Raw genomic sequence first — 57671 nt, 5'->3', positions numbered from 1 at the left:
CGCTGGAAGCGGCGGAGTAGTCGCTGACAACCTCGCCTTCGAAGGGTTGGGGCGAGGTTACACTTACGGAGTGGCACGGTGACGCGAAAGGATGCTTACGAGAGACTCCTTCACCTCTGCGAAAAGCAAGGGGCCGAGCTCGATGGCTTTCTTGGCGATATCCAAAATCAGGCGGCCAAAGACGACTTCGACAAATTGCGGCGAATAGTCGCTAACATAATGGGCAAGGGGCACTACGAAGCGTTCGAGTCCATTGCGCGCGACGTTCCTGAGCTGACACCCAGCTGGATGAAGCGGGTCTGATGCACAAGCGTCCGGCCATATCGCAGATCTCGCGGTTGGCGCATCGCGCCGGCGGCACTGCGGCTGCGAACCGGATGGTGCCGGAGGAAACGCCGGTGGCGTTCTCCTATGCCGGCACGACCCATGCAGTGATGATGGCAAGTCCAGCCGATTTCGAGGATTTCGCGCTCGGCTTCTCGCTGACCGAAGGCATCGTTGCTGACCGGCAAGAAATCGAAGCAATCGAAGTCGAGGATCTTGGCGCCGGCATCGACATCCAGATCAAGCTGAAGGACCAGGCCAACACGCGCTTCCAGGCGCGGCGTCGCAGGCTGGCCGGGCCGGTCGGCTGCGGGCTGTGCGGAATCGAATCCATCGAGGAGGCGATGCGCTCGGTCGACGAGGTCGGTTCGTCGAAACTTACGCTTGACGCGGAGGATATCACCCGTTCGGTCCGGCTGCTGTCGAAGCTGCAGCCTCTGCATAGCGAAACCGGTGCGGTGCATGCTGCGGGTTTCTACGTGCCGGGCAAGGGCATCGTCATGGCGCGCGAGGATGTCGGCCGCCACAATGCCTTGGACAAGCTCGCTGGCGCGCTGGCGAAAGCCGGCATCGACGGTGCGAGCGGCGCCGTCGTGGTGACCTCGCGCGTCTCGGTGGAGATGGTGCAGAAGACTGCCGCGATAGGCGCCGCCGTCATCATCGCGGTTTCGGCGCCGACCGCCCTTGCCGTCCGCACCGCGGAGGCCGCCGGCATGACGCTGGTGGCGCTGGTGCGCGGCGACGATTTCGATATTTTCACCCACCCCGACCGCGTGACTTCTGGAGTTGCCAAGCATGTCGCATGACGAAGACCACATCACGAGCACGCGGGAAAAGCTGGTGCGCATGGCCAACCAGATCGCCGCGTTCTTCCATTCGAAGCCGCGCGAGGAAGGCATTGCCGGCGTCGCGGAGCACATCAACAAGTTCTGGGAGCCGCGGATGCGGCGGCAGTTGTTCGAGATGCTGGACGGCGGCACCGAGCATTTCGACGACCTGGTGATCGCAGCCTCTGCCAAAATAAAGCGCCCGCCGACGCCGGAGCAGGCCGACAACAGTCTCGGCTATGCCGGGCCCATTCGCGCCGAGAGCACATCGCCGCAGCAATAGCCCCGGCGCCCGCCTCCCGAACGCCAAACTATTGTATTCCAGCCCCCTAAAGCGCATCGTCCTGAAACGGATCCAACGGATCCAGGTGACGCGCCTTAGGTCTTTGTTTTGATGCATGTCGTTTTCGCTAAACCGCTGCACACTTTTGCGCGACATGCAGTAACGCTTGGCTGCCGCCGACGGCCGGCCTCTGCTATGGTCGAAATGGAACCCTACGTCGTGTGGGGCCACAGCCTGTGGACTCATGGCGCCAGGCTGGAACACCCCCTCGTCCGTCTCGGCGTCTGCGCGCCGATCCACCGCGCCGGACTCCACAAGGGGAGAGGGGAGTCCGCCGCTACATCAGGCCAAGCTGCTTGTAGAAGCCGAGCGCGTCGTAATAATCGCTCTGGGTCGCGATCTTGCCGTCCTTGACCTGGAACATCGAGGCGCCGGTGAAGGAGAATTTCTTGCCCGTGGCGGCAGTTCCGTCGGCCCAGGCACCGGTGTTGGTGCCTGCGAACTCCCATTCGAAGGATACACGGTCGCCGTCGACCATGGGCCTGCCCTTCATCGTCCAGACCGCATCGGGCACGGCTTTGAGGAAGTTGTCGATGACGCCCGTCTTGGCGGCGTCCCTGCCCACGACCGGCTTGCCGACGGAAGCGTCATAGTAGGTGACATCGTCGGCGAAATAGCTGGCGGCCTTGGCCGAATCATGCGCGTTCCAGGCCGCGACATAGGCCTCGACTACCGATTGCGCGGTTTCCCCCGCGAAGGACGGTGCCACGGCAAGAAGCGTCGCGGCGATGGCTGCTGATGTCAGAAACTGGCGGCGTTGCATTGTCTTCCTCCCTCGGTTGAATGCTTTGCCTGCTTCTCCTTCTCCCCTTGCGGGGAAGGTGACCGAGCCAAAGCTCGGTCGGATCGGGATGTTTCCGGCTTGGCGCCAAGCCTTCCCCCTCACCCGGATTGCCAACCGGTTTGCGAAAAGCAAATCGGCGCAATCCCGCAAGGGAGGTAGAGTGGCTATCCGTGCGCCACCATCACATGGCGAACGGCGGTGTAATCCTCCAATGCGTAAAGCGACATGTCTTTGCCGTAGCCGGACTGCTTCACCCCGCCATGCGGCATCTCGTTGGTCAGCATGAAATGGGTGTTGATCCAGGTGCAGCCATATTGCAGGCGCGCCGCCGTCGCCATGGCGCGCGAGACGTCCTTCGTCCACACCGACGAAGCAAGGCCGTAATCGCTGTCGTTCGCCCAGTTCACCGCCTCGTCGACTTCCGCGAAACGGGTGACCGAGACGACCGGGCCGAAGACCTCGCGGCGCACGATCTCGTCTTCCTGCAGGGCGCCGGCAACAACGGTCGGCTGGTAATAGAAGCCCGAGCCCTCGCCCGGCTTGCCGCCGGTGGTGATCTCGATGTGCTTCAGTTCCGAGGCGCGCTCGACGAAGCTCGACACGCGATCGCGCTGGCGGCGCGAGATCAGCGGCCCGATCTCGTTCTCGGTGTCGTCGGCGTGATTGTACTTGATGGTCGAGACCGCCGAGGAGAGGTCGGCGACAAGCTTGTCGTAGACCTTCTTGCCGGCATAGATGCGGCAGGCGGCGGTGCAGTCCTGGCCGGCATTGTAATAGCCGAAGGCACGCAGGCCGTTGACCACGGCGCCAAGGTCGGCATCGTCGAAGACGATCACCGGCGCCTTGCCGCCGAGTTCCAAATGCGTGCGCTTGACCGATTTGGCCGCCGCCTGCAGCACCTTCTTGCCGGTGGCGACATCGCCGGTGATCGAGATCATGTTGATCTTGGCATTGTTGATCAGCGTGTTGCCGACGCTGTCGCCACGGCCGAGCACGACGTTGACGACGCCCTCGGGCAGAATGTCGGCGAGAATCCTGGCGAGTTTCAGCGCCGTCAGCGGCGTCTGCTCGGACGGCTTGAAGACGACCGTGTTGCCGCCGCCGATCGCCGGCGCCAGCTTCCAGGCCATCATCATCAGTGGATAGTTCCAGGGCGCGATGGAGGCGACGATGCCGATCGGGTCGCGCCGCACCATCGAGGTGTGGCCGGGCAGATATTCGCCCGCGACCTGGCCGGGCATCGAACGCACCGCGCCGGCGAAGAAGCGGTAGCAGTCGACGATCGCCGGTATCTCGTCATTGAGGACGGCGTTGATCGGCTTGCCGCAGTTGAGCGCCTCGAGTGCTGCGAACTCCTTCGCTTCAGCCTCGATGCGGTCGGCGATCTTCAGGAGATAGCCGGAGCGCTGCGCCGGCGTCGTGCGCGACCAGCTGGCCAAGGCTTTCCCGGCCGCCGCCACCGCGGCCTCGATCTGGGCCGGGCTCGCTTCCGGCAGATTGAGAATGGTCGCTCCGGTTTTCGGATTGAGGATCGGCTCCTCGGCTTCGGTGCCCTTGGCGAATTTCGAGCCGATCAGCATCTGGGTGTCCATGGGGTTCTCCTTGAAGAGAAGTGAATGGTGAATGGTGAGTAGTTAGTAGTGAGTAGTGAGCAGTGAGCAGTTGGTCGGATTTCTGATAGGTTTTCGACTGATTACTCCTATATCGCTCCACCACTTTCTACCAACTACTCACTAATCCCCACTCACTAGCCACCATTCACCACTCACTATTCACTATTCACCATTCACCATTCACCTGTTTCATTTCCCACCCCCCGCGATCTGGTCGCCGTCGCGGGTCAGGTAATAGGCAAAGAGGATCGGCAGCAGCGTCACCAGCACGACGACCATGGCCACGACATTGGTCACCGGACGCTGGCGCGGGCGGATCAGTTCCTCGAGCATCCAGATCGGCACGGTCTGCTGCTGGCCGGCGGTGAAGGTGGTGACGATGACTTCGTCGAAGGACAGTGCGAAGGCCAACATGCCACCGGCGAGCAGTGCCGTGGCGATGTTGGGCAGCACGACATGCCGGAAGGTCTGGAAGCCATCGGCACCAAGGTCCATCGAGGCCTCGATCATCGATCCGGAGGTGCGGCGGAAGCGGGCCACGGCGTTGTTGTAGACGACGACCACGCAGAAGGTGGCGTGGCCGAGCACGATCGTCCAGAACGAGAACGGGATGTCGGCGAGCGCGAAGGCCGAGCGCAGCGCGATGCCGGTGATGATGCCGGGCAGCGCGATCGGCAGGATGACCAGCAGCGAGATGGTCTCGCGGCCGAAAAAACGCGTGCGCGATACCGCGGCGGCGCACAGCGTGCCCAGCACCAGCGCGATCGCCGTCGAGATCGCCGCGACGCGGATCGACAGCGACAGCGCCTCCCAGACATCCGGCCGGTTCCAGGTGACGGCGAACCATTGCGTGGTGAGTCCGGGCGGCGGCCAGACGAAGCTCTTCTCTTCGGTGGTGAAGGCGTAGACGAAGATCAGGACGATCGGCAGATGCAGGAAGAGCAGGCCGCAGGCGGCGGCGATCTTCAGGCCGAGCGGAGCGGATTGGCCGCGATCAGAGCGCATCGAAGGCCCCCATGCGCTTGGCACCCCAGAGGTAGAAGCCCATGATGACTATGGGCACCACGGTGAAGGCGGCGGCTAAGGGTATGTTGCCGGCGGTGCCCTGCTGCGAATACACGGCTTGGCCGATGAACAGGCGCGAAGTGCCGATGATCTGCGGGATGATGTAGTCGCCCAAAGTCAGCGAGAAGGTGAAGATCGAGCCGGCGACGATGCCGGGCAGCGCCAGCGGGAACAAAACGTTGCGGAAGGTCTGGCCGGGCGAGGCGCCGAGATCGGACGAGGCCTCGACCAGATTGCCGGGCACGCGCTCGAGCGCTGCCTGGACGGGGAGGATCATGAAGGGCAGCCAGACATAGACGAAGACGATGAAGGTGCCGGTGAAGGACACCGACAGCGAGTTGCCGCCGACGATCGGCAGCGACAGCCAGGCGTCGAGCAGCCACAGAAGGTTGAGCTTGGCGAGCAGCCAGGTGAGGATGCCTTCCTTGGCGAGGATCAGCTTCCAGGCATAGATCTTAACCAGATAGCTCGACCACAAGGGCAGCATGACGCCGAGATAGAACAGCGCCTTCCAGCGGCCGCGCGCATAGCGCGCCGCGTAATAGGCGATGGGGAAGGCGATGACCGCCGAGGCGAACGTGACCAGTGCGGCCATCGTCACCGTGCGCAGGATGATGTCGAGATTGGCGGCCTGCAACAGGTCGCCGTAAGTCTTCAATGTGAACTCGCGGTTGATGAGACCGGAGAATTCGTCGATCGAAAAGAAGCTCTGCAAAAGCAGCGCGAAGAGCGAGCCGATATAGACGATGCCCAGCCACAGCACCGGCGGCAGCAGCATCAGCAGAAGCAGAAGCTTCGGCCGGCGCCAGAAGAGGTCGGACAGCGCGCCGCGCATGCCGCCGCTGCCCGGCAGGATGGCGGGGGCGGGGCTGGAATCGAGCGCGGCGATGGTCATGACGCCGCCCCGTCTTGGCGGAGGTGATATGAGGAGAAGCCGCGATCCTTCGCGCCCCCCTCTGTCCTGCCGGACATCTCCCCCTCTAGGGGGGAGATTGGCTGTCGCTTCTGCTTTCGCCAACCTCCAACGTGGCGGAATTGGCGAGGCCGAGAAACTGCTGATCTCCCCCCTTGAGGGGGAGATGTCCGGCAGGACAGAGGGGGGTGCCGCGCGCAAACCTTTGTCATGCCTGCTCGTCCATCAGATGCAGGCTCTCGCGATTGAAGGTGAGCATCACCGCTTCGCCCTCGGCCGGCAGCTCGGTACCGGCCGGCACCATGGCGTGGAGCCTGAGCCCATCGGCATCGAGCGCCAGCCTCGTCGTGGCGCCCAAATAGTTGGTCGCGACCATGCGCGCGGCGACGCCGTCGCCGCTCGTCGCACGCGTGACGCGAATGGATTCGGGGCGCAGGCTGCCCCAGCGGCGCTGGCCTGAATAGCGCTGGACGAAGTCCGGTGGCAGCACGTTGGAGGAGCCGACGAAATCGGCGACGAAGCGCGTCCTCGGCCGCTGGTAGATGTCCTCGGGCGTGCCGACCTGCATGATCCGGCCGTCGTTGAAGACGGCGACGCGATCGGCCATGGACAACGCCTCGCCCTGATCATGGGTGACGAAGACGAAGGTTATACCGAGCACCTTCTGCAGCGATTTCAGTTCCTCCTGCATGTTCTCGCGCAGCTTGAGGTCGAGCGCGCCGAGCGGCTCGTCGAGCAGCAGCACCTTGGGCTGGTTGACCAGCGCACGCGCCAGCGCGACGCGCTGGCGCTGGCCGCCGGAGAGCTGGCCGGGGCGGCGCGCGCCGTAGCCCGGCAGGCGCACCATCGACAGCGCCTCTTCCGCTGCCTTCAGCCTCTGCGCCTTGCCGATGCCCTTGACCATCAGGCCGTAGGCGACGTTGTCCAGCACATTCAGGTGCGGAAACAGCGCGTAGTCCTGGAACACGGTGTTGACGTTGCGCCGATAGGGCGGCACGCCTTCGGCGCGCTCGCCGAAGATCGAGATCGAGCCGGCGGTCGGCTGCTCGAAGCCGGCGATCAGGCGCAGGCAGGTTGTCTTGCCGGACCCCGAAGGGCCAAGCATGGCGAAGAACTCGCCCGGCGCGATATCGAGATCGACCGCGTCGACGGCACGCACGCTGCCGAAATGGCGCGAGACTTGTTTGAAGGAAACGGCGGCGGTCATGAGCTGCCCTGAAGGTTCAGGCTTTCAAATTCGGGCGTCTGCGCTGCTGCCCCTCATCCGCCTGCCGGCACCTTCTCCCCGTAAAGGAGGGGGAGAAGGGACAAACTCCAGCGTTGGCGACCCCCTCTCCCCGTTCTTCAGGGGGGAGAGGGTAGGGGTGAAGGGCAGCGCCAACTTTTGAAGGCTAGGCGAATCTACCGCCCGCCGATGACGCCGATATAATCCGACACCCAGCGGTAATAGGGCACGCACTGGCCGTTCTGGCTGGCGCATTTCGACACCGGCGTCTTCCAGAACTTGATCTTGTCGAAATTGTCGTAGCCGTTGGTCTTGCAGCCCTCGTCGCCGAGCAGTTCATTGCCCTTGCAGGCCGCCGGCACGACCGGCAGCGAGCCGAACCAGGACGAGACGTCGCCCTGGACCTTCGGCGACAGCGAGTGCTCGAGCCACATATAGGCGCAGTTCGGATGAGCGGCGTCGGCCTCCATCATGGTGGTGTCTGCCCACCCGGTGACGCCTTCCTCCGGCACCGTCGAGGCGATCGGCTTCTTGGCGGCGACCAGCGTGTTGACCTGATACGGCCACGAGCCGGAGGCGACCACGCCCTCGTTCTGGAAATCGTCGACCTGGATGGCGGCATCATGCCAGTAGCGCCCGACAAGCGTGCGCTGCGTGCGGAGCAGGTCGAGCGCGGCCTTGTACTGGTCCTCGCTGAGCTCGTAAGGATCCTTGATGCCGAGTTCCGGCTTGTGGAACATCAGGTAGTTGGCCGCGTCGGCAATGTGGATCGGCCCGTCATAGGCCTGCACGCGGCCCTTGTTCGACTTGCCGTCGGGCAGCTTCATTTCCTCGAAGACGACATTCCAGCTCTTGGGCGCTTCCTTGAAGACATCGGTGTTGTACATCAGCACGTTCGGGCCCCACTGATAGGGAACGCCATAATGCACCTTGTCGACCGTGAACCAGGGAGCGTCCTTGAGGCGATCGTCGACCGTCTTCCAGCTCGGGACGAGGTCGATGTTGATGGGCTGCACGCGCTTGCCGGCGACGAGGCGCAGCGAGGCGTCGCCTGAAGCCGTCACGAGGTCGAAGCCGCCTTCATTCATCAGCGAGACCATTTCGTCCGACGTGTTGGCGGTCTTCACGTTGACCTTGCAGCCGGTCTCCTTCTCGAAGGCGGACACCCAGTCGTAGTTCTTGTCGGTTTCGCCGCGCTCGATATAGCCCGGCCAGGCGACGATATTGAGCTCGCCTTCGCCCTTGCCGAGTTCCTTGACCTGGGCGACAGCCTGACCCGAGAAGGTCAGCGCAACCGTCAACGCCGTGCATGACTTCAGGAATGCATTCATCGTCGATCTCCCATTTTGGCGCATGACCCCGAAACCGGGCCGGTGTTCGGACCTGGCTATGCGCAACCTGAACGCTGGAGCAGCACGCGCTCCGGCAGCCGCGTTCCCAAGCAGCTTTGTTCCTGAACGGAAAAGTGCTGTGAAAAATCCGCTTTCGCAAATTCATTTATCAGAAAGCCGATATCGGTTTTTCCGATATGCGCCTGTCAGATCCGCTGCCGAACCATGCGCTGCGACTGGGCGAGGCCGATGAAATCGCGCGCGGCCTGCGGCAGGCCCGAGCCGCGGCGCCAGACGGTGCCGACCTGGACAACCGGCAGGGTGCCGGAGATATCGCGGGATTCAATACGGTCACCTTCCAGCGACCAGGGCCGGTAGATGAGGTCAGGCAGCAGCGCAACGCCGGCTCCGGTGGCGACGAGGCTGCGCACGGCCTCGACCGAACGGGTGCGGAAGGCGACATGGGGCCTGGCGCCGATCGCCGCCAGCAGCTTGCCGGTGTTCTCCTCGATCTCGTCGACGGTGAGCATGATGAGCGGCTCCGAGGCAATGTCGCTGATGCCGATGATGTCGGCGCTGGCGAGCTTGTGACTGAGCGGCAGCCACAAGCGGTAGGCGGAGACCTCGAGGATTTCGGACTGCAGCGCGGTGCGGTCGCGCAGGTTGGAGGTCACCATGACGGCGATGTCGAGCTTGCCGCCGACCAGCAGGTGCTCGAGATAGTCGCCATTGTCCTCGATGGCCGATACCTCGACGCCCGGATAGGCGCGGCGGTAGCGGGCGAGCAGGTCGGACAGCACATAGCCTGCAACCAGCGAGGTGACGCCGAGCTGCAGCCGTCCGCCGGCCGTCAGCTGATCGCCGAGAAAGGTCCGGCGAGCGTCCGAGACATCGGCCAGGATCTTAGTCGCGTGGCGCAGGAACTGATGGCCCTTGTGGGTGATGTTGAGGCCGCGCGGATGGCGCTCGAACAGTTCGACGCCGAGATCGCTCTCAAGCTCCTTGATCGCCTCGGTGACGGAGGATTGCGAGATGGAGAGGTTCTGCGCGGCGCCCGACACCGTGCCCTGCTCGGCGACGGCGACGAAGAACTGCAGCTGGCGGATGGTGAAGGCCATGGGCCGACTAAACCACGCTGACGAGTGCCGAGGGAAGTGCTCGGCCGATCGATTGCTGCTCCAGGCAAGCCAGATGTCGCTTCAGTCGGCCGCAATGCTGAGGCGCGCGCCGGCCTGGCTGAGCGCGGCGGCAATGTCGCGCGGCGGCGGCTGGTCGGTGGCGAGCTCGGAAAAGCCATCGAAGCCGCAGACCTGGACCAGCCCCTGGCGGCCGAATTTGCTATGGTCGGTGACGACCAGCGAGCGCTGGCCGCGCGACAGCACCATACGGGCGAACTCCGCTTCCTCCAGCTCGTAGTCGGTCAGGCCGGCGGCGGCGTCGACCGCGCCGATGGAGATCACCGCATGATTGACCGAGAAACGGCTGACGAAGTCTATCGCCGTGACGCCGAAGGCCGCGCCTGAATCGCTGCGCAGCTCGCCGCCGGCCATGTAGACCTTGTTGCCGTTGACCGTCGCGAGCGTGCGGGCGATGTCGGAGGAATTGGTGACCACCGTCAGCCGACGGTGGCCGAGCAGTTCGCGCGCCAGGAAGGACGTCGTGGTGCCAGTGTCCAGCATGATCGACTCGCCGTCGCGGATGGTTGCCGCGACCATGCGGGCGATGCTGCGCTTGGCCTCGGCATTCTCGCGCATGCGGCGCTCGAACGGCGCCTCGCCCGCCATGGACGGCAGGCTGATGGCGCCGTGCATCTTCAGGATCGCACCAGCGTCGGTGAGCGGCCTGACGTCGCGCCGCACCGTCTCCAGCGACACGCCAAGCCGGTCAGCCAGGCTGGCAATGGTGATCGTGCCCTCCTCGCTCAGGAGCCGCAGGATCTCGCCATGCCGTTTCGAATGGATCATCGGGAAGCCGGAGTTTTGCCCGATTCTAAGGCATTCCTAACGCTTTTAAAGGAAATGCTTATGTTTTCGGGCAGAACCCCCAAAAAAGGTCACAGCTTTCAGTTGACAGCCAACTCACACTGGCGTGAGATCATTCCTGCGCAGGCTCGGAACTGCCACGAGAGGGTGATGGTGGGGCCGCAACCGACTGACCAGATCTTCTGGAAGGTGCCTGGCGCAAACATTTTCGAATCCGCGGGGGCGGATGCCGGGATCCGAAAACCTGGCCAAGGGGCTCGTCGGTGCGGTGCGGGATATCACTCCCGACGTCCCGCACCGACGAGGCTTCTCTGTTCTTTCTCACCATCGCATCGTCGACGGCCGGCTGACGCAGGAACAAACTCGTGAGTGCCCCCCTAACTGCCGAAGATCGCATCCGTGCCCTGCCCTGCTGGACCGGCAGCATCGAGATCGAGCCGCTGCCGGGCGGACTCAGCAATGAAAACTATGTGGTCAAGGATGCCGCCGGCAGGCATGTCGTGCGCTTCGGCCAGGACTTCCCGTTCCACCATGTCTTTCGCGAGCGTGAGGTGATGACGGCGCGTGCGGCGCATGCGGCCGGCTTCGCGCCGGCCGTGCGCTATGCCGAGCCCGGAATTCTGGTGACGCAGTTTCTTGGCGCCAGAACCTTTCTCGCAGAGGACGTGCGCGCCAATCTCCGCGATGTGGCCACGCTATTGCGCAGCTTCCATCGCGAGATGCCGAACCATGTCTCCGGTGCCGGTTTCATGTTCTGGGTGTTCCATGTCATTCGCGACTATGCGCGCACGCTGGAAGAGGGCGGCAGCCGCAAGAAGGATGAATTGCCGCGCTATCTGGAACTGGCGGACGAGCTCGAGCGGGCGCAGAAGCTGCTACCGATCGTGTTCGGCCACAACGATCTGTTGCCGGCAAATATCCTCGACGACGGCAAGAGGCTGTGGCTGATCGATTTCGAATATGCCGGCTTCAACACCGCCATGTTCGATCTCGCCGGAGCGGCGTCGAATGCCGGCCTGAGCAATGACGAGTCCTTCGCATTCCTGACGGCCTATTTCATGAAGGAGCCGGACGAGGCAATCCTGCGCTCTCACTCGGCCATGCAATGCGCCTCGCTGCTGCGCGAAGCGATGTGGAGCATGGTGTCTGAACTCTACCTCCACGCGCCGGGCATCGACTACGTCGCCTATACCGAGGAGAACCTGAGGCGGCTCGATGCGGCGCTGGAGAACTACCAGACGAAGTACGGAAAATTGAAGCCATGACGAGCTTGCCAAGCCATGCCGGGATCGTCGTCATCGGCGGCGGCATCATCGGCTGCTCGACGGCCTACCATCTCGCGCGTGACCACAAGGCCGACGTGGTGCTGCTCGAGCAGGGCAAGCTGACCTCAGGCTCGACCTGGCACGCGGCCGGCCTGGTCGGGCAGTTGCGATCGTCGGCCTCGATTACGCGCGTGCTCAAATATTCGGTCGAGCTCTACAAGGGGCTCGAAGCCGAGACCGGGCTCGCCACCGGCTGGAAGATGACCGGGTGCCTGCGGCTGGCGACCAACGCCGACCGCTGGACCGAATTCAAGCGCCTGGCGACGACGGCCAAGAGTTTCGGCATGGACATGCAGCTTCTGTCGCCGGCCGAGGTGAAGCGGATGTGGCCGCTGATGGAGACCGGCGACCTCGTCGGCGCCTCCTGGCTGCCGACCGACGGCCAGGCGAGCCCGTCCGACATCACCCAGTCGCTGGCCAAGGGCGCGCGGATGCATGGCGCGAGACTCTTCGAGGAGGTGCGGGTCACCGGCTTCGAGATGAAGGACGGGCGCATCACGGCGGTGAAGACCGAAAAAGGCGACATCGCCTGCGACAAGGTGGTGAACTGCGCCGGCCAATGGGCACGCCAGGTCGGCGCGATGGCCGGCATCAACGTGCCGCTGCAGCCGGTCAAGCATCAGTACATCATCATTGAGAAGATCGAGGGGCTGGCCAGCGATGCGCCGACGATCCGCGACCCCGACCGCCGCACCTATTTCAAGGAGGAGGTCGGCGGGCTGGTGATGGGCGGCTATGAGCCGAATCCACAGGCCTGGACGACCAGCCTGCCCGGGGGCGACGTTCCCAGCGACTGGGAATTCCGCCTGTTCGACGACGACTACGATCACTTCGAGCAGCATATGGCGCAGGCGATCGAACGCGTGCCGGCGCTCGCCAATGTCGGCGTCAAGCAGATGATCAACGGGCCGGAGAGCTTCACGCCAGACGGCAATTTCATCCTTGGCGTGGCGCCGGAGTGTTCCAACATGTTCGTCGGCGCCGGCTTCAACGCCTTCGGCATTGCCTCGGGCGGCGGCGCCGGCTGGGTGCTGGCGCAATGGGTGGTCGACGGCGAAGCGCCGCTCGATCTGTGGGTGGTCGACATCAGGCGTTTTTCCAACCTGCACCGCGACCGCGACTGGGTCCGCGACCGCACGCTCGAAGCCTATGGCAAGCACTACACGATCGGCTTCCCGCACGAAGAATATATTTCGGGCCGGCCCCGCATCGTCTCGCCGCTCTACGAGCGGCTCAAGGCGCGGCGCGCCGTCTTCGGCTCCAAGCTCGGCTGGGAACGACCGAACTGGTTCGCGCCCAAGGAAATGGCTGCCGAAGACATCTACTCGATGGGACGGCAGAACTGGTTCGACCCGGTCGGTGACGAACATCGCCATGTGCGCGAAAGCGTCGGCGTCTTCGATCAGTCGTCCTTCGCTAAATATGAGGTGGCGGGCGCCGATGCGTTGAAGGCGCTGGACTGGATCTGCGCCAACGACATCAGCAAGCCGGTCGGCCGGCTGACCTACACGCAGCTTCTCAACACGCGCGGCGGCATCGAGGCGGACCTGACGGTGGCGCGGCTCGGCGAGGCCAGGTTCTACATCGTCACCGGCACCGGCTTCCGCACGCATGATTTTTCCTGGATCGGCGATCATGTCGGCAAGGGCCTGGACGTGGCGCTGAAAGACGTCACCGAGGACTACGGCACGCTGTCGCTGATGGGGCCGCGTGCCCGCGATGTGCTGGCCGCCGTGACGGATGCGGATGTTTCCAATGCGGCCTTCCCGTTCGGTCACGCGCGCGAGATATCGATTGCCGGCCACGCGGTGCGGGCGCTGCGCGTGACCTATGTCGGCGAGCTCGGCTGGGAACTGCATGTGCCGATTTCCGCCACCGGCGAAATCTTCGATGCGCTGATGAGGGCCGGACAACCGCACGGCATTCGGCCTGTCGGCTATCGGGCGCTGGAGTCGCTCAGGCTGGAAAAGGGCTACCGTGCCTGGGGATCCGACATCACGCCGAACGACACGCCACAGGAGGCCGGGCTCGGCTGGGCGGTGAAGCTCAGGAAGAACACCGACTTCGTCGGGCGGCGTGCGCTGGAGAAGCAAGCCGGCAAGCCGCTGACCAAGCGTTTTGCCGGCTTCACAGTCGATGATCCGCAGATCGTTCTCGTCGGTCGCGAGACCATCCTGCGCAATGGCGAGCCTGTCGGCTACCTCACCAGTGGCGGCTATGGCTACACGGTGACCAAGAACATCGGCTATGGCTATGTGCGCAACGCCGACGGCGTCAGCGACGATTTCCTCACCTCTGGCAACTATGAACTGGTGGTGGCGATGGATCGAACGCCGGCAAGGATCCATCTCCGGCCGATGTACGATCCGGCGGGAGAGAAGATAAAAGGCTAGTCCGAGAACGGGTCAGCGAACACGCAACACGAGGCAACGGCTTGGCACCGTATCGCCCTCGCCGGGCATCGAGGCGTAGGGCCGTGTCTCTTCGACCCGGGTCACGGCGCCTTTCGCTTCGAGGTCGGCGATTCGATCGGCAAAGCCGGCCTGCCAGAGCGTGTTCTTCACCGTCAGCACGATGATGCCGCCGGGGCGGCAGATGCGGATCAGCTCGTCCAGGCCCTCGCTGCCGACATGGCCGGAGGTGAAGACGCCCGCGGAGACGATGCCGGCATAGGCGCCGTCGGTAAAGGGCAAAGGCCCGCCCATGGCCAGGCGATGCAGCGCCGAGTAGACGCCCTTGGCGGCCGCGCGGTCCAGCATGCCCTGCGAGATATCGAGCGCCTCGACGTTCGGATAGCCGGTGATGGCCAGCCATTCGCCAATCAGGCCGGTGCCGGCGCCAGCGTCGAGCAAAGGTTCGGCGCCACGCGGGAGATGACGGGCAATCAGCGCCAGGCAGATCGTCGGATGGCGGTAGCCGGCCGCCGACATGTCGGCGTCATAGGTTTCGGCCCAGTTGTCATAGATCGCGGCTACTTCGTCCGGCCGCGTTGCCGCATAGGCGGCGTTCAACGCGCTGTTGTGCTTGCCGTCCGTCATTGCCGCTCCCGGGCCGAATCTTGTGCATCCGATGATAGCCAAGCGGCGAAAACTGTGGAACCGTTCCGCCATAAACATGGTGTGAAGGTTAAAATCGGGGGTGACGATGGACGAGGCGAGAGCGGCACTGGCCGCAATTCCTGCACTGGCCGGCTATAGCGGCCCGTTGGAGCGCCTCGGTGGCCTCACCAACCTCGTCTACAGGGCTGGCCACATCTGCCTGCGCGTCCCCGGCAAGGGCACGGCGGAATATATCAATCGCGCGAACGAGGCGGTGGCGGCGCGCGAGGCGGCAAAGGCCGGCGTCAGTCCCGAGGTGCTCCATGCCGATCCGGCATCGGGACTGATGGCGACACGCTTCATCGCCGGCGCCGAGACGATGTCGCCTCAGAAGTTCAAAACCAGACCGGGCAGCCCGGCGCGCGCCGGCGAGGCCTTCCGCAAGCTGCATTCTTCCGGCGCGGTCTTTCCCTTCCGCTTCGAATTGTTCGCCATGATCGACGACTATCTGAAGGTGCTGTCGACCAAGGATGTCGCCTTGCCCGTCGGCTACCACGACGTGGTGCGCGAGGCAGGCAGCGTGCGCGACGCTCTTGCCGCGCACCCGATCCAGCTCGCCGCCTGCCACTGCGACCCGCTCTGCGAGAATTTCCTCGATGCGGGCGACAGGATGTGGATCGTCGACTGGGAATATTCGGGCATGAACGACCCGCTCTGGGACCTTGGCGACCTTTCGGTCGAAGGCAGATTTGACGCCGCTCAAGACGAAGAGTTGATGCGCGCCTATTTCGGCGGCGACGCACGGCCGGCCGAACGCGGCCGCCTCGTCATCTACAAGGCGATGTGCGATCTGCTGTGGACACTGTGGGGGCTGATCCAGCTCGCCAACGACAATCCGGTCGATGATTTCCGCGCCTATGCCGACGGCCGCTTTGCCCGATGTAAGGCATTGATGGAGACGGCGGAGTTCTCGCGGCATCTCACTGCTGTGCGAGAAGGCTGAATTGCAAGATCCTTATCGTTAATTGACGCCCTTAGGCACGTTCTCCGGAGGGACCTCGGTCTCCACCACCTTCTGGCGGTGGAAGATGAACATGCCCGCGAGCACGACGATCGCCGAGCCGACCAGGATGCGCGGGCTGGGCACCTCGCCGAAGAAGGCCAGGCCGAAGACAACGGCCCACAACAGCAGGCTGTAGTGCAGCGGCGCCAGCGTCGAGGCGGGCGCCAGCTTCAGTGCCCTGGTGATCATCAGGTGGGCGGAGCAGGCGACGACGCCGAGCAAGAGCATGGCGCAGCAATCGAGCGCGGACGGCGTGCGCCAGCCACCGATGGTCAGCGCGCCGCCGACGAGCAGCGTGGCGATCGTCTGCCAGGTGACCAAAGTGGTGTCGCTGGTGCCGCGCAAACGCCGGCTGAGGATGATGGCCAAGCCAAAGGCGATGCTGCCGATCAGCGCGTAGGTCGACGACAGCGAGAAGGCAGCCGATGAGGGTTTCAGGATGATCAGCACGCCGCAAAAGCCGACCATGATTGCCAGCCAGCGGCGCCAGCCGACCTTCTCGCCGAGCAGAAAATGGGAAAGTGCGGCGACGTAGATCGGTCCGGCCATGTAAAAGCTCATCACATCGGCGAGCGGCAGATAGACGAGCGCGGCGTAAAAAAGTCCGGTATCGGTCGTGGTCGCCACCACGCGCAACAACTGCAACACCGGCCGTTCCATGTGGAACAACTTGCCCTTGCCCTGGGTCGCCATCATTGGGCCGAGCACAATGAAGGCGCCGATCGATCGGATCAGCATCACCTGGCCGACCGAGAAGCTGGCGACCATCCATTTGCCCATCGCGTCGTTGAGCGCGAACATGAAGTCCCCGGCCAGCATCAGAAGGATGCCGGCCAGCAGAGCGTTCCTCATCGTGAAATTGCGGGCAAGGGATCGGGCCATGCCGGCTCGTAGCCGTAAGCGGGCGCTTTGACGAGGGAAATTCGGGCCATCGGTAAGACCAGCGGCGGGAATCGGCTGGCTCTAGCCAGCATTATGCCGCCGGTTCACCTGCGCCGGACGGCCGGCGATCGATAGTCGCGTCTCTTGCCTTGTCCGCTCCGCCACCACCTTGCCGCTGGCGATGACGCAGAGGCGCTCCGGCCGAAGGCGAACGGCCTCGATCGGGTTGCCGGCATCGAGCACGACAAGGCTGGCGCGCTTGCCGACGGCAAGGCCGAGATGCTCAAGGCCCATGATGGCGGCGTTGACGTTGGTGACCATGTCGAAACATCGCGCCATGTCGGCCGGGCTCGACATCTGGGCGACATGCAGGCCCATGAAGGCGACGTCCAGCATGTCGGCAGTGCCCAGCGAGTACCACGGGTCGAGCACGCAATCCTGGCCCCAGCCGACGCGGATGCCGAGCGCCAGCATCTCCTTCACCCGGGTCAGGCCGCGCCGCTTCGGGAAGGTGTCGTGGCGTCCCTGCAGCATGATGTTGATCAGCGGATTGGGAATGGCTGAGACACCGGCCTCGGCGATCAGCGGCAGGAGTTTCGAGACGTAGTAATTGTCCATCGAATGCATCGAGGTGAGGTGCGAGCCGGCGACCCTGCCCTGCAGGCCGAGCCGCTGGGTCTCATAGGCAAGCTGCTCGATGTGGCGCGACAGCGGATCGTCGGTCTCGTCGCAATGCATGTCGACCATCAAGCCGCGCTTCTCCGCGATCTCGCAAAGCTCCGTCACGGATCGGGTACCGTCGGCCATGGTGCGTTCGAAATGCGGGATGCCGCCGACGATGTCGACACCGAGATCGAGGGCGCGGATCGTGTTTTCGCGGGCCGTGGGCGAACGGTAGAGCCCGTCCTGCGGGAAGGCGACCAGTTGCAGGTCGATATATGGCGCGACGGTTTTCTTGACGTCCAGCAACGCCTCGACGGCGAGCAGCCGGTCGTCGCAGACATCGACATGGGTGCGGATGGCGAGCAGGCCCATCGACACCGCCCAGTCGCAATAGGCGAGCGCGCGGTCGCGCACCGCTTCATGCGCCAGCAGCGGCTTCAATTCACCCCAGAGCGCAATGCCCTCCAGCAGCGTGCCTGACGCATTGATGCGCGGAATGCCGTAGGAAAGCGTGGCGTCCATGTGGAAATGCGGATCGACGAAGGGCGGGGAGACGAGATTGCCGCGCGCGTCGATTTCGGTGCGAGCCGAAACCGGCAACTCGGGTTCAATCGCCCGGATGGTCTCGCCGGCGATGCCGATGTCGGCGGTCCTGCCGTCCGGCAGCGTGCCGCCGCGCACGATGAGGTCGAAATCCATCAGTCGTCATCCTCCCATGAATCGGCATCCGTCGTGGCGCAAAAGACACCTGCTTCGCTGCCGCTTCATTCCGCCAGCGCGAAAGGTTTCCTCCGGTCCCAACTCGCTCTATAAGCCGCCTCTCGCCTCCGTGGCGAATCCGAAATTCGTGCAGCCAGCATGGGGGCGGTCGTTTGTTTCGCTTCTTCCGCTCGACGGAGAACCAGCGCCTTATCGCGAGGTTGGTGCGGGAATCCTTCCACGAGCATAAGTTCGGCTATGGCGCCGCCATAGTGTCGATGCTGGTGGTAGCCGCCATGACGGGGGCGAGCGCCTGGATCCTGAAGGAGATCACCAATGAATTCGTGGTCTTCAAGAGAGCGGATCGCGTCAACCTGATCGCTGCCGGGGTGGCCGCCATCTTCGTCCTGAAGGGCCTCGCGACATTCGTCCAGGCCTATTTCATGAGCCGGGTCGGCAACGCCATCATCGCCGACCGGCAGCGCAAGATCTATGACCGCATCCTCGCGCAGGGCATCGAGTTCTACCATTCGACCTCGTCGTCCGACCTGATCACGCGCATGACCAACAACGCGCAGGCCGCGCGCAGCGTGCTCGATCTCGTCGTGACGTCCTATGTGCGCGATCTGGTGACGTTGATCGTGCTGGTGCTGGTCATGATCTGGCAGCAGCCGGTGCTGTCGCTGATCTGCTTCGCCGTCGGGCCCGTGGCCATCTACGGCATCAACCGCATCCTGAAGCGCGTCCGCAAGATTGCGCAAATGGAGTTCCGCTCGCTCGGACAGATCGTGCATGTGATGCAAGAGACGGCGATCGGCGTGCGCGTCGTCAAATCCTTCAATCTCGAAGGCGCCATGCGCAAGCGAATGTACAAGGCGGTGTCCGACGTCCAGAACCGCGCCAACAACATTGCCACGCTGGAAGCCGCCACCAGCCCGGTGATGGAAACGCTTGCCGGCCTGGCGATCGCCGGCGCGGTCTTCGTCAGCGGCTTCCTGGTGCTCGAGGGCGGCCAGATGCCGGGGAACATCATGGCCTTCATCGCGGCGCTGCTGCTCGCCTATGAGCCGGCCAAGCGCCTTGCCCGCGTGCGCATTTCACTGGAGACGGGCATCGTCGGCGTGCGCATGATGTTCCAGCTCGCCGACCGCCCGCTGACGCTGGCCGAAAAGCCAGACGCAAAGCCGCTGCAGCCCGGGCCAGGCAAGATAGGCTTCGAGAATGTGAGCTTCGCCTATCCCGAAAGCCCGCCGGTGTTCGAAGGCCTCGATCTGACCCTGGCGCCTGGCAAGATGACGGCTCTGGTCGGGCCTTCGGGCAGCGGCAAGTCGACGATCCTGAACCTGATCATGCGCATGTACGACCCGCAGAGCGGCAAGGTGACGTTGGACGGCCAGGACATCGCTCAAGCGACGCTCGCCTCGCTCAGGGAAAAAATCGCCTATGTCAGCCAGGACACGTTCCTGTTTGCCGGCACGATCATGCACAATATCCGGCTTGGCCGCCAGGATGCGACCGAAGCCGAGGTGATCGCCGCCGCCAAGGCGGCCAACGCACATGACTTCATCAGCGCCATGGCCAAGGGCTACGAGACGGAAGTGGGTGAGAACGGCTCGCTGCTGTCGGGCGGCCAGCGCCAGCGCATCTCGATAGCGCGCGCCATGCTGCGCAATGCCGAGATCCTGCTGCTCGACGAGGCGACCAGCGCGCTTGACGCCGAATCGGAGGCGCTGTTCCGTGACGCGCTGCAGCAGCTCACCCTCGGGCGCACGACGATCGTGATCGCGCACCGGCTTTCGACCGTGCACCAGGCCGACACGATCGTGGTGCTGGAAAATGGCAAGGTGCTGGAAAGCGGACCGCACAAGACCCTGCTCAAGCAGGGCGGCCTTTATCAGAAGCTTTATGAATATCAGCTGATGCCGTAGGGCTGGCTCCCCCTTCTCCCCTTCTTGCGGGAGAAGGTGGGGAGCCTGGCTCACTCCGGCACGATCCGCACCGCGCCCTTGTCGGCGCTGGTGGCGAAGGCGGCGTAGGCGCGCAGCGCGGTCGTCACCTTGCGCTTGCGCTTTTCCTCCGGCTTCCAGGCGTCCGCGCCCTTCGCCGCCATCGCGGCACGACGCGTCTCCAGCTCAGCGTCGCTGACGGCAAGGCGGATGGTGCGGTTGGGGATGTCGATCTCGATCGTGTCGCCTTCCCTGACCAGCCCGATCGCACCGCCTTCGGCGGCTTCCGGCGAGACGTGGCCGATCGACAGACCCGACGTGCCGCCGGAGAAGCGGCCGTCAGTGATCAGCGCGCAGGCTTTGCCGAGGCCCTTCGATTTCAGGTAGCTGGTCGGGTAGAGCATCTCCTGCATGCCGGGGCCGCCGCGCGGTCCCTCATAGCGGATGACGACGATGTCGCCGGCTTTGATCTCGTTGCCGAGGATCGCCTTGACCGAGGCATCCTGGCTCTCGAAGACGCGGGCCGGGCCGGTGAACTTCAGGATCGACTCGTCGACGCCGGCCGTCTTCACGATACAGCCGTCCAGCGCCAGATTGCCCTTCAGCACGGCGAGGCCGCCATCCTTCGAGAACGGCGTCTTTGACGAGCGGATGACGCCCGTCTCGCGGTTCGTGTCCAGCTCGTCCCAGCGGCGGTCCTGGCTGAAGGCGACCTGCGTCGGCACGCCGCCGGGCGCGGCGCGGAAGAAGTCGCGCACGTTCTGCGCGGAGGTGCGGGCGATGTCCCAGTGGTCGAGCGCCTCGCCGAGCGTAGCGGTGTGCACCGTCGGCAGATCGCGGTTGATCAGACCGGCCTCATCGAGCTGGCCGAGAATGGCCATGATGCCGCCGGCGCGGTGAACATCCTCCATGTGCACGTCCGACTTGGCCGGCGCGACCTTGCAGAGCACCGGCACTTTCCGCGACAGCCGGTCGATATCCTCCATGGTGAAATCGACCTCGCCTTCATGCGCGGCGGCCAGAATGTGCAGCACCGTGTTGGTCGACCCCCCCATGGCGATGTCGAGGGCCATGGCGTTCTCGAAGGCGCCCTTCGAGGCGATGCTGCGCGGCAGCGCGCTTTCGTCCTCCTGCTCGTAATAGCGCTGGGCGAGATCGACGATGAGGTGCCCGGCCTCGACGAACAGGCGCTTGCGGTCGGCATGCGTGGCCAAAGTCGAGCCGTTGCCGGGCAGCGACAGGCCGAGCGCCTCGGTCAGGCAGTTCATCGAATTGGCGGTGAACATGCCGGAGCAGGAGCCGCAGGTCGGACAGGCCGAGCGCTCGATGACCTTGACGTCCTCGTCGGAAATCTTGTCGTCGGCGGCGGCGACCATGGCGTCGACCAGGTCGAGCGCCTGCGTCTTGCCGGCGAGCACCACCTTGCCCGCCTCCATCGGTCCGCCGGAGACGAAGACGGTCGGGATGTTGAGGCGAAGCGACGCCATCAGCATGCCGGGCGTGATCTTGTCGCAGTTGGAGATGCAGACAATGGCGTCGGCGCAATGCGCATTAACCATGTACTCGACGGAATCGGCGATCAGCTCGCGCGACGGCAGCGAGTAGAGCATGCCGTCATGCCCCATGGCGATGCCGTCATCGACGGCGATGGTGTTGAATTCCTTGGCGACGCCGCCGGCCTTCTCGATCTCGCGCGCGACGAGCTGCCCGAGGTCCTTAAGATGTACGTGGCCCGGCACGAACTGGGTGAAGGAGTTGACCACCGCGATGATCGGCTTGCCGAAATCCGTGTCCTTCATGCCGGTGGCGCGCCACAGGCCACGAGCGCCGGCCATGTTGCGGCCATGGGTGGTGGTGCGGGAACGATAGGCGGGCATCAAATTGTCCTTGCTGGCTGGCCGCGCCCAAGTCTGGCGCGGCGGCGCTGAATTCAATCGGCAGCGGTTATAGCGACCCCTGCCCGGCCTTGCCATAGTTTTGCGCTGCGCCAATTACCGCGGAGGTTACCAGCCGGCACGTGTCGAGAAATTTCCGGCGAGCTGTCGGACAGCGCCCGGTTGGGCCGTCCTTGGGGCACACGGCGAGGAATGAAGGCTCAAATGCTGCCTCGCCGTCCAGTTGAAGCGAATGCGACCAGCCGAGGAGCACGACATGCAAAAGATTACCACCTGTCTCTGGTTCGACGGCCAGGCCGAAGAGGCCATGAACCATTACATCTCGATCTTTAAGAATTCGAAGGTGCTGAGCGTTTTGCGTTGGCCCAAGGGTCACGCCGATGAGGGCAAAGTGCTGCTGACCACGTTCGAGCTCGACGGCGTGCCGTTCCAGGCACTCAATGGCGGTCCCAACTTCAAGTTCAACGAGGCGGTGTCGCAGTCGATCGACTGCGAGACGCAGGAAGAAGTCGACTATTTCTGGGAGAGGCTCACCGAGGGCGGCGAGCCCGGCCAATGCAGCTGGCTGAAGGACAAGTTCGGTGTCTCCTGGCAGGTCGTGCCGGAGCAGCTGCCGAGACTGCTTCTGGATCCCGATAGGGCCAAGGCCGGCCGGGTGATGTCGGCGATGATGAAGATGGGCAAGATCGACATCGCCAAGATCGAGGAAGCGGCGAAGGGGTGAGGATGAGGAGTGAGGAGTGAGGAGTGAGTAGTTAGTAGTGAATAGTGAGTAGGGTGAATGGTGAATGGTGAGGATCGGCACCCGCTCTTTCTGCCTACTACTTACTACTCACTACCTACTACTCACTACTTACTATTCACCATTCACTATTCACCAGAATCACGCCGCCTTGTCGCGTATCTGGTAGTCCTTGACCGCGGTGAAGCGGATCGCTTTCCAGCGCTCGGCTTCGTAGTTGAGCGAGAAGGCGTGCTGGGCCAGGAACACCGGATCGTTGTCGAGGTCGCGGGCGATGTCACCGCGATGCGCCTCGATGAAGCGCTGCACGTCCGCCTTGTCGTCGGCCGAAATCCAGCGGCAAACGGAAAAGCGCGACATCTCGAAATCCACCGGCAACGTGTATTCGATGTTGAGCCGCTCTTTCAGCACGTCGAGCTGCAGCGCGCCGACGACGCCGACGATGGCCGGCGAGCCGTCTTCGGGCGAGAATAGCTGCACGACGCCCTCCTCGGCCATCTGGTGCAGCGCTTCCTTCAGCTTCTTGGCTTTCATCGCATCGCCGAGGCGAACGCGGCGCAGGATCTCGGGCGCGAAGTTCGGCACGCCGCGGAACAGGATCTCCTCGCCCTCGGTCAGCGTGTCGCCGATGCGCAGCGTGCCATGATTGGGAATGCCGACGACGTCGCCGGCAAAGGCCTCGTCGGCGGTGACGCGGGTGCGGGCGAAGAAGAACTGCGGCGCCGACAGGCTCATCGGCTTGCCGGTGCGCACCAGCTTGGCCTTCATGCCGCGCTCCAGCTTGCCCGAGCAGACGCGGACGAAGGCGATGCGGTCGCGGTGGTTCGGATCCATATTGGCCTGAATCTTGAAGACGAAGGAGGTCATCTTCGCCTCGGTCGCCTCCACCGTTCGCTCGTCGGCTTCCTGGGCGCGCGGCGGCGGCCCGAAGGCGCCGAGCGCCTCGATCAGGTCGCGCACGCCGTAATTGCGCAGCGCCGAGCCGAAATAGACCGGCGTCAGATGACCCTCGCGGAAAGCGTCCACATCAAGCGGGCGGCAGGCCTCGCGCGCGAGCTCCAGCTCCTCGATGAAGTCGTTGCGATCGTTCTCCGGCAACAGACCGGCGACGCGATTGGAATCCGGGCCGTGGACCGGCGTGCGCTCCTTCTCGTCGTCGCTCTTGCGCACCGCGTTCAGCGCCAGGTGATAGGTGCCGCAAAAGGTCTTGCCGCGGCCGATCGGCCAGGTGACAGGCGCGGTATCCAGCGCCAGCTTCTGCTCGATCTCGTCCAGGATCTCGAACGGATCGCGGCTTTCGCGGTCCATCTTGTTGACGAAGGTGATGATCGGGATGTCACGCAGCCGGCAAACCTCGAACAGTTTCAGCGTGCGCGGCTCGATGCCCTTGGCGGCGTCGATGACCATGACGGCCGAGTCGACCGCCGACAGCGTGCGATAGGTGTCGTCGGCAAAGTCCTCGTGGCCGGGCGTATCGAGCAGGTTGAAGACATTGTCGTCATACTCGAAGGTCATCACCGAGGTGACCACCGAGATGCCGCGCTCGCGCTCGATCTTCATCCAGTCGGACCGCGTCTGGATGCGATCCTTCTTGGCCTTGACCTCGCCGGCAAGCTGGATCGCGCCGCCGAACAGAAGCAGCTTTTCGGTAAGCGTGGTCTTGCCGGCGTCAGGGTGGGCGATGATCGCGAAGGTGCGGCGGCGCGATACCGCCTGTTCGATGTCTTCTGCCAATTTTTTGGAATCCTGTCTGTGGCGCGGGCTTCTAGCAGCGCTTTCCCGGCCTGTCGACAGTTTCGGGCAGATCGGTTCGACGCCTGCGTTTGTCCTTCTGGATCTCGCAGTGGCAAACGAACGCTTCGTTTCAGACCCGACGACCGTGCCTACTGCCGTGGCTGGTCATCCACCGTATCTCGGCCCGTTCGATGCCGATGTCGCGCAACAGATAGTCCGGCAATTCGTCCAGTGTGGCCCGGTCCCTGCGGATGCGGACGATGCGCGCCACGGCGGACGCAAGAATGGTCATGGTCATATCTCCTCTGGTTTGCACAAGGATTGGGAGAGCCATCGGGCGGCCCTCCCAAAAGGCTGGTCGGCACTGCTCGCAGTTTCCTGCGAAGCGTCACGATGCCCCCATCACGCGGCGGCGTATGCCGTCGTCGGATCGAACAGGCGCTTGACCTGCGTCACCTTGGTCGCCGGGAAGCCGCTCATCTTGGCGTGGCGCTGGATGATCGCCTCGTCCTTGGCGAGATAGACGCAGAAGGTCTTGTCGTCCGCTACGAAGGATTCCACCCACTGGATGTCGGGGCCGAGTTCGGCGAGGACGGCGTTCGAGGCCTTTGAGGCGTCGCGAAGCTGTTCGCGCTCGAAGGTGCCGACCTTGGGGATTTCCCGTTCGATGATGTATTTGTGCATGTCGCAATCTCCTTGATCTGGGTTCAAATGCCTCCGGGTGAGCGATGATGTTGCTGCCGGTGACATTCCTGGGGCCGCTGAGCTAAACTGCACTTGGCCCGCCAGGCAGACGGAGAATTACGGATGAGGCGGCCGGCAGTCCTTATGCCGGCCTTATCTTCTTCTGATCCTTTGCCCATTGTCGTTACGGAGATTGCTGCCGATGGGGAATTATTGCTTTGGCGACTTCGAGCTCAACGAGGGTTCCCGCGCTCTTCGCCTCGCCGGAAGAGAGATCGAGGTGCAGCCCTTGGTCTTCGATTTCCTCGCTATTCTGTTGCGGCATCAGGAGCGGGCCTTGAGCAAGGAGGAGCTGCTCGAAACGCTGTGGCCCGGCGTGACGGTGACCGAGGCTTCGCTGCAGCGCGTGGCAAGCCTTGCCCGGAGCGTACTTCGCCAGGGCGGCATGGAGACGGCGCTGCGCAACCTGCCACGGTTCGGCTACCGCATTTGCCTGGATCAGCCGGCGGCTTTGGCGACCCGGCCGGCTCGTGCCGTTGCGGACAGCGAGCCGTCGCGCCCCGGCTCGCCAATCCTGTCCGCGCGCGCGGCCGTCGCAGCCAGGAAATGGCACGAGGCCGCGGCTTGCTTCGCCCAAGCGGATGCCGCGGACGAGTTGCTGACGGCCGACCTCGAGGAATGGGCATTGGCGCTGGAATGCATAGGGCGGCCGGCTGAAACCATTCCTTTCCTGATGCGCGCGGTAACCGAATACGGCGTGGCGGGCGAGCGCCTGCGAGCGGCATCCCCGGCGATCACCCTTGCGCGGATCCATCTGGAACGGGGCGAGCTGTCGGTTGCGAAAGGCTGGCACAAGCGCGCCGCGCAGCTTATCGCGACCGCCACGGACAGCAGGGAGCATGGCCTGTGGTGTTGGATGGGCGCGCGGCTGATGGGTGCGGAAGCCGAGCCCGAACAGGCGCTTGCCCTCGCCGAGCAGGCCTTGGAAGTGGGCAAGCATCTCGATGATCCGGTCGTGGAGTCCCTCGGCCTGATCTATCGCGGCTTCTTCAAGCTATGCCTCGGAGAAACCAAGTCCGGACAGGAAGACCAGGATTTCGCGGCCGCGCTCGGTCTTTCCAGCGACGTCGATCCGATCGTTGGCGGCATCCTCTATTGCAACATTCTCTGGGCCTGCCGGAATTTTGGCGACTGGGCGAGAGCCAACCAATGGACCCTTGGCTACGAAGACTGGTGCAGGGGCCACGGTCTGGAGGACCTGTCGGGTTCGTGCCGGCTGCATCGAGCCGAAGTGCTCGGCGTCCACGGCACGCTCAAGGAGGCGGAGGCATTGGTGCGCGCCGCGCTCGACCAGCTGGCCCGCGATGCGCCCTGGGCAACCGGCGATGCGCTTCGCGTTCTGGGCGACATCCATCTCGCCGCCGGCGATTTCGCCGAGGCCGAAACCGCCTATCGCGCGTGCCATGCCGCGGGCTGGGATCCCCAGCCCGGCCTTGCGCTGCTGCAGCTCGAGCAAGGGCAGGCGGAAGCCGCTTTCAGCGCGCTGGAGCGATCGCTCATCGGAAACGGCTGGCCGACCCTGCAGCGACGCGGCCTCGTGCTCGCCACTCTTGCCAAGGTGGCGGCGCGGACCAATCGGCTGGAGCGCGCGAAGGCGGTTATCGCCGAACTGGATACCGACCCGCAACGCTGGCCGATGGCCTCCATCCGGGCACTCACCGCGGAGGCCAAGGCCGAACTGTTCATACAGGAGAATCGTCTGGACGAAGCCGCGCGAGAGCTGCAGACGGCATGCGCCCGCTGGAGCGAGATCGGCTCGCCGATCAATGCCGCCGACGCCCGGCTGTCACTCGCGGGGCTGCTCATCCGGCTTGGCGATCGCACCGGCGCCGAGCTGGAGCTCGGCAGCGTCCTGGCGGCCGCGACGAAGGTGGACTCGCCACGCCTGATGCAGCGATACGAAGCACTGATGGGCCTGCTTGCCGGTGCGCAAAAGGTGGCGGTCGGCAGCGTGTAAGACCGGTTCCTGCTTGAGGTCAGGCCGGCGCGATGGCATGACGGGAAACAGTCCCGCCCAAGGCCTGAGCATGAGCAGCGCAAAACAAGTCATCGTCATCGGCGCCGGTATCATCGGCGCATCGATCGCCTGGCATCTGGCGAAGGCCGGCGCGAGCGTAACAGTCGTTTCCGAAAGCGGCGCCGGCGGTGTCGCGACTCCGAATTCCTTCGCCTGGATCAATGCCTGCTGGGGCAATCCTGAACCCTATTTCCGGCTGCGCATCCGGGCCATGGCGGAATGGCGGCGTCTGGCGCGCGAACTGCCAGAACTGCCGCTCGCCTGGTGCGGCAGCCTGTGCTTGAGCCTGCCGACAGACAAACTCGAAGCCTACGCGACCGAGCACGCCTCCTGGGGTTACGGCATTGAGCGGCTCGGCCGCGAGCAGGCGGCGCGGATCGAGCCCAATATCGCCGAACTTCCCGATCTGGCCCTCCATGTCGCCGAAGAAGGCGTAGCCGAGCCGGTCGCGGCAACAAAGGCGCTGCTGTCCGATGCCGAACGACGCGGCGCGCGGGTCGTTGCCGGGACCGTGGATGCGCTGGCGCTGTCCGACGGCAAAGTCACGGGAGTCATGGTTTCCGGCCAAGCCCTCACGGCCGACGAGGTGGTGATTGCCGCCGGCACCGGCGCCCCGGAAATTGCGGCGACAGCCGGCATCAAGCTGCCGATCGCAACGCCGCCCGGTCTTATCGTCCATTCGCGTCCATATACGAAGCTGCTCAACGGGCTGGTGCTCGCCGAGCATCTGCATATGCGCCAGACGGCCGAGGGACGCATCATCGCCGGTTCGGATTTCGGCGGCGGCGCGCCGGGCGAGGACCCGGAGACCACCGCGCGCGAGCTGTTCGGGGCAATGAAGGCAATGCTGCGCGGCGCCGAAGGACTGGAGTTCGGCTTCCACACGATCGGCTACCGGCCCACTCCGGCCGACGGGTTCCCGATCGTCAGCCGCGCCGACAATGTCGGCGGTCTCTATCTGGCCGTCACCCATTCCGGGATTACGCTGGCGCCCGCCGTGGGATTGTTTGCTGCCCGCGAGATCCTCTACGGCGAGCGCGATGCGCTGCTGACGCCTTATGCGATGTCGCGCTTCACCCAGTAGCCGCTGCCGGCCGGAAACCGTCGGTACGACGACGGCCAGAGGGACTTTAACCCGCGAGCGCCAACTGAGGCGTAGCAGGCGCAAACGGCCGGATACTGGTGCTGTCCCTGGTCATCGTTACGAAACTCGACTGTGGGATCTCGTGCCAAATGCGGCCATCGCGGTCGAACGGCTCGGAGACGATGCAGCGGCCGACGCCTTTGGCGAAGGCCGCGGTATAGAGCGTCGGGGCTTGATCGCCGGTGGCGTAGCGCACCGCGTGAAGCGCCTTTCCATCGCTGAAGGCGGCGGTCAGTTTCAGGGACGGCTCGATGCCGGCGCGGCGCGAAGCCTCGAGAACGAGGCCGGCGACGCGGGAAGCCGCGCCATGCGGGTCCTGCGACAGATCCTCGCCGATCATCAAGCGAAAGAATAATTCGGAATCGGTCGTGCCTTCGAGCTGGTCGAACAAATCGTCCGAGAGAGAATTCTCCAGTGCACGGCGGATCTTCTCGAAGCCCCCGATCTGGCCGTTGTGCATGAACGACCAGCGGCCGGAAACGAAAGGATGGCAGTTCATGCGGCTGGTGGCGCCGCCGGTCGAGGCGCGCACATGGGCAAGAAACAAGCCCGATTTTATCAGCCGGCCAAGACTTTTGAGATTGGAATCGGACCAGGCCGGCAGGATGTCCCTATAGAGGCCGGGCTCCGGCCGGTCGCCGTACCAGGCCACGCCGAAGCCGTCGGCATTGGTTGGCGATTTCGCCTCCATGGCCCGATGGCTTTGGACGATCAGGGAGTGGGAGGGTGCCGCGACGATCTCTTCCAGGAAGATCGGTTCGCCGAGATAGGCAGCCCATCTGCACATGGTTGTCATCCTCTCTTCGTACGTTGTCGCCGCTCGTGAGACGCACAGATGACAGAGGGACGGTTTGGCGTCCTTACGCCGCGCTTATGTTTTGCTGATGCCTTGGTTGAAACCGCCGGAAGACGGGCCGCCGTCGATCGCCGGGCTTTGAAGTCGATACCTGCTTAGCTGACCAGTGCCAGCTTGCTCGCTGCAGGCGCGAACGGCCGAATATTGGTGCCATCCCTGGTCATGGTGACGAAGCTCGACGGCGGGATCGCCTGCCAGTCGCCACCTTCGCGGTCGAAGGGCTCGGAGACGATGCAGCGGCCTCCGCCCTTGCGGAAGAGTGAGGTGTAGAGCGTCGGCGCGTGATCGTCGGTCGCATAGCGCACGGCATGGAGCGCCTGGCCGTCCGAGAAGGCTGCGGTGAGTTTCAGGGACGGCTCGAGGCCGGCGCGGCGCGAAGCCTCGATGACGCGGCTCGCCGCCCGCGACGCCGCGCCCTGCGGCTCGGACGACAGGCCCTCGTCGATCATCAGGAGAAAAAAGAGCTCTGAATCGGTGGTGCCCTCGCGCTGGTCGAAGACGGCGTCGGAGAGCGAATTCTCCAGCGCGCGGCGGATCTTCTCGAAACTGCCGATCTGCCCGTTATGCATGAACGACCAGCGGCCGGAGACGAAGGGGTGGCAGTTCATGCGGCTGGTGGCGCCGCCGGTGGAGGCGCGCACATGGGCCAGGAACAGGCCGGATTTGATCTGCCGGCAGAGGCTTTTCAGGTTGGGATCGGACCAGGCCGGCAGAATGTCGCGATAAAGCCCGGGCTCGGGACGATCGCCGTACCAGGCCAGGCCGAAGCCGTCGCCATTGGTCGGCGACTTGGCCTCCTGGGCGCAGTGGCTCTGGGCGATCAGCGAATGGCAAGGCGCGGTGACGATGTCTTCGAGGAAGACCGCTTCACCGAGATAGGCCGCCCACCGGCACATCGCATTCCACCATCTATCGGGCGCGGTCCAAGAGAGCCCCCGGCTCCTTCACCGCGTGTGAGCCTCTGTTGTGCGTGCGCTCATAGAGCTCGCGAACGATTCGGCTGGCCGTAGTCTCGAACAGAAATGGCAAGAAAGCGTGAACGAGGGCAGCGCCTGCGGCCAGCGACAGGCGGGAACAGAACCAGGCGGCAAAGGCCATGTGGCCGAAATAGGTCTCGCCAACCTTCTCGGGGTGAGCGGTGAAGAGCGCGGTAAGCCGTGTCGTCATGGTGGTTCCTCCTGCCGGGATGAGCCCCGATTCTGGGTAGCTTGCCATGAGACGAAGGTTCATCGGTCCTAGATTGTCGTTGTATTTTGCCACCTTTTGGGACATTCATCCCACCATGACCGTCGAAATCGATGAGATCGATCGAAGATTGCTGGCAGAGCTGCAACGCGACGGCACGCTTTCCGTCGACCAGCTGTCGGAGCGGGTGGCGTTGTCGCGCAACGCCTGCTGGCGGCGCGTCAAGCGGCTGGAGGAGGATGGCGTCATCACCGGGCGCGTGGCGCTGCTCGATGCCGACAAGGTCGGGCTCGGCCTTTCCGTCTTCATCCTGATCCGCACCTCCAACCATGATCCCGACTGGCTGCAGAAATTCCGCGCCGCGGTGACCGGCTTTGCCGAGATCACCGGCGTCTATCGCATGTCCGGCGACCTCGATTACGTGCTCAGGGCCCGCGTCGCCGACGTCAAAGCCTATGATCGGCTCTACCAGCGGCTGATCGCCAAGGTGGCGCTGTCGGATGTCTCGGCTTCCTTCGTCATGGAGGAGATCAAGGAGACGACCGTCGTTCCGGTGGAACTGCGCTGACGCGGAACCGCTTCGAAAGAAAGCCGTTGATAGCGCTGCGGTCGAGTTGACTGGACCGGCATTCGCGCAGATAGGAGTGGGCTCATGCGCACAGCCGTCCATCCTTCCTCCGTCATCGGCCCAACAGTCGGTTTCGTCAGGCTCCCGCATGGCGAAGGCCTGCCGCTGCCGGCCTATGAAAGCACTGGCGCCGCCGGAATGGATCTGCGTGCCGCGGTGCCGGAGGACCGGCCCTTGCTGATCCTGCCGGGAAAACGTGCGCTGGTCCCGACAGGATTGATCCTGGAAATTCCGGAAGGCATGGAGGGCCAGGTCCGGCCGCGTTCCGGCCTTGCTTTCAAGCATGGCCTCACCGTCCTCAACACGCCCGGCACCATCGACAGCGACTATCGCGGCGAGGTGAAGGTGCTGCTGATCAATCTCGGCGACGAGGACTTCGCGGTGACGCGGGGCATGCGCATCGGCCAGATCGTCTTTGCCGCGGTCACGCAGGTCGGGGTCGAAGAGCGCGCGCTTGCCGGCGGCACGGCGCGCGGCTCCGGCGGTTTCGGATCGACCGGCACCGCTTGATGTCTGCAGCACGGTCTCTGACAAAGCTGGTCATCTTCGACTGCGATGGGGTTCTGGTCGATACCGAGAATCTCGCCAACCGCCGCCTTGCCGAATGGCTTTGCGAAGCCGGCTTTGCGACCACTTTCGAACATTGCCGCAAGCATTTCTCCGGCCGCAGCATGGCTTCGGTTCAGAAGCAAATCGAAGAGGAGACCGACGCCAGGCTCGGCGCGGATTTCGTCGACCGCTGGAATGCGGGGCTGCCTGATCTGTTCGCGCATGGCGTCGAGGCGATCCCTTATGTGCGCGAGTTCGTCGACAAGGTGCGGGCCGCCGGAATCGCCTACTGCGTCGCTTCCTCGGCGCGGGTCTCGAAGATGCACATCACGCTCGGCCAGACCGGGCTTTTGCCGCTGTTCGAACACGCCATGTTCTCCTCGACCATGGTCGGGCGCGGCAAGCCGTTTCCAGACCTCTTCCTCCATGCCGCCTCGACGATGGGCTTCGCGCCGGCCGACTGCATCGTCATCGAAGACAGCGTCGCAGGCACCCAGGCCGGCATCGCAGCCGGAATGCGCGTGTTCTCCTATCATGCCGATCCGTTGTCCGACCGCGATGGACTGGCCGAAGCCGGCGGCATCCTGTTCGACGACATGCGCGAGCTCGCCGGACTGGTGCCGATCCACTGATCGCCGACCGGCTGAGCGCCGCAAAGCTCCGAGCTAGAGTGGGCGTATCGGAGGGACGCTTTTCATGAATTCCATATTGTCGCGTCTCGTGCTTGCCTGCGTGCTGCTGCCATGTCTATGGACGGTGGCGGGAGCGCAGGCCGTCAGCTTTCCGGAACCCGGCGCCGCCATTCCCGGCCACCCGGACGTGACCTATCTCGACCTGGCGAAGATGATCGTGCCGGACGGCGGCAGCCAGCCGGTCCAGATCCGCCATATCACCGGCGGTGACGAAGGCGGCTCGCCGCCCCCGGCCGCAATGCCGGCCGCTGCGGTGCTCACCATCTGGGCCGGCGGCAAGGACCGGCTGGTGATGCTCTACGACCTGGGCCAGTCGTCCGACAGTGCCGAGGGTTTCGCCGTGCTGGCGCTCTATGATCTCTCGGGCAAGCCGAGACTGCTCGACGCCGCGAACGTCGCAGTCGACAGGAGCACCTCCTTCCGCGAGCCGGCCAAGCTCCCGCTCGGCGCCGGCGACGATGCCATCGTCACGATGAGCACGCATTTCAATTCGAACCAGGGCTATGTCGGCACGCTGCTGATCATGGTCCGGGAGGACCGCTTCGAACTGATCGACGCAATCTATACGTTCGACGAGAATTACTGCGCCTACAGGCGCACGCAAAGCCTCGCCTTCCAGACGAACGCGAAGAAGCGGCCCTATGCAGCGATCAAGGTCACGGTGACGGACGCGACCGAGCCAAGCGACGAAAGCTGCGACGACACGCCCCCCAAGGCTGCCTCGCACGATATTTCCGTCACCTATCGCTGGGACAAGGCTGCCTCGCACTACAAGGCGGATTCCGACGCGTTCGAGCGTTTGTCAGCAGAGAACGAGAAACGCTTCTGAGCCGAAGGCATTCGTTTGCCCGGACCGGGCGCCCGCGATAAATTCCCCGAAGCCTGATCATGATTTGAGGACCGCCATGGACAAGGGCAAGATTTTTCGTGACCTGCATGCCTCCACCTTCGTCATGCCCAATCCCTGGGATGTTGGCACCACCAAGCTTCTCGCCTCCTTCGGCTTCAAGGCGCTGGCCACAACCAGCGCCGGCTTCGCCTTCTCGCGCGGCCTGCCCGATGGTGGGGTGACCTTCGAAGCGATGATCCACCATTGCCGCGACGTGACCGCGGCGACCGACCTGCCGGTGTCCGCCGACCTCGAACGCGGCAAGGGCGACAGCGCCGAGCAGGCCGCCGAAACCATCTTCGCGGCCGAAGCCGCCGGCCTGGCCGGCTGCTCGATCGAGGACCACACCGGCGATCCGGACAATCCGATCTATGATTTCTCGCATGCGGTCGAACGCGTCGCCGCGGCCGTCGAGGCGGCGCGTGCCCTGAAGCATGATTTCGTCTTCACCGCGCGGGCCGAGAATTTTCTGTGGGGCAGGACCGATCTCGACGACACGATCAGGCGGCTGCAGGCCTTCGAGAAGGCAGGCGCCGACGTGCTCTATGCGCCGGGCTTGAGCGACGTCGAGATGGTGCGCACGGTCTGCTCGGCGGTGACGAGGCCGGTCAATGTGATGGCGCGGCCCAGCTTCACCGTCGCCGACCTGGCTGCGGCCGGCGTCAGGCGCGTGTCGCTCGGCCCCTGGCTGACCAACTTCGCCTTCGGCATGCTGGAGACGGCGGCGCGCGAGATCCAGCAGGACGGCACCTTCGGCTTCACCCGCGCCGCGATGCCGTTCGGCAAGCTGCAGGCGCTGTTCCGCGAGGGGGCTGCCGAGCAGGACTAGACCGGCTCCCGCGCGGAAACAGCCTTGTGCAGATGCACCATCAGGGCGGCGGCAAAAAGCGGTGTCAAAAGATTGAGCAGCGGCACGGCAAGGAAGGCAGCTACGACCAGTCCGGCCAGAAACACCGTGCCGGCATATTTGCGGCGCAGAGCCTTCGCATCGGCCTCGGGACGAAAGCGCATGGCGGCGAATTCGAAGAACTCGCGCCCCAGCAGATAGCCGTTGACGACGAAGAAGGCGGCGATGTTGATGCCCGGCACCAGGAGCAACAGCAGCGCGACGATGTTGCCGAGGATAACCACGCCGAAGAATTTTACCGCCAGCACCAGCGAGCGCAGCGCCGGCACGGCACGGCCGGGCGGATCGCCGGGATAGTCGGTGCGCTCGACGACGTCGGCGACATCGTCGAGGAACAAGCCGGCGATGATGGCGGTGACCGGCGCTATGAGCAGCGCCAAGCCCAGTGCAAGGCCGATGCCGGCAACGATGAGACCAAGCAGTCCCGCCCAGGCCGGCAGGCCAGGCAGCAGCGCATCGATCCACGGCAGCGCCAGCCATTCGAACAGGCTGCTGATCGCGAACCAAAGCGCGGCCAGCGCCAGCAAGGTCAGCCCAAGCGTTTTCAGAAAGACCGATCGGAATTCGGGCGAGAACAGCCGGCTGGCGGCGGCGCGGGCGGCGTCGAGGATCACGGCGGTTTCCAGGTCCTGATATCGAACGTCTCCGAGATAGGCGCAGACCAACCCGGTCACAAGACCAGGCTCTACTGGGCAAGCTTGGCTTGCCGGGCCGGGATGGTCATGGCGGCTACGCCAGCGACGACGAAGCCCATGCCAAGCCAGGCCGTCGGACCAAGGCTTTCGCCGAGGAAGACGGCGCCGATGCCGACGCCGATCGGCACGCGCAGATAAGCCTGCGACGTGGTGCCGACCGAGCCGAGCGTGTGGATAAGCCGGAAGAAGATCGAGAAGGCGAGCGCGGTGGAGAAAACCGACAGGCCGAAGAGGGCGAGGACCGATGCGGTCGAGGGCGCCAGTGTCCACGGCCGGTCGAAGACAAGGCTCAACGGTATCAGGATCACCGCGCCGCAGATCATCGAGCCGGCCGCCGGGAGCATCGGATCGAGCCCCCTGAAATTGCGTCCAAAAATGGCCGCCCCCGCATAGCTGACGGTGGCGGCGATGACGGCAAGCTGCGCCCAGAGCTGATGGCCAAGACCGCCGAGCGCCTCGGTGCCGACGATCAGGCATATGCCCGCGATACCGGCGCCGACGCCGATCAGCTTGCGCAGCGTCACCGGTTCGTGACGGGTGATGAGCGCGGTCAGCAGGAAGGTGAAGATCGGCGATGTCGCGTTGAGGATGGTGGCGAGGCCGGCATCGATCGAGCGTTCGGCGGCGGCGATCAACGTGAACGGGACGACGCTGTTCAGGCAGGCCTGGAACATGAAGCGGCGCCAGTTGACGGCGTCGCGGGGCATGGCAAGGCCGCGCCAGCGGATGAGGCCAAGCAGAATGGCTCCGGCGATCAAGGTGCGGCCCGCGATGAAGGTCACCGGCGGGATCGTCTCGACGCCGATCTTGATGAAGGTGTAGGAGGCGCCCCACAACACCGCCAGCAGGCCAAGCAGCGCCAGTTCAGTGCTCATATTCGTCTTTGTCGGCATTGCCGGCGCGCCTCGCAAACTTGGATCGGTCCGCTTGTAGCTCAAGGCTAAACGGAGATGTTTCGATGTGGATGCAACCATAGTCGCCGCGGGTGTGGCCGATATGGTCCAGTTAGACGCGAAAAGTCAGGCAGGGCGATGGCCGTGATGAGGGAAAGCGCGCATAGCGGAAAGGCTGCCGATTTTGGTAGGCAAAGTGGCTGCGACCCGCTAGACCCGCGCCCGGCCGGCGTGGCAGAAAGCCGGCGGGTTCCCAGGCGGAGATATTGATGCCGGAATATGACGTGCTTTGCATCGGCAATGCCATTGTCGACATCATCGCGCAGTGCGACGAGGCCTTTCTCGAAACCAACGGCATCGTCAAGGGCGCGATGAACCTCATCGACACCCGGCGCGCCGAGCTGCTTTACAGCCGCATGGGGCCGGCGATCGAGGCCTCCGGCGGCAGCGCCGGCAATACGGCAGCAGGCGTCGCCAGCTTCGGCGGCCGCGCCGCCTTCTTCGGCAAGGTGTCGAACGACGCGCTCGGCGACATCTACATCCACGATATCCATGCCCAGGGCGTGGCCTTCGACACCAGGCCGCTCAAGGGCGAGCCGCCGACAGCGCGTTCGATGATCTTCGTCACGCCGGACGGTGAGCGTTCGATGAACACTTATCTCGGTGCCTGCGTCGAGCTTGGCCCGGAGGACGTCGAGGCCGACAAGGCGGCCGGCGCCAAGGTGACCTATTTCGAGGGTTATCTGTGGGATCCGCCGCGCGCCAAGGAAGCGATCCGGCAGACGGCGAAGCTGGCGCATGCCGCCGGGCGCGAAGTGTCGATGACGCTGTCGGACTCCTTCTGCGTCGATCGCTACCGCGACGAGTTCCTGGAATTGATGCGCTCGGGCACCGTCGACATCGTCTTCGCCAACAGCCACGAGATCAAGTCGCTCTACCAGACGTCGTCGTTCGAGGACGCACTCGCCGCCATCCGCAAGGATTGCAAGATCGCCGCCGTTACGCGGTCCGAGAAAGGGTCCGTGATCGTGCGCGGCGAGGAGACCGTGACCATCCAGGCGACCACCATCAAGGAATTGGTCGACACGACCGGCGCCGGCGACCTCTACGCCGCCGGCTTCCTCTATGGCTACACGGCCGGGCGCAGCCTCAAGGATTGCGGCGATCTCGGCTCGCTGGCCGCCGGGCTGGTGATCCAGCAGATCGGGCCGAGGCCCAGGCAGAATTTGCGCCGCGAGGCCGAGCAGGCGGGGCTGCTTTAATCGCCGACACGCATCAAACCGACGGCGGCCGTCGGCAGTGGTTCAGTTTGATTGGATTGCTTCATCCGGCTGTCATGAACATGCCGTACATTAGCGATGCCGAATACGTTGATCCGATCGGCTCCTGAGAAAGACCTCCTGCCCGGTTTCAGCCGGGCGTTTTCTTAGCCTCCGACAAGTGCCAACTTCGACCTGATAGCGCCAATCGCATTCACGATGGCATCGGCGGCGTGAAGGTCGAGCGCGATATCCAAAAGGCCTTCGGTTGTATGGATCGACAGGATGCCGAGAGCGCCCTTGTCATCCTTCACAGTGCCGACGTGGATTTCAGTTGGCACGAAAGGTGACGCTTTGTCCCTGCGGTTCATCGTTCACCTGTGTTAACGGGGGCGGATGACAATCGCGCATTCCGGTCATTCGTTCAAGCGTGCTTACCGCGCACATCCATCATGCCTTGTCGCGTGACTGTCATAGACCGCACCTAAGGCACTTTTGGGGCTGGCGTGGCTGACATTTGGGAGCGCCCGCAGCAATTGGGGTGCCGAGAAATGCTAGACAGAGACCTGTCCGGACACTGTGTCCGTTGCCATTGCGATTGCCGCTTTCCCTTGTAGCCGTTCTACCGTGGCAGTTGGGCAGAGAAGCGCGTCGCGCAAGGCAGATGCATGACCAGATTTCAGAATCCGCCTGAAGGCATTTCGCAACACGCCCTGGCGCGGCTGGTGGCCAAGGCTGTGCAACAGGCATTGATGCAACATGGCTTGCTGCTCGATATCGAAGTCCTGGTTGCGGCCGGCGCGATCGCCGGCGGCGTTGCGGCCGCGCTTCCCTTCCTCCCGCAGGCGGAGCAACTCACGATCACATCCTTCAAGGGCGGCTGGACCGCGCTTGTCTCCGAGTTCTTGCAGACGATTGCGGAAAGGAGCGGCGGTGCGGCTGATACGCATTGTGCCAACGAAACCCCGCCGCCGGCGCCAGGACAGCCTGGGTTCCCGCAAATACCCGTGCGGGTTTCAGACTTCCAGGCGATGCTGATAGAGGACTGGGCCGGTGAGGTTGCCGGATCGACCTTTCTTGAGGAGAAATTCGGCATACCGCGTTCGACGCTGCACCGCTGGCAAAGGCGGGGCGAAGTCGTTGCTTTGCGCAAGGGCGCCAGCAAGCATGTTTTCCCGCTGGCTCAGTTCGTCGACGGCAGGCCGGCACCGGGCATAGGCGAGGTGCTGGCGGCAATCACCAATCCGAGGCTGGCCTGGTTCTGGCTGACCCGACCTTCGCCCGAACTCGACGGCCGTATTCCCATCGACTTGCTCCGCGACGACATGATCGAGGACGTGGTCCGCGTTTCCCGAAGCGTTTCCCAAACCTGATTTGAAAACGGTTCGCTGCCTTCAGTCCGCATAGCGTATCAATATTTTAGCGAGATCACTTTCTGTCATAAAACTATCATATTTGGCACGTCCGGCACATTTTCTGCTTAACTGCCTGTGCTGACCGTATATTTTGTACAATATGTGCCAATATCTCAAATACATGACGTGATATTTGTGCAACAAGACTTTTGTAAGGTTCGAAAAGTCTGTTTTCAGGCACAATCTATGTTGTACGCGACACTCAATTGCGCCATGTCGAACGCGAAGAAGAAGCGCTGGGGTGCGCGGCTTTTTCATCGATGGGGACGGGGTGGCAGAGCCTGTGGGGCATGCTGAAACCTGTCTTGAACCTTTGACTGGAGATTCAAGAAAATGAACATCAAGAGCCTTCTTCTCGGCTCCGCTGCGGCGCTGATCGCAGTTTCCGGTGCCCACGCCGCCGACGCGGTCACCGTCGCAGAGCCGGAACCGGCCGAATATGTCAAGATCTGCGACGTTTACGGCGCGGGTTATTTCTACATCCCCGGCACCGAGACCTGCCTGCGCATCGGCGGCTATGTCCGCTATGACATCGGCGCTGGCGATATTGGCTCGTTCGACGGTGCTCATGCGACCGATCGCCAGGACGGCGATGTCCAGGACACTTGGAAGAAGAATACCCGCTTCACCTTCAAGACCTGGACCGGCCAGGAGACCGAACTCGGCACCTTGAAGACCTACACCGAAATGCGCTTCAACTTTGGCAACAGCGCAACTAGCGATGTTGCTTTCGACAAGGGTGTCTCGGTCAAGTTCGCCTGGATCCAGCTCGGTGGCCTCCGCGTCGGTAAGGACGAATCCGCCTTCGACACGTTCATCGGCTACGCCGGCAGCGTCATCCAGGATACGCTGGTTCCCTATGGCGATTTCGACACCAACGTCGTGCAGTACTATTTCGACGCAGGTAACGGCTTCTCGGCCGTCGTCTCGCTCGAAGAAGGCTCCGGCACTGTTGGCACGATCGACAGCTATGTTCCGCATGTGGTCGGCGGCGTGAAGTACACACAGGGCTGGGGCGCCATCACCGGCGTCGTTGCCTATGACAGCAACTACGAAGAGGTGGCCGGCAAGGTTCGCTTGGACGTCAAGCCGGTGGACAACTTGTCGTTGTTCATCATGGGCGGCTACGGCACCGACGACAACCTCAACGATGATGCAGGCAACGTCGTGGATGCCCACGGTCGCGGCTTCTACAAGCAGTGGAGCGGCAACTGGGCGGTGTGGGGCGGCGGCACCTATACCATCAACGAGAAGACCTCGTTCAACGCCCAGCTTTCCTATGACGAAGGCAAGAATTTCGGCGTCGCGGCGAACATTGCCTATGAAATCGTCAAGGGTCTCAAGGTCACCGCCGAAGTCGACTATCTGCACGTTGGCGAAGACACCGTCACCAATTTCACCAAAGCCGATAAGGAAAACAATATCGGCGGCATCCTGCGCTTCCAGCGCTCGTTCTGATCGCTCTACGATCTCAAACGGAAAGGCCCGCGGCATCGCCGCGGGCCTATTGTTCGTCCCTACCGTAGTTGGCGTTCGTCAATTCCCCGCCGTGTAGGCCGCGATCGCCGCCATGTTGACGATGTCTGAGTCCTTGGCGTTAAGCGAGACGATCTGCACCGGCTTGTTCAATCCGACCAGCAGCGGGCCGATGACGGTCGAGCCGCCGAGTTCCTGCAGCATCTTGGTCGAGATCGACGCCGAGTGGAATGCCGGCATGATCAGCACGTTGGCCGGACCGGTCAGCCGGATGAACGGATACTGCGCCATGGCGCGGGCGTTGAGCGCGACGTCGGCGGCCATCTCGCCGTCATATTCGAAATCGACGCGGCGCTTGTCGAGGATGCGCACCGCCTCCTGAACGCGCTCGGAACGCTCGCCCTGCGGATGGCCGAAGGTGGAGTAGGCGAGCATCGCAAGCCTCGGCTCATAGCCCATGCGGCGGGCAAAGCCGGCCGCCTCCTCGGCGATGTCGGCGATCTGCTCGGCATTCGGCATGTCGTGGACGGCGGTGTCGGCGACGATGACGGTGCGGCCGCGCGCGAGCACGATCGAAACGCCGATGACGCGGTGGCCGGGCTTGGCATCGATGATGCGACGAACATCGTCCAGCGCGGTGGAATAGTTGCGGGTCACGCCGGTGACGATGCCGTCGGCGTCGCCCAGCGCCACCATGCAGGCGGCGAAGTGATTGCGATCGTTGTTGATCAGCCGCTGGCAATCGCGGAACAGGAAACCCTTCCGCTGCATGCGCTCGTAGAGATAGTCGGTGTAGATGCCGTTGCGGCGCGACAGGCGGGCGTTGATGATCTCGAGGCCTTGTTTGTCGAGATCGATGCCGGCATGCCTGGCGTTCTCCTTGATGACGTCGTCGCGGCCAAGCAGGATCGCCGTGCCGAGCTTCTGGTTCACATAGGAGACGGCGGCGCGCATCACCTGCTCTTCCTCGCCCTCGGCGAAGACGATGCGCTTGGGCTGGCGGCGCACGCGATCGTAGATGCGCTGCAGGGTCGAGGCGATCGGATCGCGGCGCGCCGAAAGCTCCTGCGCGTAACGGTCGAGGTCGAGGATCGGCTTGCGGGCGACGCCGGACTCCATCGCGGCCTTGGCCACGGCGAGCGGGATGGCCGAGATCAGGCGCGGATCGAACGGCACCGGGATAATGTAGTTGGGGCCGAATTTCGGCCGGTTGCCCTGGTAGGCGGCGGCGACGTCATCCGGCACGTCGCGGCGTGCCAGCTCGGCCAGCGCGCGGGCGGCGGCGATCTTCATCTCGTCGTTGATGGTGGTGGCCCGGACATCCAGCGCGCCGCGGAAGATGTAGGGGAAACCGAGCACATTGTTGACCTGGTTCGGATAGTCCGATCGGCCGGTTGCCATGATGGCGTCGGTGCGGATCTCCGCCACTTCCTCCGGCGTGATCTCCGGATCGGGATTGGCCATGGCGAAGATGATCGGGTTCTTCGCCATCGACTGCACCATGGCCGTGGTCAGCGCGCCCTTGGCGGAGAGCCCGAGGAAGACGTCGGCGCCCTCCAGCGCTTCGGCGAGCGACCGCGCCTCGGTCTTGACCGCATGCGCCGACTTCCACTGGTTCATGCCCTCGGTGCGGCCCTGGAAGACGACGCCCTTGGTGTCGCACAGGATGACGTTCTCCGGCGAGAATCCCATCGCCTTCATCAATTCGATGCAGGCGATGCCCGCCGCGCCCGCGCCGTTGCAGACCATCTTGGTGTTCTTCATGTCGCGGCCGGTGATCTCCAGCGCGTTGATCAGCCCGGCGGCCGAGATGATGGCGGTGCCGTGCTGGTCGTCATGAAAGACGGGTATGTCCATCAGCTCGCGCAGGCGCTGCTCGATGATGAAGCATTCCGGCGCCTTGATGTCCTCGAGGTTGATGCCGCCGAAGGAAGGTCCAAGGAAGCGCACGCAATTGATGAACTCGTCGGCATCTTCGGTCGCGACCTCGAGATCGATGGAATCGACGTCGGCGAAGCGCTTGAACAGCACCGCCTTGCCTTCCATGACCGGCTTGGATGCGAGCGCGCCAAGATTGCCCAATCCAAGAATTGCAGTGCCGTTGGAGATGACGGCGACCATGTTGCCGCGCGACGTGTAGTCGAAGGCGCGGCTCGGGTCTTCCGCGATGGCGCGCACCGGGACGGCGACGCCCGGCGAATAGGCGAGGCTCAGATCGCGCTGCGTGGCCATCGGCTTGGTGGCGACGATCTCCAGCTTGCCGGGCCGCCCCATGGCATGGAATTCCAGCGCCTCCTGCGCGCTGACGGAAGGGCCGCTGCTTTCGGTTTTCCTGGCCATGATGCTCTTGATTTCCTCGCCGGTGCGGCACCCTTGAGATGGATGCCCGTGTTTTGTTGTTTTTTCCGATTAAGGCCAGAGGCCGCCGCTGTAAACCGCCAAGCCATGGGCAATCGCCGTTCCCGGCGCGAAGCCGCCAGGATCGCACGTTAACGCGGTCCGGCGATGCTGTGGCAGGAATGGCATCATGACCGGCGCTTTCCCCTGCTTTTCGAGCACTCGGCATTAAACCGCCTGCCCACATCTGCTAGCGTCCGGGCATGAACATGCACATGCCGACCGACCCCGACGCCCAGGAAGCGACGACGCCGGCGCCCGCCATCGGCGGCGTCACGCCGATGATGGAGCAGTATATCGAGATCAAGGCCGCGAACCCGGATTCGCTGCTCTTCTACCGCATGGGTGATTTCTACGAGCTGTTCTTCGATGACGCCGAGAAGGCCAGTCAGGCGCTCGGCATCGTGCTCACCAAGCGCGGCAAGCATCAGGGGCACGACATCCCGATGTGCGGCGTGCCGGTGCATGCAGCGGACGACTATCTGCAAAAGCTGATCGGGCAAGGCTTTCGCGTCGCCGTCTGCGAGCAGATCGAGGACCCGGCGGAAGCCAAGAAGCGCGGCTCGAAATCGGTGGTGCGCCGCGACGTGGTGCGGCTGGTCACGCCCGGCACGATCACAGAGGACAAGCTGCTGGCGCCTTCCGAATCGAGCTTCCTGATGGCGCTGGGGCGGGTGAAGGGCAGCAGCGCGGGCAACCAGGGCAGCTTCGCGCTGGCCTGGATCGACATCTCGACCGGCGCGTTCCGAGTGGCTGAAACCACGGCCGAACGGCTGCTTGCCGATATTTTCCGCGTTGATCCGCGCGAGCTGATCGTCGCCGAGCCGGTGTTCCACGACCCGGAGCTGCGGCCGGTTTTCGACGTTCTCGGCCGGGTCGCCAACCCGCAGCCGCCGTCGCTCTTCGACTCAGCCTCGGCCACGGGCCGCATCGCCCGCTTCTTCGAGGTGGCGACCCCCGACAGCTTCGGTACGTTCTCGCGCGCCGAGCTCTCGGCGATTTCCGGCGTGATCGCGTATGTCGAGAAGACGCAGAAGGCCGAGCGGCCGCCGCTGTCGCGCCCCGAGCGCGAGGAGAGCGGATCGACGCTGTTCATCGACCCGGCGACACGGGCCAATCTGGAGCTGTTGCGCACGCTTTCCGGCAGTCGGGACGGCTCGCTGTTCAAGGCGATCGACCGCACCGTGACCGGAGGCGGCGCCAGATTGCTCGCCGACCGGCTGATGGCGCCGCTGACCGATCCGGCGGCGATCGCGGCAAGGCTGGACTCGGTATCGTTGTTCCGTGCCGAGACGCGGTTCTGCCAGGGCCTGCGCGTGAGCCTCAAAAGCGTCGCCGACATGCCAAGGGCGCTGTCCAGGCTGGCGCTCAACCGCGGCGGTCCGCGCGACCTCGGGGCGCTGCGCGCCGGCTTCGAAGCGGCAGGCGCGATCGCCGCATTGCTGGCAACGGCAGACCTGCCGGCCGAGCTGGCCGCTGCGCTTGCCGCGATCAACGCCCTGCCCGAGGCGCTCGCCCGCCACCTCAGGGAGGCGCTCGACGACGAGCTGCCGTTGATCAAGCGCGATGGCGGCTTCGTGCGCAGCGGCTATCACGCCGAGCTCGACGAGATGCGGGCGCTGCGCGACGAATCGCGCAAGGTCATCGCCGGACTGGAGCGCTCGCTGATCGAGGAGACCGGCATCCGCTCGCTGAAGATTCGGCACAACAACGTGCTGGGCTATTATATCGAGGTTACCGCCAACCATCACTCGATCATGACCGGCAGCGATGAGGCCAAGGCGCGCTTCATCCACCGCCAGACCATGGCCAATGCCATGCGCTTCACCACGACCGAGCTGGCGGAGCTGGAATCGAAGATCGCCAATGCCGCCGACCGGGCGCTCAGCATCGAGCTCGCCGCCTTCGACAGGCTGACGGCAGAGGTGGTCGGCGAGGCGGAGCGGATCCGGGCCGGCGCAGAGGCGCTCGCCGTGCTCGACGTTTCGTCGGCGCTGGCCGTGCTTGCCGAAAGCGAGGGCTGGTGCCGCCCGCTTGTCGATGCCAGCCTCGCCTTCGAGGTTGCCGGCGGCCGTCATCCGGTCGTCGAACAGGCTCTGCGGCGTTCGGGCGAAGGCCCGTTCGTCGCCAATGACTGCGATCTCTCGCCCGACGCCGGGGCCAAGGCCGGCGCCATCTGGCTGCTCACCGGCCCGAACATGGGCGGTAAATCGACCTTCCTAAGACAGAATGCGCTGATCGCCATTCTCGCGCAGACCGGCTCCTTCGTGCCGGCGCAGAACGCCCATATCGGCGTCGTCGACCGGCTGTTCTCGCGCGTCGGCGCCTCGGACGATCTGGCGCGCGGCCGCTCGACCTTCATGGTCGAGATGGTCGAGACGGCGGCGATCCTCAACCAGGCCGGCGAACGGGCGCTCGTCATCCTCGACGAGATCGGCCGCGGCACGGCGACCTTCGACGGGTTGTCGATCGCCTGGGCGGCGGTCGAGTATCTGCACGAGAAGAACCGCTGCCGGGCGATCTTCGCCACGCATTTCCACGAGATGACGGCGCTCGCCGGCAAGCTGCCCCGGCTTCACAACGTCACCATGCGGGTCAAGGAGTGGGAAGGCGACGTGGTGTTCCTGCACGAAGTCGGCAAGGGCGCGGCCGACCGCTCCTACGGCGTGCAGGTGGCGCGGCTCGCAGGCCTGCCGGAAGCGGTGGTGGCGCGGGCCAAGGAGGTGCTGCACCAGTTGGAGGAGGGCGAGGTCTCGGGCAAGGCCAACCGCCTGGTCGACGACCTGCCGCTGTTTTCGGTTGCGGTGAAACGAGAAGCGCCGAAGCCGGCGAAGAACGACGCGCTAAGCGAAGCGCTCGGCGGCATCAATCCCGACGAGATGACGCCGAGGGAAGCGCTGGAGGCGCTGTATCGGCTGAAGGGATTGGCGCTGCGTTGACGGCTGGCGAAAGCCGCGATGACGGCTGATCTCCCTCCTTATGGGGGAGATCGGCAGCTTCCCTCACTCAAATCATCTCCAGCCCGCGCTTGCGCGTCGGCGGCGGGAAGGCGCGGTCGAGGTCAGCGAAATCTTGCGCCGTCAGCCCGATGTCGAGCGCGGTTGCGTTCTGGCGGACATGATCCTGACGGCTGGCTTTCGGAATGGCGATGACGCCTTTGTGCGCCATCACCCAGGCGAGAGCGACTTGCGCGGCGGTGGCATCATGGCGGGCGGCCACAGCGTCCAGCCTGGCGTTGCGTGCCAGCGCGCCCTGCTCGATCGGCGAATAGGCCATGAGCGGAATGCCGCGTTGCAGGCTCCAGGGCGCGAGATCGAATTCCGGGCCGCGCCGCGAAAGATTGTAGAGGATCTGGTTGGTCTGGACGTTGCCGCCGGAGGGCAGGCCGACGAGTTCCTCCATCTCGTCGGTGTCGAAATTGCTGACGCCCCAGTGGCGGATCTTGCCGGCCGACTTCAAGTCCTCGAAGGCTGCGACGGTTTCAGCCAAAGGCACGCTGCCCGGCCAGTGCAGCAGATAGAGATCGATGCGGTCGGTGGCGAGCCGCGTCAGGCTGTTCTCGCAGGCCCGCTTCACGCCGGCACGCGAGGCATTGGTCGGCAGCACTTTCGAGACCAGGAAGGTCTCGTCGCGGCGCCCGGCAATGGCTTCGGCCACGACTTCCTCGGCGCCGCCGCCGGCATACATCTCGGCCGTATCGATCAGCGTGATGCCGAGGTCCAGTCCGAGCTTAAGCGCCGCGACCTCGTCGGCGCGGCGGCGCCGATCCTCGCCCATTTTCCAGGTGCCCTGCCCCAGCACAGGAACGGTTTCGCCGGATGGGAGACTGGTGGTCCTGATGGTAGAGGGCATGGCTTGCTCCGCTGAATGCCGGATCGCAGCACAGTCGCGATTGGAAATCCAGAGTTCAAGCCGTGCGCTTTGGTCGGGATTTCCGGCGACGGCCTGCTAGTTGACCGGATGCCTTTGGAGCCAGTCCTGCATTTCCTTGATCTCGGCTTCCTGCGCCTTGACGACAGCTTCGGCGAGCTTGCGGATTTCCGGATCCTTGCCGTTGGCGATCACCACCTTGGCCATGTCGATGGCGCCCTGATGGTGCGGGATCATGCCGCGGACGAAGTCGACGTCGGCATTGCCGGTGTAGTTGATCATCATATCCTGGTGCATCTTGTCCATCGCCGCCTTGAAGCCAACGGTGGCAGGGCTCTGCGCGCCCATCGCCATGCCCGACATGTCGTGCTTCATCTCGTCCGATTGCGCAGGCACGCTTTCGAGGAATACCGCGATCAGCATTCCTGCCGCCATCAACAGCAGCACGATTTTCTTGGCCAAGGTCATTCAACATCTCCTTTTGACTTGATTTCGTATCTGGGGACTTCGGTCAGAGTTTCAACGTTCTCAGCCGCAGCGCGTTGGCAATGACCGAGACCGACGACAGGCTCATCGCCGCCGCCGCCAGCATCGGCGAGAGCAGCGTGCCGGTGAGCGGATAAAGCACGCCGGCGGCGATCGGCACGCCGAGCACGTTGTAGAGGAAGGCGAAGAACAGGTTCTGGCGAATGTTGCGGATGGTCGCCCGGGCGAGCGTGCGCGCTCTGACGATGCCGTTGAGATCGCCCTTCACCAGGGTGATGCCGGCGCTTTCGACCGCGACGTCGGCGCCGGTGCCCATGGCGATGCCGACATCGGAGGCAGCCAGCGCCGGCGCGTCGTTGACGCCGTCGCCAGCCATCGCAACGCCGGCGCCCCTGGCGCGCAGTTGGTCGACCAGCGCGCCCTTTTCCTCCGGCAGGAGGCCGGCGCGCACCTCGTCGATGCCGAGCCTGGCCGCAATCGCCTTGGCGGTACGTTCGTTGTCGCCGGTGGCCATGACGATCTTCAGCCCGCTGTCATGCAGGGCCTGGATCGCCTCGGCGGTCGTTGCCTTGACCGGATCGGCGACGGCGACGATGCCGGCCGGCTTGCCGTCTGTGGCGACGAACATCGCCGTCTTGCCGTCGATCTGCAGCGCTTCGGCCTTGGCCGACAGTGCGGAGGTGTCGACGCCAAGATCGGCCATCATCGCCGCATTGCCGAGCGCGACCCTCCTGCCCGCCACCGTGCCGGAGACGCCCTTGCCGGTCACGGCTTCGAAATTGCCGGCATCGGCAATCTTCAGTCCGCGTTCGCCGGCCCCCGCAACGATCGCTTCGGCCAGCGGATGCTCCGAGCCCTTTTCGAGGCCCGCGGCCAGGCCCAGCAGCTCATCCTCATCGACGCCGTCGGCAGCGACGACATCGGTCAGTCTTGGGCGCCCCTCGGTCAAGGTACCGGTCTTGTCGACGATGAGAGTGTCGACGGAAGCGAAACGCTCGAGGGCGGCGGCTTCCTTGATCAGCACGCCGGCCTGCGCGCCACGTCCGGTGGCAGTCATGATCGACATCGGCGTCGCCAGGCCCAGCGCACAGGGGCAGGCGATGATCAGCACCGACACCGCCGAGACGATGGCGAAGATCAGGCCAGGCTCGGGCCCGAGGACCGCCCAGGCGGCGAAGGCAATGACGGCCACCACCACGACGGCCGGAACGAAGTAGAAGGATACGCGGTCGGCCAGCCCCTGGATCGGAGCGCGCGAGCGCTGCGCCTTGGCGACCAGTTCGACGATGCGCGACAGCGTGGTCTCGGCGCCGACCTTCTCGGCGCGCATGACCAGCGAGCCGTTCTTGTTCAGCGTGCCGCCGGTGAGAGGTGCGCCTTCGGTCTTTTCGACCGGGAGCGGTTCGCCAGTGATCATCGATTCGTCGATCGCCGAGCGGCCTTCCAGCACGACACCGTCGACCGGCACGGCATCGCCGGGACGAACGCGGAGCCGGTCGCCCGCCTTGACGCTGTCGAGCGGCACATCGGTTTCGGAACCGTCGGCGCCGATCAGGCGCGCCGTCTTCGGCGCGAGATCGAGCAGGGCGCGGATGGCAGAGCCGGTGCGTTCACGGACTCTGAGTTCCATCACCTGCCCCAGGAACACCAGCGCTACGATGACGGCGGCGGCCTCGAAATAAACGGGCACGGCGCCGTCATGGCCTCGAAACTGATGCGGGAAGACGCCCGGGAACAGAGTTGCGGCGACGCTGTAAAGAAAGGCAGCCGCAACGCCGAGCGAGATCAACGTCCACATGTTCGGGCTGCGGTTCAGGATCGACTCCCAACCGCGGCGGAAGAAGGGGAAGGCTGCCCACAGCACCACGGGGCTCGCCAGCACCAACTCTGCCCATGTCTTTGTCCTATCGTCGACGACGTGCTCGAAACTCAGACCCAGCATCGGCGCCATGGCGATGATGAGCAGCGGCAGCGAGAGCACGGCGCTGATCCAGAACCGGCGCGTGAAATCGACGAGTTCCGGATTCGGGGCCTCGTCGCCGGTAGGCAGGCCCATCGGCTCCAGCGCCATGCCGCAGATCGGGCACGAGCCGGGCTTGTCGCGGATGATCTCGGGATGCATCGGGCAGGTGTATTGCGTGCCCTTCGGCATCGGCTGCGGCGCCGGTCGGCCCGCCAGGTATTTTGCCGGATCGGCTTCGAACCTCTCCTTGCAGGTGGCCGAGCAGAAATAGAGCCCCTGCCCTTCATGGCGAGCAAAATGCTTCGCGCTTGCGCGGTCGACATTCATGCCGCAGACGGGATCGACAGCCGTCAGATAGGGCTGCGGCTCGGCCTGGAATTTGGCGCGACAGCGCTCGCTGCAGAAATGGAACGTCCGAGCGGCATGCTCGGCCGTCGGCTTGCCGGCGGCAGGATCGACCGTCATGCCGCAGACCGGGTCGCGAGCAACCGCCTCGGCGGCGGGCGCGGCCGCCTTGGCGGAGCAGCAGCGCGCGCCATGCGCGTGATTGTGGTGATGGTCGGCCATGAACAGCGCCTCCGGCGTTTCGAATTGAAGTGGAGGTAGTCCTTCCAGTTACTGGAAGGTCAAGGGCTGCTTCTGACTTTTTGAGCCGCCTTGCCTCAAGGCCCGCGGCAGAGCCGAAAAATACACACCAAACCAAGGCAACATGCTATGCAGCCGCCAAGTTGGCGCGCGGCGATACCCCCGATGAAATGCCTTGTCATCAACCTTGACCGGTCTAGCGACAGGCTTGCCCATGTCGCGGCCCAATTCGACCGGATCGGTGTCCCATTCGAGCGGGTCGCGGCCGTCGAGGGGATGAGCCTGCCCGATCTTGCCTCAATGGCGCGGCCGGCAAACCATGCTTCCAAACTGCGTATGACCGAGGGTGAGATCGCGTGCCTGCTCAGCCACAGGGAGTGCTGGTCGCGGATTGCTGCCGGTGACGATGCCTATGTCGCCGTGTTCGAGGATGACGTGCTCGTTTCGGGCAATGCAGGGGCACTGCTTGCCGATGCCAGCTGGATCCCGGCCGATGCCGGCATCATCAAGCTCGAGACCTTCTTCCACAAAACGACCGTTGCGCGCAGGCGCCTCGCCGTCCGTCGCGGATTTTCGGCAAGCAGGCTGCATGGTGTCCATCTCGGCAGCGCCGGCTACATCGTGTCGAAACGAGCCGCCGGAGCACTGCTCGAGGCGACCGAGGTGATCAGCAGACCGGTCGACCACGTGCTGTTCAATCCGCGATTCAAGCCCCCTTCCGTCGAGGCGATCTACCAGTTGCGGCCGGCGCTTTGCGCCCAGGAGCATTTCATCGCGCAAGGAATGATCCGGTTCCCAAGCCTGCTCGTGCAGGATCGCGAAGAGCAGCTTGAGCTGAGAGGCATCCACAGAAAGCCGAAGGGATCATCCGGCGACAGGATCAGGCGCGAATTCCGGCGGATATGGCAACAGCTTGCGGATCTCTGCCGGCTGCGGCGATCGTTGATCGTGCCCTTCGAACAGTATCGAACACGCGTCCGGCCGCCCCATACACAGCGCGAAAAAAACGCGCTATAGACGCCGCCGAATGGCAAAGATCTCCCTGAAACTCGACGAAATCATCGACGGCGAGGCATTGCGCCGCGACATGACCGCGCTGACCGCGGCCCATGCGGGGGACGGTTCCCGCCAGGCGACACGCGCGGCCGTCCTGCAGTTGCTCAAGGCCCGCCTGGCCGATGGACGCAAGATCGCGGAAGCCATGCTGAAGGAAGATGGCGGCGGCAACGCCTGCGCCGAGCGGCTCTCGCATCTGATGGACGAGCTGATCCGGGCCCTCTACGACTTCGCCGCGACGCATGTCTACAGGGTCAAGAACCGCTCGGCGGCCGAGCGCATGGCCATCGTCGCGGTCGGCGGCTATGGCCGCGGCACGCTGGCGCCCGGCTCCGACATCGACCTTCTGTTCCTGCTTCCCTACAAGCAGACGCCCTGGGGCGAGCAGATCGTCGAATACATGCTCTATATGCTGTGGGACATGGGGCTGAAGGTCGGCCACGCCACCCGCAACATCGAGGAGTGCCTCAGGCTTTCGCGCACCGACGTCACCATCCGCACCTCGATCCTGGAAGCGCGTTTCCTGTGGGGCGAACGCAAGCTCTATGACGAGTTGCTCACCCGGTTCGACCATGAAGTGGTGCGCACCACGGGGCCGGAATATGTGCAGGCCAAGCTCGCCGAGCGCGACGAACGCCATGCCAAGGCGGGCGAAAGCCGCTATCTGGTCGAGCCCAACGTCAAGGACGGCAAGGGCGGGCTGCGCGATCTGCAGACGCTGTTCTGGATCGGCAAATATTTCTACCGCGTCCGCACCGGCGAGGAGCTGGTCGAGAAGGGCGTCTTCACCGGGGCCGAATATCGCGAGTTCCAGAAGGCCGAGGATTTCCTGTGGGCCGTGCGCTGCCACATGCATTTCCTCACCGGCAAGGCCGAGGAGCGGGTGCATTTCGACATCCAGCGCGAGATCGCGGAGCGGCTGGGCTACACCACGCATCCCGGCCTGTCGGCGGTCGAGCGCTTCATGAAGCACTATTTTCTCGTCGCCAAGGATGTCGGTGACCTGACCCGCATCTTCTGCGCGGCGCTGGAAGAGGAGCAGGCCAAGCATGTGCCCGGCTTCAACCGCATCTTCCTCACCTTCTCACGGCGCAAGCGCAAGCTTGCCGGCACGTCCGACTTCATCGTCGACAACCACCGCATCAACATCGCCGACGACATGGTGTTCGAGCGCGATCCGGTCAACCTGCTGCGGCTGTTCTGGTTCGCCGACAAGCATGGGCTGGAATTCCATCCGGATGCGCTGAAGCTGCTCACCCGCTCGCTCGGGCTCGTCCACAAATCGCTCCGGCGCGACGAGGAAGCCAACCGGCTGTTCCTCGACATCCTCACCTCCGACCGCAATGCCGAGCTCAACCTCAGACGCATGAACGAGGCTGGACTGCTCGGCAAGCTGATCCCCGACTTCGGCAAGATCGTCGCCATGATGCAGTTCTCGATGTACCACCACTATACGGTGGACGAGCATCTCATCCGCTGCATCGGCGTGCTGGCCGAGATCGAGCGCGGCGACGGCGCGAAGGTTCATCCGCTGTCGCACTCGCTGATGCCGGGACTGAAGAAAAGCCGCGAGGCGCTCTATGTCGCGGTGCTGCTGCACGACATCGCCAAGGGGCGGCCGGAGGACCATTCGGAAGCCGGCGCCAGGATCGCGCGGCGCATCTGCCCGCATATGGGGCTGTCGGCCGCCGATACCGAGACTGTCGCCTGGCTGGTCGAGAACCATCTCGTCATGTCGATGACGGCGCAGACGCGCGACCTCAACGACCGCAAGACGATCGAGGATTTTGCCTCGATCGTGCAATCGGTGGAGCGGCTGAAACTGCTTTTGATCCTCACCGTCTGCGATATCCGGGGCGTGGGGCCGGGCGTCTGGAACGGCTGGAAGGGACAGCTGCTGCGCACGCTCTATTTCGAGACCGAACTGCTTTTGACCGGCGGCTTCTCGGAAGTCTCGCGCGCCGAGCGCACGGCGGAAGCACGCGAGCAACTGGCGGAGGCGCTGGCTGGCTGGCCGGCCAAGGAGCGCAAACGCTACGTCGCCCAGCATTACGAGAATTATCTGCTGACGGTCGACCTGCCGGACCAATTGCGCCATGCCGAGTTCGTCCGCGAGGCGGATGCCGCCGGCAAGAAGCTCGCCACCATGGTCAAGACGCATGAGTTCGAGGCAGTGACCGAGGTGACCGTGCTGGCGCAGGACCATCCGCGCCTGCTCTCCGTCATTGCCGGTGCCTGTGCCGCGGCCGGCGGCAACATCGTCGATGCGCAGATCTTCACCACCTCGGACGGCCGGGCCCTGGATACCATCCTGATCTCCCGGGAGTTCGACCTGGACGAAGACGAAAGGCGACGCGCAGAGCGCGTCGGGCGGCTGATCGAGGACGTGCTGTCCGGCAAGAGCTGGCTGCCCGAGATGATCGAGAAACGCACCAAGCCTAAGCGCGGCGCCAAGGCGTTCCGCATCCCACCGCGCGCCGAGATCCGCAACACGCTGTCGAACCGCTTTTCCGTTATCGAGATCGAGGGGCTGGACCGGCCGGGCCTGCTCTCCGAGATCACCCGCGCGCTGTCCGACCTGTCGCTCGATATCGCCTCGGCGCACATCACCACATTCGGCGAGAAGGTCATCGACACCTTCTACGTCACCGACCTCACCGGGCAGAAGATCGACAGCCCGACGCGCACGGCCACCATCCACAAGCGGCTGATCGACACGCTCGAAGGCAACGCGGCCGAACGCAACGGCAAGGCCAAGGCAGCGGCCGCCGAGTGATCATCACCATCCATTTGACGCAATTGCGCAGGCAGTCATTCACCGCATGAGCCTTGTCAAGAAATTCGCCACGGTCGCTTCCGGCACGCTGATGAGCCGCGCGCTGGGCTTCGGCCGCGAGATGCTGATGGCGGCGGCGCTCGGCACCGGGCCGGTCGCTGACGCCTTCAACGCGGCCTTCCAGTTTCCCAACACATTCCGCCGGCTGTTCGCCGAGGGCGCGTTCAACGCCGCCTTCGTGCCGCTCTTCGCCAAGGAGATCGAGACGCACGGCACCGACGGCGCCAAGCGCTTTTCGGAGGAAGTGTTCGGCGTGCTGTTCTCGGCGCTGCTGGCGCTCACCATCGCCATGGAACTGGCGATGCCGCTGATCGTCCGCTATCTGGTGGCGCCGGGCTTTGCCGACATCCCAGGCAAATTCGAGACGACCGTCCGGCTGGCGACGATCATGTTTCCGTACCTGATCTGCATGTCGCTCGGCGCCATGATGGCCGGCATGCTGAATTCGCTGCGCCGCTATTTCGCGGCGGCGATCGCGCCGGCCTTCCTCAACATCATCCTGATCAGCGTGCTGGCTTACGCCTGGTATCACGGTCTGGACGCCCATGATGTCGGCTTCGGGCTCTCATGGGGCGTGCTGGCGGCGGGGCTGGTTCAGCTCGCCATCGTCTGGGTGGCGGTGCGCCATGCCGGCATCTCGATCGGCTTCCGCCGGCCGAAGATGACGCCCAACGTCAAGCGGCTGCTGATCCTGGCGCTGCCGGCCGCGATCACCGGCGGCATCACCCAGATCAACCAGCTTGTCGGCACGGCGATCGCCTCGGGGCAGAACAGCGCCGTGTCCTCATTGGCTTACGCCGACCGCATCTACCAGCTGCCGCTCGGCGTCGTCGGCGTGGCGGTGGCGATCGTGCTGTTGCCGGAACTGTCGCGGGCGTTGAAATCGGGGAACCTGATCGAGGCCGCCAATCTGCAGAACCGCTCGGTCGAGTTCACGCTGTTCATGACGCTGCCGGCCGCAGCCGCGCTCTGGGTGATGTCGGAGCCGATCGTGCGGCTGGTCTATGAGCGCGGCGCCTTCGCCGCCAACAATTCGACGCCGGTCGTCGCCTCGATCCTGGCGATCTTCGGTCTCGGCCTGCCGGCCTTCGTGCTGATCAAGGCCTTCACGCCCGGCTATTTCGCGCGCGAGGACACGCGCACGCCGATGATCTTCGCCGCCATCTCGGTCGGCGTGAATGTCGCCATCGCCTTGTCCCTGTTCCCGTCGATGGGTGCGCCGGGCATCGCCGTCGCCTCGGCCATCGCGGGCTGGGTCAACGCGCTGATGCTGCTCGGCATGCTGATCCGCCGCGGCCATTGGGGGCGCGACATGCCGCTGTTGAGGCGGATTCCGCGGCTGGTGCTTTCGGCCGTCATAATGGCGACAGCGCTTTACTTCGCCGAGCACTATTTCGCCGCGAAGCTCGGACCCGGCTCGCCGCTGGTGGTCAAGGCGACGACGCTGCTCACGCTCGTCGGCGGGGGTGCTGCGCTCTACTTCATCACCGCCTTCGGCACCGGCGGCGCCGATTTCGGCATGATCCGGCGCAACGTCAGGCGTGGCTCGGCAAAGGCCACGCCGCCGCCAACGGAATGACGACCAGCGAGCCGCCGGCGCTTGCCCGCGCTCCAGCGCCAGCTTGGCTCCGAACAGACTGAGCAGGCCGCCGGCGATGCGATCGATAGCACGGCGCAGCCGCTGGTAGCCGTTGGAAACCGCTTCGGCGGAGCAGCCAGACCACGCAGGCATACCAGCCGACCGAGATCGCCACCCTGAGCGCGACCGCGAGCGAAGTCCCCAGGGCAAGCGAGGGCTGCGCCGGCAAGGCGACGGCAAAGATACTGGCAACCGAAAGCGCCGACGCGGATTGGCAAGGCTCGTTGCAAAGCCGATCCAGAAGGCCCTGCTGGTCCGGAAATTCTTCGCACCGGCGGGCAATATAGCATCGGCTGCGCTGCGTTTCTCAACCAGGACGATAAGCCTTACGCCCGAATAGATGAGGTAGCCGGCGCCGGCCAGTTTCGACGTTGCATAGCCCCACGGCGCGACCAGGAAGGGGTCGGTTCGGTCTAGGGGCAAAATGACGCTCTAAGCATCTGAACGCCGCTGAGTTGTCACGATACCCCACCTTCCAGGCGATCATTTCTATCGGCGACTGTAGATGAGCCAAAGATCGAAACGGCAAAAGAAATGAAACTGCGTAGTCTGGGCGTCATGCGTCTGTCGCGATAGTAGAGCAGCCACATGGGGCGCTCTCCAAGATGCCAATCCGGGAAAAGCCGGATCAAGCAGCCTGCTTCGATGTCGCGCATCAGCAGTATTTCAGGCTGCATGATAATGCCGAGGCCCGCTCGGGCTGCTGCAAGGACAGCTTGACCATTGTTCACGGTTATCATTCGCCTCGGCGAGACTCGTAGGTCTTCCTCTCTGCCGGTAAATCTCCAGGCCGAGTGCGCTGATGGTGTGAACGCCACAATTTCGTGATCTACCAGTTCCTTGGGATGCGAGGGGACTCCCCTGTCCGCGAGATATTCTGGCGCGGCGCAGATCGCCATTCGATAGGGCTTTAAAGGTCGAGCGATCATGCTGCTATCCGACATCACGCCGATGCGGAAAGCAACGTCAAACCCTTCTTCAATGAGGTCTACATTCCGATCAGTCAAAGTGATGTCGAGTTCTACATCAGGAGCTAGAGTTCGGTAGCCGGAGAGCGCAGGCATCAGTGCTTGCGCGCCGAAAGTCGTCGGCGCGGTTATACGCAGTATCCCTTGTGCCGTCGTCTGCTGCAGTTCGGCTGCCTCTTCTGCGATTGCAATCCGGTCCAGAATATCGCGGCATTGCTCATAATAGCTGGAGCCGAAGTCCGTCAGGCTCTGCCTACGTGTTGTTCGGTTGAGGAGACGGGTTCCGAGGCGCTGCTCCAGCGCAGCAATGTGCTGCCCAACCATCGCGGGCGACTGCCCGAGCTCTACCGCGGCCGCGCTCATGGAGCCGGCCTGCACAGTTGCAACGAACGCCTGCATAGAGCGAAGAAGGTCCATTTAATGGAAATGCTTTCAAATTATCCAAAAAATTGGGTTATTATCAGCTACCGAGAAGATAATTACAACTGCGCGGACACCTTCAGGAGATTCAAGGATGGTCAAGCGGTTCAGTAAGAAAACAGTCGTCATCACTGGCGCGGGAACGGGTATTGGGCGTTCGGCTGCAATTCGCCTCGCTGCGGAGGGAGCGCAGACCGTCCTTGTCGGGCGACGCCTAGAGCTGCTCGAACAAGTGGCTGCTGAAATCACGGCCACCGGCGGGGTAGCCAGAGTGATGGCGTGCGACATCGGCAATTCGGACCAAGTTTCTGCACTGTTCGGGCAAGTCGCTGACACAGCAGGACACATAGATGGCCTCTTCGCCAATGCGGGAATATTGGGACAATTCAAGCCGCTAGCCGAGGCGGAGGTTGCGGATTTTGCGGACCTGATGTCAACGAACGTGCTGGGCACATTTCTCTCAATCAAACATTGCTTGCCGTTCCTAGAGGGCGGCGCGATCGTCATCAATGCCTCGTGGACAGTCGACAGCGTGATGCCCGGCGCAGGTGTTTATGCTACGACCAAAGGGGCAACTGTCACCATGACGCGTACGCTCGCAATGGAGCAAGGACCGCGAGATATTCGGGTTAACAGCATCAGCCCTGGGATCATTCTCACGCCGATGGCTGAAGAGGCGCTCGATCCATCCTTGGCTGGCAAGCTGGCTGCTCACGCGCCACTCCGGCGTAACGGGACACCCGAAGACGTAGCCGGGACGGTTGCCTGGTTGCTATCTGATGACGCGCGTTTTGTCACCGGCCAGGACATTCTGATCGACGGTGGATTTACGCTCGGTGGGCCGCGGCTTTAAAAAAGAATGTTTACGCATGCAACAGTTCCTCTAGCGAGCGGCACGCGGTCACTCACCTTGCGCGCGCCTGTGTTTGGCGATCTCAGCAACAGTGTTTTTGCTGATGTCGAGATCGCGAGCAATCCAACGGTAACTGCGGCCTTCGGCGATCACCCCCACGACCCTTGGCGCGAGCCGATCTGACTTCGGTCGCTCTCCCATCTCACGGCCGAGTTTCTTGCTGCGTGCCTTGCTTTGGCAAGCCTGGTCTAAATCTGACGGTGGCGATGCCGATGCCGCAGACGGCGGCAAGCCCGGCGCCGCGCGAGCGCGCCACGGCGATAGACGCCGTCATCAGGAAGTTCGGTCCGGGCGAAACAGCCGCGACCAATCAGAAAGACGCTAGGGCACAGCAATTCAATTCTGGCTGGCTAGAGCCAACCCAAGCCATGGATCGCGCCTCTTGATCCCGCATTCGCCTTCGTCCATAAGCGCGCCGTCGCAAGACTTTCGCCGGGCGGTTTCCAGCCGCATGATTGGCTCCAAAAAGTCTGCAACTTTTTGGAATCATGCTTATACGGCCCTCCACAAGCCATGGGGAAATCATGTCCGCCTTCAAGCCACTCGTCTTTTCGGGGGTCCAGCCGACCGGCAACCTGCATCTCGGCAACTATCTCGGCGCCATCAAGAAATTCGTCGCCCTCCAGGAACAGTCCGACTGCATCTACTGCGTCGTCGACCTGCATTCGCTGACGGCGCAGCTCGTCCATCAGGATCTGGGCGACCAGACGCGCTCGATCACCGCCGCATTCCTTGCCTCCGGCATCGACTCGAAGAAGCACATCGTTTTCAACCAGTCGCGGGTCATCCAGCACG

General features: G+C 64.0%; 51 protein-coding genes (2 of these 51 cut by a window edge). 25 read left to right on the top strand and 26 right to left on the bottom strand.

Annotation, left to right across the window (positions count from 1 at the left end):
• The 4 genes in view from fdhF to EN818_RS16840 are tightly spaced (at most 58 nt apart) and all read left to right on the top strand, a layout consistent with a single transcriptional unit that may run on beyond the window.
• Positions 1-20, top strand: partial view of a formate dehydrogenase subunit alpha gene (gene fdhF / locus EN818_RS16855; RefSeq protein WP_095806620.1) — the 3' portion only. The gene continues 2893 nt to the left of window position 1, outside the view; only the last 20 of its 2913 coding nucleotides appear in the window; its start codon lies off the left edge, out of view; its stop codon occupies positions 18-20.
• 58 nt (positions 21-78) lie between these two features.
• Positions 79-303, top strand: a complete 225-nt coding sequence (locus EN818_RS16850; RefSeq protein ID WP_095806621.1) for a hypothetical protein — start codon at positions 79-81, stop codon at positions 301-303.
• On the top strand, positions 300-1130 hold the full coding sequence (gene fdhD / locus EN818_RS16845; protein WP_095806622.1) for a formate dehydrogenase accessory sulfurtransferase FdhD: 831 nt from the start codon (positions 300-302) through the stop codon (positions 1128-1130). Before EN818_RS16850 ends, fdhD begins: the two co-directional genes overlap by 4 nt.
• A complete protein-coding gene (locus EN818_RS16840) occupies positions 1120-1434 on the top strand; it encodes a formate dehydrogenase subunit delta (protein ID WP_095806623.1) in 315 nt (104 codons plus the stop codon). The genes fdhD and EN818_RS16840 overlap by 11 nt, the downstream gene beginning before the upstream one ends.
• A 337-nt stretch (positions 1435-1771) precedes the next feature.
• Here the strand turns inward: EN818_RS16840 and EN818_RS16835 are convergent, their stop codons facing one another.
• The 8 genes from EN818_RS16835 to EN818_RS16795 form a co-directional block, all read right to left on the bottom strand.
• Positions 1772-2257 (bottom strand): ester cyclase, encoded by a 486-nt coding sequence (locus EN818_RS16835; protein ID WP_129553511.1) that lies wholly within the window; start codon positions 2255-2257, stop codon positions 1772-1774.
• A gap of 185 nt (positions 2258-2442) precedes the next feature.
• Positions 2443-3870: a gamma-aminobutyraldehyde dehydrogenase gene (locus EN818_RS16830; protein WP_129553512.1), complete on the bottom strand. Its 1428-nt coding sequence runs from the start codon at positions 3868-3870 to the stop codon at positions 2443-2445.
• Between the two features lie 210 nt (positions 3871-4080).
• Positions 4081-4896 (bottom strand): ABC transporter permease, encoded by an 816-nt coding sequence (locus tag EN818_RS16825; RefSeq protein ID WP_095806626.1) that lies wholly within the window; start codon positions 4894-4896, stop codon positions 4081-4083.
• Positions 4886-5791, bottom strand: coding sequence for an ABC transporter permease (locus EN818_RS16820; protein WP_176478388.1), 906 nt, complete (start codon positions 5789-5791; stop codon positions 4886-4888). Before EN818_RS16820 ends, EN818_RS16825 begins: the two co-directional genes overlap by 11 nt.
• A gap of 286 nt (positions 5792-6077) precedes the next feature.
• Positions 6078-7076: an ABC transporter ATP-binding protein gene (locus EN818_RS16810; RefSeq protein ID WP_095806628.1), complete on the bottom strand. Its 999-nt coding sequence runs from the start codon at positions 7074-7076 to the stop codon at positions 6078-6080.
• A gap of 194 nt (positions 7077-7270) precedes the next feature.
• Positions 7271-8425: an ABC transporter substrate-binding protein gene (locus EN818_RS16805; protein WP_095806629.1), complete on the bottom strand. Its 1155-nt coding sequence runs from the start codon at positions 8423-8425 to the stop codon at positions 7271-7273.
• A gap of 206 nt (positions 8426-8631) precedes the next feature.
• Positions 8632-9543, bottom strand: a complete 912-nt coding sequence (locus tag EN818_RS16800; protein WP_095806630.1) for a LysR substrate-binding domain-containing protein — start codon at positions 9541-9543, stop codon at positions 8632-8634.
• A gap of 81 nt (positions 9544-9624) precedes the next feature.
• Positions 9625-10389 (bottom strand): DeoR/GlpR family DNA-binding transcription regulator, encoded by a 765-nt coding sequence (locus tag EN818_RS16795; protein ID WP_095806631.1) that lies wholly within the window; start codon positions 10387-10389, stop codon positions 9625-9627.
• A gap of 383 nt (positions 10390-10772) precedes the next feature.
• On the opposite strand from EN818_RS16795, the gene EN818_RS16785 reads away from it, so the two are divergent.
• Positions 10773-11672: a phosphotransferase family protein gene (locus EN818_RS16785; RefSeq protein WP_095806632.1), complete on the top strand. Its 900-nt coding sequence runs from the start codon at positions 10773-10775 to the stop codon at positions 11670-11672.
• Positions 11669-14125, top strand: coding sequence for an FAD-dependent oxidoreductase (locus EN818_RS16780; protein ID WP_095806633.1), 2457 nt, complete (start codon positions 11669-11671; stop codon positions 14123-14125). The genes EN818_RS16785 and EN818_RS16780 overlap by 4 nt, the downstream gene beginning before the upstream one ends.
• 12 nt (positions 14126-14137) lie before the next feature.
• On the opposite strand, the gene EN818_RS16775 is transcribed toward EN818_RS16780, so the two are convergent.
• The gene (locus EN818_RS16775) at positions 14138-14770 is read right to left on the bottom strand and encodes a methyltransferase domain-containing protein (protein WP_095806634.1); all 633 of its coding nucleotides are present in this window, start codon (positions 14768-14770) and stop codon (positions 14138-14140) included.
• 100 nt (positions 14771-14870) lie between these two features.
• Between EN818_RS16775 and EN818_RS16770 the strand changes: the two genes are divergently transcribed.
• Positions 14871-15773: a phosphotransferase family protein gene (locus EN818_RS16770; protein ID WP_095806635.1), complete on the top strand. Its 903-nt coding sequence runs from the start codon at positions 14871-14873 to the stop codon at positions 15771-15773.
• An 18-nt stretch (positions 15774-15791) separates the two neighbouring features.
• On the opposite strand, the gene EN818_RS16765 is transcribed toward EN818_RS16770, so the two are convergent.
• Together EN818_RS16765 and EN818_RS16760 are read right to left on the bottom strand one after the other, a co-directional pair.
• Positions 15792-16715 carry a DMT family transporter gene (locus EN818_RS16765; RefSeq protein ID WP_095806636.1) on the bottom strand — a complete coding sequence of 308 codons (924 nt, stop codon included), beginning with the start codon at positions 16713-16715 and terminating at the stop codon, positions 15792-15794.
• 81 nt (positions 16716-16796) lie between these two features.
• A complete protein-coding gene (locus EN818_RS16760; protein ID WP_095806637.1) occupies positions 16797-18077 on the bottom strand; it encodes an amidohydrolase family protein in 1281 nt (426 codons plus the stop codon).
• A gap of 173 nt (positions 18078-18250) precedes the next feature.
• Here EN818_RS16760 and EN818_RS16755 point away from each other — a divergent pair, with 173 nt between their 5' ends.
• Positions 18251-20005 carry an ABC transporter ATP-binding protein gene (locus EN818_RS16755; RefSeq protein ID WP_095806638.1) on the top strand — a complete coding sequence of 585 codons (1755 nt, stop codon included), beginning with the start codon at positions 18251-18253 and terminating at the stop codon, positions 20003-20005.
• 50 nt (positions 20006-20055) lie between these two features.
• Here EN818_RS16755 and ilvD read toward each other — a convergent pair whose 3' ends face one another.
• On the bottom strand, positions 20056-21900 hold the full coding sequence (gene ilvD / locus EN818_RS16750; RefSeq protein WP_095806639.1) for a dihydroxy-acid dehydratase: 1845 nt from the start codon (positions 21898-21900) through the stop codon (positions 20056-20058).
• A 274-nt stretch (positions 21901-22174) separates the two neighbouring features.
• On the opposite strand from ilvD, the gene EN818_RS16745 reads away from it, so the two are divergent.
• The gene (locus EN818_RS16745) at positions 22175-22642 is read left to right on the top strand and encodes a VOC family protein (RefSeq protein ID WP_095806785.1); all 468 of its coding nucleotides are present in this window, start codon (positions 22175-22177) and stop codon (positions 22640-22642) included.
• A 159-nt stretch (positions 22643-22801) separates the two neighbouring features.
• On the opposite strand, the gene EN818_RS16740 is transcribed toward EN818_RS16745, so the two are convergent.
• From EN818_RS16740 to EN818_RS16730, 3 genes are all read right to left on the bottom strand, one after another.
• On the bottom strand, positions 22802-24394 hold the full coding sequence (locus EN818_RS16740) for a peptide chain release factor 3 (protein ID WP_095806640.1): 1593 nt from the start codon (positions 24392-24394) through the stop codon (positions 22802-22804).
• A gap of 130 nt (positions 24395-24524) precedes the next feature.
• Complete coding sequence (locus EN818_RS16735; protein WP_165349926.1) at positions 24525-24686, bottom strand: DUF1127 domain-containing protein; 162 nt, start codon at positions 24684-24686, stop codon at positions 24525-24527.
• Positions 24687-24796: 110 nt separating this feature from the next.
• Positions 24797-25078, bottom strand: a complete 282-nt coding sequence (locus EN818_RS16730; protein ID WP_095806642.1) for a DUF4242 domain-containing protein — start codon at positions 25076-25078, stop codon at positions 24797-24799.
• 202 nt (positions 25079-25280) lie between these two features.
• Here EN818_RS16730 and EN818_RS16725 point away from each other — a divergent pair, with 202 nt between their 5' ends.
• Complete coding sequence (locus EN818_RS16725) at positions 25281-27095, top strand: winged helix-turn-helix domain-containing protein (protein ID WP_095806643.1); 1815 nt, start codon at positions 25281-25283, stop codon at positions 27093-27095.
• Positions 27096-27165: 70 nt separating this feature from the next.
• Positions 27166-28239: an FAD-binding oxidoreductase gene (locus EN818_RS16720; protein ID WP_095806644.1), complete on the top strand. Its 1074-nt coding sequence runs from the start codon at positions 27166-27168 to the stop codon at positions 28237-28239.
• Between the two features lie 46 nt (positions 28240-28285).
• On the opposite strand, the gene EN818_RS16715 is transcribed toward EN818_RS16720, so the two are convergent.
• The 3 genes from EN818_RS16715 to EN818_RS16705 form a co-directional block, all read right to left on the bottom strand.
• Positions 28286-29086, bottom strand: coding sequence for a class II glutamine amidotransferase (locus tag EN818_RS16715; protein WP_095806786.1), 801 nt, complete (start codon positions 29084-29086; stop codon positions 28286-28288).
• 164 nt (positions 29087-29250) lie between these two features.
• The gene (locus EN818_RS16710) at positions 29251-30051 is read right to left on the bottom strand and encodes a class II glutamine amidotransferase (protein ID WP_095806645.1); all 801 of its coding nucleotides are present in this window, start codon (positions 30049-30051) and stop codon (positions 29251-29253) included.
• Between the two features lie 13 nt (positions 30052-30064).
• On the bottom strand, positions 30065-30322 hold the full coding sequence (locus tag EN818_RS16705) for a DUF6356 family protein (RefSeq protein ID WP_095806787.1): 258 nt from the start codon (positions 30320-30322) through the stop codon (positions 30065-30067).
• Between the two features lie 115 nt (positions 30323-30437).
• On the opposite strand from EN818_RS16705, the gene EN818_RS16700 reads away from it, so the two are divergent.
• The 5 genes from EN818_RS16700 (at position 30438) to EN818_RS16680 (ending at position 33927) form a co-directional block, all read left to right on the top strand.
• On the top strand, positions 30438-30908 hold the full coding sequence (locus EN818_RS16700; RefSeq protein WP_095806646.1) for an Lrp/AsnC family transcriptional regulator: 471 nt from the start codon (positions 30438-30440) through the stop codon (positions 30906-30908).
• A gap of 84 nt (positions 30909-30992) precedes the next feature.
• On the top strand, positions 30993-31478 hold the full coding sequence (gene dut / locus EN818_RS16695; protein WP_095806647.1) for a dUTP diphosphatase: 486 nt from the start codon (positions 30993-30995) through the stop codon (positions 31476-31478).
• Complete coding sequence (locus EN818_RS16690; RefSeq protein WP_095806648.1) at positions 31478-32149, top strand: HAD family phosphatase; 672 nt, start codon at positions 31478-31480, stop codon at positions 32147-32149. Before dut ends, EN818_RS16690 begins: the two co-directional genes overlap by 1 nt.
• Before the next feature lie 64 nt (positions 32150-32213).
• Positions 32214-33038 (top strand): hypothetical protein, encoded by an 825-nt coding sequence (locus tag EN818_RS16685; protein ID WP_095806649.1) that lies wholly within the window; start codon positions 32214-32216, stop codon positions 33036-33038.
• A 76-nt stretch (positions 33039-33114) separates the two neighbouring features.
• Positions 33115-33927 carry an oxaloacetate decarboxylase gene (locus tag EN818_RS16680; RefSeq protein WP_095806650.1) on the top strand — a complete coding sequence of 271 codons (813 nt, stop codon included), beginning with the start codon at positions 33115-33117 and terminating at the stop codon, positions 33925-33927.
• On the opposite strand, the gene EN818_RS16675 is transcribed toward EN818_RS16680, so the two are convergent.
• Both EN818_RS16675 and EN818_RS16670 read right to left on the bottom strand, forming a co-directional pair.
• The gene (locus tag EN818_RS16675; protein ID WP_095806788.1) at positions 33924-34619 is read right to left on the bottom strand and encodes a sulfate transporter family protein; all 696 of its coding nucleotides are present in this window, start codon (positions 34617-34619) and stop codon (positions 33924-33926) included. The genes EN818_RS16680 and EN818_RS16675 overlap by 4 nt on opposite strands.
• 71 nt (positions 34620-34690) lie before the next feature.
• Positions 34691-35593, bottom strand: coding sequence for an EamA family transporter (locus EN818_RS16670; protein WP_095806651.1), 903 nt, complete (start codon positions 35591-35593; stop codon positions 34691-34693).
• A 269-nt stretch (positions 35594-35862) separates the two neighbouring features.
• Between EN818_RS16670 and EN818_RS16665 the strand changes: the two genes are divergently transcribed.
• The gene (locus tag EN818_RS16665) at positions 35863-36855 is read left to right on the top strand and encodes an adenosine kinase (protein ID WP_095806652.1); all 993 of its coding nucleotides are present in this window, start codon (positions 35863-35865) and stop codon (positions 36853-36855) included.
• A 164-nt stretch (positions 36856-37019) separates the two neighbouring features.
• Here the strand turns inward: EN818_RS16665 and EN818_RS16660 are convergent, their stop codons facing one another.
• Positions 37020-37223, bottom strand: coding sequence for a hypothetical protein (locus tag EN818_RS16660; protein ID WP_095806653.1), 204 nt, complete (start codon positions 37221-37223; stop codon positions 37020-37022).
• A gap of 297 nt (positions 37224-37520) precedes the next feature.
• Between EN818_RS16660 and EN818_RS16655 the strand changes: the two genes are divergently transcribed.
• A complete protein-coding gene (locus EN818_RS16655; protein ID WP_095806654.1) occupies positions 37521-38225 on the top strand; it encodes an antitoxin Xre/MbcA/ParS toxin-binding domain-containing protein in 705 nt (234 codons plus the stop codon).
• Positions 38226-38600: 375 nt separating this feature from the next.
• Positions 38601-39725: a porin gene (locus EN818_RS16650; protein ID WP_095806655.1), complete on the top strand. Its 1125-nt coding sequence runs from the start codon at positions 38601-38603 to the stop codon at positions 39723-39725.
• A 78-nt stretch (positions 39726-39803) separates the two neighbouring features.
• Here the strand turns inward: EN818_RS16650 and EN818_RS16645 are convergent, their stop codons facing one another.
• Positions 39804-42083 carry an NADP-dependent malic enzyme gene (locus EN818_RS16645; protein ID WP_095806656.1) on the bottom strand — a complete coding sequence of 760 codons (2280 nt, stop codon included), beginning with the start codon at positions 42081-42083 and terminating at the stop codon, positions 39804-39806.
• Between the two features lie 260 nt (positions 42084-42343).
• On the opposite strand from EN818_RS16645, the gene mutS reads away from it, so the two are divergent.
• Positions 42344-45079, top strand: a complete 2736-nt coding sequence (gene mutS, locus EN818_RS16640) for a DNA mismatch repair protein MutS (RefSeq protein ID WP_095806657.1) — start codon at positions 42344-42346, stop codon at positions 45077-45079.
• 67 nt (positions 45080-45146) lie between these two features.
• Here the strand turns inward: mutS and EN818_RS16635 are convergent, their stop codons facing one another.
• From EN818_RS16635 to EN818_RS16625, 3 genes are all read right to left on the bottom strand, one after another.
• The gene (locus EN818_RS16635; protein ID WP_095806658.1) at positions 45147-45992 is read right to left on the bottom strand and encodes an aldo/keto reductase; all 846 of its coding nucleotides are present in this window, start codon (positions 45990-45992) and stop codon (positions 45147-45149) included.
• A 96-nt stretch (positions 45993-46088) separates the two neighbouring features.
• The gene (locus EN818_RS16630; RefSeq protein ID WP_129553513.1) at positions 46089-46478 is read right to left on the bottom strand and encodes a DUF305 domain-containing protein; all 390 of its coding nucleotides are present in this window, start codon (positions 46476-46478) and stop codon (positions 46089-46091) included.
• A 43-nt stretch (positions 46479-46521) separates the two neighbouring features.
• Positions 46522-49026, bottom strand: coding sequence for a heavy metal translocating P-type ATPase (locus EN818_RS16625; RefSeq protein WP_189523797.1), 2505 nt, complete (start codon positions 49024-49026; stop codon positions 46522-46524).
• Between the two features lie 183 nt (positions 49027-49209).
• Here EN818_RS16625 and EN818_RS16620 point away from each other — a divergent pair, with 183 nt between their 5' ends.
• From EN818_RS16620 to murJ, 3 genes are read left to right on the top strand one after another with little or no spacing between them, the layout of a single operon-like run.
• Positions 49210-50061 (top strand): glycosyltransferase family 25 protein, encoded by an 852-nt coding sequence (locus tag EN818_RS16620; protein ID WP_095806661.1) that lies wholly within the window; start codon positions 49210-49212, stop codon positions 50059-50061.
• A 10-nt stretch (positions 50062-50071) separates the two neighbouring features.
• Entirely contained in the window at positions 50072-52876 is a 2805-nt protein-coding gene (locus EN818_RS16615; RefSeq protein ID WP_095806662.1) for a [protein-PII] uridylyltransferase, read from the top strand.
• 46 nt (positions 52877-52922) lie between these two features.
• The gene (gene murJ / locus EN818_RS16610) at positions 52923-54515 is read left to right on the top strand and encodes a murein biosynthesis integral membrane protein MurJ (protein WP_095806663.1); all 1593 of its coding nucleotides are present in this window, start codon (positions 52923-52925) and stop codon (positions 54513-54515) included.
• Positions 54516-55033: 518 nt separating this feature from the next.
• Here murJ and EN818_RS16605 read toward each other — a convergent pair.
• Entirely contained in the window at positions 55034-55942 is a 909-nt protein-coding gene (locus EN818_RS16605; protein WP_245521424.1) for a LysR family transcriptional regulator, read from the bottom strand.
• 115 nt (positions 55943-56057) lie between these two features.
• On the opposite strand from EN818_RS16605, the gene EN818_RS16600 reads away from it, so the two are divergent.
• Positions 56058-56816 (top strand): SDR family oxidoreductase, encoded by a 759-nt coding sequence (locus EN818_RS16600; protein ID WP_129553515.1) that lies wholly within the window; start codon positions 56058-56060, stop codon positions 56814-56816.
• A gap of 584 nt (positions 56817-57400) precedes the next feature.
• A protein-coding gene (gene trpS, locus EN818_RS16590; RefSeq protein ID WP_095806666.1) for a tryptophan--tRNA ligase crosses the window boundary here: on the top strand, positions 57401-57671 show its 5' end (the start). The gene runs 797 nt beyond the window's last position; the window shows 271 of its 1068 coding nt (coding positions 1-271); its start codon is at positions 57401-57403; its stop codon lies beyond the right edge, outside the window.

The organism is Mesorhizobium sp. M3A.F.Ca.ET.175.01.1.1 (assembly GCF_004791945.1).
Taxonomy (GTDB): Bacteria; Pseudomonadota; Alphaproteobacteria; order Rhizobiales; family Rhizobiaceae; genus Mesorhizobium.
This window is presented reverse-complemented; position numbering and strand designations above follow the sequence as displayed.

Excerpts from the sequence above, each read along its gene's own strand:
- EN818_RS16655 (WP_095806654.1), top strand. The coding sequence starts at position 37,521 with ATGACCAGATTTCAGAATCCGCCTGAAGGCATTTCGCAACACGCCCTG.
- EN818_RS16805 (WP_095806629.1), bottom strand. The coding sequence starts at position 8,425 with ATGAATGCATTCCTGAAGTCATGCACGGCGTTGACGGTTGCGCTGACC.
- EN818_RS16635 (WP_095806658.1), bottom strand. The coding sequence starts at position 45,992 with ATGCCCTCTACCATCAGGACCACCAGTCTCCCATCCGGCGAAACCGTT.
- EN818_RS16660 (WP_095806653.1), bottom strand. The coding sequence starts at position 37,223 with ATGAACCGCAGGGACAAAGCGTCACCTTTCGTGCCAACTGAAATCCAC.
- EN818_RS16715 (WP_095806786.1), bottom strand. The coding sequence starts at position 29,086 with ATGTGCAGATGGGCTGCCTATCTCGGCGAACCGATCTTCCTGGAAGAG.
- EN818_RS16670 (WP_095806651.1), bottom strand. The coding sequence starts at position 35,593 with ATGCCGACAAAGACGAATATGAGCACTGAACTGGCGCTGCTTGGCCTG.
- murJ (WP_095806663.1), top strand. The coding sequence starts at position 52,923 with ATGAGCCTTGTCAAGAAATTCGCCACGGTCGCTTCCGGCACGCTGATG.
- EN818_RS16700 (WP_095806646.1), top strand. The coding sequence starts at position 30,438 with ATGACCGTCGAAATCGATGAGATCGATCGAAGATTGCTGGCAGAGCTG.
- EN818_RS16690 (WP_095806648.1), top strand. The coding sequence starts at position 31,478 with ATGTCTGCAGCACGGTCTCTGACAAAGCTGGTCATCTTCGACTGCGAT.
- EN818_RS16840 (WP_095806623.1), top strand. The coding sequence starts at position 1,120 with ATGTCGCATGACGAAGACCACATCACGAGCACGCGGGAAAAGCTGGTG.
- EN818_RS16615 (WP_095806662.1), top strand. The coding sequence starts at position 50,072 with ATGGCAAAGATCTCCCTGAAACTCGACGAAATCATCGACGGCGAGGCA.
- EN818_RS16645 (WP_095806656.1), bottom strand. The coding sequence starts at position 42,083 with ATGGCCAGGAAAACCGAAAGCAGCGGCCCTTCCGTCAGCGCGCAGGAG.
- EN818_RS16765 (WP_095806636.1), bottom strand. The coding sequence starts at position 16,715 with ATGGCCCGATCCCTTGCCCGCAATTTCACGATGAGGAACGCTCTGCTG.
- dut (WP_095806647.1), top strand. The coding sequence starts at position 30,993 with ATGCGCACAGCCGTCCATCCTTCCTCCGTCATCGGCCCAACAGTCGGT.
- EN818_RS16810 (WP_095806628.1), bottom strand. The coding sequence starts at position 7,076 with ATGACCGCCGCCGTTTCCTTCAAACAAGTCTCGCGCCATTTCGGCAGC.
- EN818_RS16775 (WP_095806634.1), bottom strand. The coding sequence starts at position 14,770 with ATGACGGACGGCAAGCACAACAGCGCGTTGAACGCCGCCTATGCGGCA.
- EN818_RS16800 (WP_095806630.1), bottom strand. The coding sequence starts at position 9,543 with ATGGCCTTCACCATCCGCCAGCTGCAGTTCTTCGTCGCCGTCGCCGAG.
- EN818_RS16735 (WP_165349926.1), bottom strand. The coding sequence starts at position 24,686 with ATGACCATTCTTGCGTCCGCCGTGGCGCGCATCGTCCGCATCCGCAGG.
- EN818_RS16710 (WP_095806645.1), bottom strand. The coding sequence starts at position 30,051 with ATGTGCCGGTGGGCGGCCTATCTCGGTGAAGCGGTCTTCCTCGAAGAC.
- EN818_RS16665 (WP_095806652.1), top strand. The coding sequence starts at position 35,863 with ATGCCGGAATATGACGTGCTTTGCATCGGCAATGCCATTGTCGACATC.
- EN818_RS16820 (WP_176478388.1), bottom strand. The coding sequence starts at position 5,791 with ATGCGCGGCGCGCTGTCCGACCTCTTCTGGCGCCGGCCGAAGCTTCTG.
- EN818_RS16625 (WP_189523797.1), bottom strand. The coding sequence starts at position 49,026 with ATGGCCGACCATCACCACAATCACGCGCATGGCGCGCGCTGCTGCTCC.
- ilvD (WP_095806639.1), bottom strand. The coding sequence starts at position 21,900 with ATGCCCGCCTATCGTTCCCGCACCACCACCCATGGCCGCAACATGGCC.
- EN818_RS16825 (WP_095806626.1), bottom strand. The coding sequence starts at position 4,896 with ATGCGCTCTGATCGCGGCCAATCCGCTCCGCTCGGCCTGAAGATCGCC.
- EN818_RS16685 (WP_095806649.1), top strand. The coding sequence starts at position 32,214 with ATGAATTCCATATTGTCGCGTCTCGTGCTTGCCTGCGTGCTGCTGCCA.
- EN818_RS16830 (WP_129553512.1), bottom strand. The coding sequence starts at position 3,870 with ATGGACACCCAGATGCTGATCGGCTCGAAATTCGCCAAGGGCACCGAA.
- EN818_RS16795 (WP_095806631.1), bottom strand. The coding sequence starts at position 10,389 with ATGATCCATTCGAAACGGCATGGCGAGATCCTGCGGCTCCTGAGCGAG.
- EN818_RS16720 (WP_095806644.1), top strand. The coding sequence starts at position 27,166 with ATGAGCAGCGCAAAACAAGTCATCGTCATCGGCGCCGGTATCATCGGC.
- EN818_RS16705 (WP_095806787.1), bottom strand. The coding sequence starts at position 30,322 with ATGACGACACGGCTTACCGCGCTCTTCACCGCTCACCCCGAGAAGGTT.
- EN818_RS16725 (WP_095806643.1), top strand. The coding sequence starts at position 25,281 with ATGGGGAATTATTGCTTTGGCGACTTCGAGCTCAACGAGGGTTCCCGC.
- EN818_RS16745 (WP_095806785.1), top strand. The coding sequence starts at position 22,175 with ATGCAAAAGATTACCACCTGTCTCTGGTTCGACGGCCAGGCCGAAGAG.
- EN818_RS16630 (WP_129553513.1), bottom strand. The coding sequence starts at position 46,478 with ATGACCTTGGCCAAGAAAATCGTGCTGCTGTTGATGGCGGCAGGAATG.
- EN818_RS16835 (WP_129553511.1), bottom strand. The coding sequence starts at position 2,257 with ATGCAACGCCGCCAGTTTCTGACATCAGCAGCCATCGCCGCGACGCTT.
- EN818_RS16620 (WP_095806661.1), top strand. The coding sequence starts at position 49,210 with ATGAAATGCCTTGTCATCAACCTTGACCGGTCTAGCGACAGGCTTGCC.
- EN818_RS16600 (WP_129553515.1), top strand. The coding sequence starts at position 56,058 with ATGGTCAAGCGGTTCAGTAAGAAAACAGTCGTCATCACTGGCGCGGGA.
- mutS (WP_095806657.1), top strand. The coding sequence starts at position 42,344 with ATGAACATGCACATGCCGACCGACCCCGACGCCCAGGAAGCGACGACG.
- EN818_RS16730 (WP_095806642.1), bottom strand. The coding sequence starts at position 25,078 with ATGCACAAATACATCATCGAACGGGAAATCCCCAAGGTCGGCACCTTC.
- EN818_RS16650 (WP_095806655.1), top strand. The coding sequence starts at position 38,601 with ATGAACATCAAGAGCCTTCTTCTCGGCTCCGCTGCGGCGCTGATCGCA.
- EN818_RS16780 (WP_095806633.1), top strand. The coding sequence starts at position 11,669 with ATGACGAGCTTGCCAAGCCATGCCGGGATCGTCGTCATCGGCGGCGGC.
- EN818_RS16605 (WP_245521424.1), bottom strand. The coding sequence starts at position 55,942 with ATGCAGGCGTTCGTTGCAACTGTGCAGGCCGGCTCCATGAGCGCGGCC.
- EN818_RS16760 (WP_095806637.1), bottom strand. The coding sequence starts at position 18,077 with ATGGATTTCGACCTCATCGTGCGCGGCGGCACGCTGCCGGACGGCAGG.
- EN818_RS16680 (WP_095806650.1), top strand. The coding sequence starts at position 33,115 with ATGGACAAGGGCAAGATTTTTCGTGACCTGCATGCCTCCACCTTCGTC.